The following is a 56,306-nucleotide window of genomic DNA, read 5'->3' on the forward strand; positions in this document are numbered from 1 at the left end:
CGCAGGTGCTGCTTGATCCACTTGAAGAGGAGTTCGATCTGCCATCGGCACCGATAGAGGTCGGCGATGGTTTTGGGCGGCAGGTCGAAATTGTTGGTGAGGAAGACGAGCGACTTGCCGCTTTCGGGGTCGCGATAGCGCACGCGGCGCAGGCGAGCGGGTAGCGCTTGAGGCTCAGGCGCAGCTCGAAGGCCACGACCTGATCGCAAATGACGCCGGTTGCCCGATCGACCGGGCGGGAGTTGATGCGGCGCAGGCGCGCTAGTTGCTTTTGCCGCGGATCACGAAGAAGGCGCCGGCGGTGCTGAGCCGGCAGAGGCGGATCAGATCCATGAACCCGCCATCCATGACGTAGATGGCGCCAGGCTCCGGGGTGATCACATCGAGCGGGTCGGTGTCGCAGGACTTGCCGTCATCGATATGGATAACCACGGGAATATTGCCCCGCAGATCGATCATGCTGTGCAGCTTCACTGCACCTTTGTTGTGGTGGAACCTGGCCCAAGGGAACAATGACAGGCACAGGTCATGGTGGTGGTGTCGAGCGCATAGGCGGCGGCCTCCAGATCGGCGCCGAAGGTGTCGCGTGCATAAAGCCGCCGAGCCTGACCGATCAGGATCTCGGCAAAGGCCGCATAGAGGTGCCAGTCGCGGCGCTTGTTGGCGTCGGCAAGCGTGCTGCGCCTGACCCGGCCGCGGATACCCGTGTGATAGAGCTTGGCCGTTTGCGCGTTCAGGCAGGTGACCGTGTCCCGTAGACTGTCACGGTAGGTCAGTTGGGCAAACGCCATGCAGCGGAAGTGGTCCTGGCAGCTGAAGCTCTTCACCGATCGGTCGCCGCCAAAGCGTTCAACGCATCGGCGAAAGCTGTGCTGGGGCAGGTGATCTATCAACTGCGCGAACACGATCTTGCCTTCGTACATCGTCTCACTCCCGCTCCCCGATCAGGGAACGGATGCTCAGCCGACGCCGCCGCGTGTTCAAGTCGGCGACAGGCCACAAACCGACCTTCATTATGCTAAATCAGTAGCTTATCGCGATCCCGCTCACCGCTTTCCGGACAGTAGTGGTCGGCGCTACCTGATTGGTTGCGTCGGCAGCTCGCGCTCCAACTCCTCGTCCCACTCGCGCTATCCACGACTAAGATATAAGACGGCCCTGCCGCTATGACGTTCCCGAGGTCTCCGCCGAAACGACAACGATGGCGCATACTTCGAGCGGCTCGGCGCGCGGATCTGTTCTTTTAGCGACTGCACCGCCCGCGCGACGGGTGTTGCCGCGAGCCGCCGCAGGCCGGTCCCACGGCGATCTGATGCCCAACTTCGCATGTATTCTGAGCCAAAATATCTCGCAGGGCGCCATGCCGGGCACTAAAGCCCAGAGCTGCCCGGTGCTTGGTCCGGCCGCGGCCCGGATCGAGCACCGGTGCGGTGGTCTCGTCGGTAAACAGCTTGTGGCCGCGCTTCAGGTTGGCGAGCAGGTGATCGCGCAGCGGCGTGACGCTTAGACCGCGCGTCGGTATCCTCCGATTACTCGAAGGTCTCGGCGAACACGCGCGTAATCTCCGGCTTGAGGGCCAAATCCTGCTGCGTGCGCCGACAGGCGTGTAGGATCCTGTCGCTGCGCGACATGCTCGTGGTAGGTGGAGGGGCGATCGGCAGGACGCGACAGATCGGCTCGACCCCGTATGACGCACGGTTATCATCGATAACCTTGATCATCGCTTGAACGGGCGGTCGAGCTCCGCCGGAGCAAACATGCCGTTGCGTTGCGCAGAATCTCATTCGCCTGCCGCAGCTCAGAGACCTCGCGTTCCAGCGCTTTGAGCTTGTCCGCCACCTCGGTTGGGACATCGGTGCGCTTGCCGCTATTGACCTACGCCTTCCTTCCTCACTCAAACAACATCTGGGGTACACAGCCGATCTCCTCCGCGACCGATACCACCGCCGCCCATCGCGATGGGTGATCCCGCTCGTGGTCGAAACCATCCGTACCGCGCGATCGCGAATTTTCGGCGCAAACGTCTTCGTCGTCTCGCTCATACGGGGCCGCCTCTCAGGAATTGGAGCCTCCGGCAAACCCGGGGCGGTTCACTTAAGCGCCCAACAGGTTTCCTCTTCTGGGCAGCCCGGATCATGCCGCTCGTCGCCATCTAGGGAAGCGGAAGTCCGCTCCGACCGGGTCGGGCAAGCGCCGTCGTGAATGCTCGCCGACAGGCTTCGACGGCCGCTCGATGAGGACAGTCGGGTCGGGCAAACCATCGCTCAGCATTTCGGCCCAGATCGTCGCCAGTTCGCGACGCCGGGGCATGTAGGCCGCACGATTATAGACGCCCTCGACCTTCGCCGTCGGGACATGCGCCAGCATGAGGTCGATGACCTGCCGGTCATGCTCCTTGCCCTCCCGCTCGGCCCATTCGTTCATGATGGTAGAGAAGGCCGCGCGAAAGCCATGAGGCACATGATGACCATGATAGCCGGCGCGATTGAGCAGGTAGCCGATCGCGTTCTCGCTCATTGTTCGATGGGAATGCCGGTTACCTGGGAAGAGCAGTTCGCCCTCTCCGGTGAGCGGCCAGAGTGCCCGAAGCACGGCCAGGCATGGCTGAGTGATCGGCACGAGATGATCGCCGTTCAGCTCGCCCTTGCGATTAAGGTCGCCTTTCATGCGGGAAGCAGGAATGCGCCAGAGCGGCAACCTGCCGTTCAAATCCTCTAACTCATCCCAGCGCGCGCCGCGCAGTTCGCTTGGGCGGACCGCAGTGAGCGAAAGCAAGCGCATCGCAAGCCGGGTGGTCGGTCGGGCATAGTCCTCTTCGGCTGCGATGATCATTTTCCGCAGAGGGACGAGATCGGTGATCGCCGGCTGGCGGCCCTTGCGAAGCGGCTTCAGGACCTTGCCAAGCTTCTCGGCGGGGTCCGACTGCACGATGCCTTGCGCGATGCCGTAGATGAAGACGGCTGATATCCGTTGTCGGATGCGCTTGGCTGTCTCGATCGACCCACGAGCCTCGATCTCGCGCAGAACGCCAAGCACGAGCGGCGGGGTCAGCTGCGCGATCGGCAGCGCACCGATCGTCGGAAAGACGTCACGCTCAAGGCTGCGGATGATGTCAGCCGCATGGATCCTGGCCCATTGCGCCTTGGCGTTCTCATGCCATTCGCGCGCGACGCGCTCGAACGTCTGCCGCCCTGCCTCGATGTTCTCCTCAATCCTGAGCTTCTTGGCCACGTTGGGATCGCGGCCTTCGCAGAGAACCGTATAGGCCTCGTCGCGCTTGCTGCGCGCATCGGCCAGCGAAACGAACGGATAGGCACCGAAGGCCATGCTCCTCTGCTTGCCGTCGTAATCGTAATTCCAGCGCCAGAGTTTGCCGCCGCTGGGCGTGACAAGCAGGTAGAGGCGGTTGGCGTCGGTGAGTTTATAGGGTTTGGGGCGCGCTTTGGCAGCGCGAATTTTCGCATCGGTCAGCAATGTCAGCCTCCTGAAAGTACCACGTTTTTCGACCGTGCGTGCCACGTTTTAGTACCTCCGGTTCGCCGGATGGGTACGAACGGGTACGGACGGCCGAGGCCGAGCCGGTCTGCTAAGTATCAGATTTCAGGAGGGAAAAGTCGATACCGGTGGTCCAATACGGACCACCGGGAACAGGTCCGTGGCGGAGCGGGAGGGATTCGAACCCTCGATACGCTTTTGGCGTATACTCACTTTCCAGGCGAGCGCCTTCGACCACTCGGCCACCGCTCCGCATATCCCGGACAGGAAGCGGTTGCCCTAGGGCTTGATGCGGGCCTGTGCAAGCGGCGAGCGATTGCGCCGATGCGTCCGCTCGTGCCACACTTGCCGCCATGCTGATCCCACTGCTCTCGCTGCTCGCGTTCGCCCAGGCGACACCCCCCACCCCTGCTGCCCCCGCCGCAACGCCACCGGCGCCGTTGCCCTCCGATGTGGCCGAGCAAGACTGGCGGGCGATCCCCGATAACGAATTGCTGGTGATGACACTGACCGGCAACCGGACCGTGGTGATCCGCCTCGCCGCACGCTTTGCACCCGAACATGTGGCCAATGTCCGCACGCTCGCCAAAGCGGGCTGGTGGGACGCCTCGAGCGTCTATCGCGTGCAGGAAAATTGGGTCGCACAATGGGGCGATGCGACCGAGAAGAAGCCGCTAGCGCCGGGCGTGGTCAAGATCCCGGCGGCGGAATATGAGTTCGCCGGTTTCACCGTCGCACAACGGCTGAGCAAAGCGGATTCGCATTCGACCGCGTCGGGCTTCACCGCGGACGGCTGGCCGATCGCGACTGACGGCAAAATGGCATGGCTGACGCATTGCTACGGCACGGTCGGCGTGGCGCGCGACAGTGCGCCCGACACCGGCAGCGGATCCGAACTGTTCACGCCGATTGGCCAATCGGCGCGGCGACTCGACCGCAACTACACCGTGGTCGGCCGCATCATCGAGGGCATGAAATATCTCTCGGCGCTGCCGCGCAGCGACGCGGCGATGGGCGTCTATGCGACCGAAGCCGAGCGCTCCGGCATCGTCTCGGTACGGCTGGCCAGCGACATGCCGGTCGCTGAGCGACCGAAGTTCGAATATCGATCAACCGATAACGAGCGCTTCGCCGCCTATATCAAGCTGCGCGAAAATCCTGCGGCGCCGATGATCGGATCCGGCCTCGAAGTGTGCGAAATGCCGCTGGCCACGCGCCGGGTGCCGGTAAAGTAGCCCGGCAATGGCGTTGTTTTCCGCCTGCTAGCGTCCGACCCAGTCCGCAACCTCGCCGGCGACCTGATTGGCCGCCTGGTTAAGGCCGATGCCGACTGCGCCGGCCTCGACCGCCGTCACCGGCACTCGCGCTTCGAAGCGGCGCTTCTCGACCACGCTGGCCGAGCCACGGATCAGCGCCGCGTCATAGGTCACGACCGCCTCATTGGTCGTCGCATCAACGCCGAAATTGCGCAATTCACCCGACAGACGCGCACCGGGATCGGCATAGGATTGCGCATTGCTCAGCACCACACGCCCAGTCTTCGCGCCGACCGTATCGGATAGCAGCCGTGCGAACAGGCGGGCGGGCTGTTCGACCCATTGCGCCTTGGCGACATAGGCGATCGCGGTGTCGCTCGCCTGCACTGGCACGCGGTTGGTCGCCAGCGCCTGCGACACTGCCGGCACGAGGATGGTGATCGTCGCGCTGTTGGCCGAATTCTGCACCTGGCCGACCGGTATGGTCGCAGCCGAACTGATCGTCAGCAGCACAGGCGGCGGCTTGGCGCCGAAGCTGATACAGGCCGACAGCGGCAGCAAAGCGGCCGCCAGGGCGATTTTGCGGGCGACCCGTTGGGGGAGCGGTTGGTTCATCGGGCGCCTCACTTGTTGGGCTTATAGTCGGGAAGCTTGGGCGAACCGACCAGCGCGCCGGCACCGCCCTGATCGATCTTTTCGGCGACCGAGGTCAGCGCAAGCGACATCTGGCGCAGATCGCGGACCAGCAGCCCGACCTCGGGAATGGTCTGTTTCGAGAAGGCCTGAACCCCGGGCCGGGCGTCGCCGATCACCGCATCCAGCGATTCCATGCTGTGTTGCGCAGCGGCCACCGCCTTGCTCAGATTCTGCGTCGCCGGGCGAACATCCTCATTGATCATCGCATTGGTCGAACCCGCCAATTGGCCGATCTGCTGCGCGGCATCGCCCGCCTGCTTGATCGCAAGCCGCGTCTCGGCAAGCGTCGCGGCAATCTCCGGCCCGCGGTCGGCGAGCGCGCCGGTCAGCCGGTTGGTGTTGGCAAGAATGCCCTCGATCGATTTCTGGTTCTTGTCCGACAGCATCTCGGTCAGACGCTCGGTCAGAGTCGAGAAGCGTTCGAGCAATTGCGGCGCGGAACTGAGGATCGCGCCAAGGCCACCCTGTTTGGGCGGAATCACCGGTACACCGTAAGGGCAGGATTTTTCCGGCTGGACTTGCGGGCAGCCGATCGGCGGCGCGCCCTTGACCGCGCCGTCGAGCTGAATCTGACTGACGCCGGTAAAACCGACGCCCTGGATCGTCGCAGTAGTCCCCTCGAGCACCGGCGTGTCATCGTTGACGGAAATGCGCACGCGCACGAACTGGGGATCTGGCCGCCACAGCGCAATCTCCTTCACCTGTCCCGCCGGCACACCCGAAAAGGCCACGGCCGACCCCTTGTTCAAGCCATCGACAGACTGTTTGAAGAAGATGTCGTACTCCTTCTCGGCCGAACCGTTGAGGCGTGCGATCCACACCGTGAACAGCGCAAGCACGGCGAGCAGGATCAGCACCACGGCACCGACCAGGACATGGTTCGAACGGGTTTCCATCAGCGCGTAGCCCCTGCTTGTTCACTCAATTCCCGCGCGCGTTCGACCGAAGCGGTCGCGTTGCGGCCGCGCGGGCCGTTGAAATATTCCTGGATCCATGGATGGTCCAACGCGAGAAGTTCCGGAATCGTGCCGACCGCGATCACCTTCTTGTCGGCGATCACCGCGATCCGGTCACAGATCGCATAGAGCGTATCGAGATCATGGGTGATCAGGAACACCGTCAGCCCAAGCGTTTTTTGCAGGCCCTTGGTCAGTTCGTCGAACGCCGCCGCACCGATCGGGTCGAGCCCGGCGGTCGGTTCATCGAGGAACAGCAACTCGGGATCCATCGCCAGTGCGCGCGCCAGCCCGGCGCGCTTGCGCATGCCGCCCGACAATTCGGCGGGATATTTGGGCCCGGCGTCGGCGGACAGGCCGCTCATCACCACCTTATACGCCGCGATCTCGTCGAGCAGCGACGGATCGAGCTTCGGATAGAATTCGCGCAAGGGGACCTGGATGTTCTCCGCGACCGTCAGCGTCGAAAACAACGCGCCGCCCTGGAACAGCACGCCCCAGCGCTTGCGGATATCGACCGCCTCGGTCTCCTCGCGGTCGATCGTCGGCTCGCCGAACACGGTGATTTCGCCCGCATCCGGGGTCTGCAGCCCAATGATCGAGCGCATCAGCACTGACTTGCCGGTGCCCGATCCGCCGACCACGCCGAAAATCTCGCCGCGTCGTACCTCCAGATCCAGCCCTTCATGGACCACCTGATCCCCGAAGCTGTTCTTCAGCCCGTGCACGGTGATGATCTTTTCGGATTGATCGCGCCCGCTCATGTCCAGCCGACCCAGGTGAAGAACACCGCGAAAAAGGCGTCGAGCACGATCACCAGGAAAATCGCCTGAACCACGGCAGAGGTGGTACGCAGGCCGACCTGCTCGGCATCGGCCTCGACCATCATGCCCTGGAAACAACCCGCGATGGCGATGATCGCGCCGAACACCGGCGCCTTGACCAGACCGACATACAGATCGGTGATCGGTACCACTTCGCGAATGCGTTGGATGAAAGTGACCGGCGGGATACCGAGCGAAACCCAGCACAACAGGCCACCACCGATGATCGCGACCAGCGAGGCGTAGAAGCCGAGCAACGGCATCATCAGCACCACCGCGAGCGTACGCGGCAGCACCAGCGCTTCCATCGGCGAAACGCCGATCGTACGCATCGCATCGACCTCTTCGGTCAGTTTCATCGTCCCGATCTGCGCCGCGAAAGCGGAACCGGAACGCCCCGCGACCATGATCGCGGTCATCAACACGCCGAGTTCGCGCAAGGTCAGCCGCCCGACCAGGTTGATCGTGAACACTTCCGCGCCGAACTGACGCAGCTGCACCGCACCCTGCTGCGCGATGACGATGCCGATCAGGAAACTCATCAGCCCGATAATGCCGAGCGCCGACACGCCGACCACCTCGAACCGCTGCACCGTGGCGTTGAAACGGAAACGGCTCGGGTGCCGAATGACGCTGCCCAGCGCGATCACCGTCGCGCCCATGAAACCGAGCAGCCCGACCGTCGTCTTCATCGCGATCATCGTCGCTTCGCCAACTTCGCCGAGCACGCGCGAGAAGCTGCCGACATGTTCGGGGCGCATCTTGACCGCCTGGTCGGCGGCCTTGACCTGCGCGAGCAGATGCTCGGCATCGGCGTCGAGCCCCTCAATCTTCGCGTCATGTTCGGCAGCGAAACGCTGCACCACCCAGGCGCCGACCGTATCGATGCGGTCGATCCCGCTCAGGTCAAGCCGGTCGACCGGGCCATCATAGGCACGCAGCCGTTCGGGCAGGTCGCCGATCCGCGACAGCGACAAATTGCCCGAAAAGCGCAGGACATCACCGTCGGCGGCGCGTTCGTGCGAGAAGGCGGCGACATCGTTCATCGCGCCCACCCTTGATGCAATCGCGCTGGATCGGCAAGCCGAATGCCGCGTAAGACCAACTGATGACTGAAGAAGCCGCCCACCGACTTGCGATCTACGATATGGACAAGACGATCACCGTCGCGCCAACCTGGACGCGCTTCCTGATCGGCGCGACACGCGCGCATGCGCCGTGGCGGCTGGCGCTGCTGCCGCTCGCCGGGCTTGCGATCGGTGGCTATGGGTTGCGGCTGATCAACCGCGCACGTTTGAAACAGGTGACGCAGCGGCTGCTGCTCGGCGGATCGATCGCGCGCCGGGATGCGGATATCCTTGCTGTCCGTTTCGCCGATCGGGTGGTCGCCGATGGTTTGTTCGCCGGCGCGCGAGCGCGGATCGAAGCCGATCGCGCGGCGGGCTACCGCCTGGTCATGGCGACCGCCTCCTATGATTTCTATGTCACCGCGATCGCGCAGCGACTCAGCTTCGATGCGGTGATCGCGACAGGATCGCGCCTGACCGAAGACGGGCGCGTCCGCGCGGTGATCGACGGCGAGAATTGCTATGGCCCGGCCAAGTTGCGCATGATCCAGTCCTGGCTCGCTGTCCAGGGTATCGACCGGTCGGAAACCCAAATCCGTTTTTATTCCGACCATGTGTCTGACGCGCCGACGCTCGACTGGGCCGACGAGCCATTCGCCGTACATCCGAGCCCTGCGCTGCGTGCGCTCGCCATCATCAGGGGCTGGCCGATCCTCGACTGGTAGATCGCGCGATCTCAAAGCAGCATATCCACCGCGTGGATGATCAGCCCGACCAACCCGCCGACCAGCGTGCCGTTGACGCGGATATATTGCAGATCGCGCCCGACGGCATTCTCCAGCCGCTGCGTGATCGTGCGCGCGTCCCAACCGCGTACCGTTTCCGACACGAGCCGGACGATGCCGTCGCCATAATCTGCCGCCATGCCCACCGCTGCCCGACGCGTGAAACGGTTGATGGTTGCACGAAGCCCGGAATCTTCCTGCAAGGTCGTGCCCAATTGGCGTAACATATCGCCCAATTTGCCGCTCATCGCAGCATTGGGGTCGCGTGCGACCTTGAGCAGGCTGGCGCGAGCGCTTTCCCACATGCCGTCGAGCCAAAGCTGCATCGCGGGATTATCGATCAGGTCGGCCTTGAGCGCCTCGACCTTGGCGCGCATCTTCGGGTCGTATTGCAGGTCATAGGCAAGCACCTCGAGCCCTTCCTCCGCCTTGGCGCGCAATGGATGATCGGGATCGTCGGCCATGTCGTTGACCAGCCCGTCGAGCCCGGAAATGATCTTATCGGCGAGCGTCTCGTCGAGACCGGTCCAGCGCAGGACCGACCCGGCGCGTTCATGCACCATCGCACGCACCAGATGTTCGTTCGAGCTGAGCACCTGCGCCGCCCAGCGGATAATCCCGTCGAGCAGCGGCAAATGACGTTTCTCGGCAATCGCCGCGGTCAGCGCCTGGCCAAGCAACGGCGAAACCTCGAGCGTGCGCAACCGCTGACCGATCGCCCCTTTGACCATGCCACCGAGACGCTGCGGGTCGAACGCCTCAAGCATGTTCGCGACCAGTCCGGAGGCGCCACGCCGCAACCGCCCCTCGCTGCCGGCCGGTGCGGAAAGCCAGCGCCCCGCCGCCGAGGCGACATCGAGCTGCCGCATGCGCCGCGCGACCACGCCGGGAATGAGGAAATTGTCACGCAGGAACTGCGCCAGCGTATCGCCGATGCGGTCCTTGTTGCGCGGGATGATCGCGGTGTGCGGAATAGGCAGGCCGAGTGGGTGGCGGAACAGCGCGGTCACCGCGAACCAGTCGGCCAGCCCGCCGACCATCGCCGCTTCGGCAAAGGCGCGAATAAAACCGATCGCCGGATGCCCCCCCATTGATGAAGCATCGAGCGCGCGGGTCGCGAGGAACACTGCCGCCATCGCAACGAGCAGGCCGGTGGCAACGATTCGCATCCGACGCAGCCCCGCAGGCACGGCTTCTGCGTTGCGGGATGCGCGGGCGAGCAGCTTCATGGGTGAAACAATCCCCGAAACCGGGGATTGTTCAAGTGCGAAGGCCTTTTAACACGTCACTCTGCGGGATGCGGGAGGTCATCACCGGACTTTGGCCCGCCGATCCGTGTCGGTGCGGACGGCAAATGCGGCCGCGGATCATGGTCGATCACCGGCATGCCGTCGTCGCCCGGCTTATAGGTCAACAGGCCGCGACGCAGCTTCGGTCCGATCCATTTCTCGACCCCGACCGCGAGGCTGAAGCTGGCCGGCACGATCAGCAAGGTGAGGATCGTCGACAGGGTCAAGCCGCCGATCACCGTGATGCCCATCGGCGCGCGCCAGGAGCCATCGCCGCCCAGCGACAAGGCGGTCGGGACCATGCCGGCGACCATCGCGACCGTGGTCATGACGATCGGCTGAGCACGCTTGTGCCCGGCATCGATGATCGCGGTTGAAACATCGACGCCCTTCTCGATCTCCTCGAGCGCGAAGTCGATCAGCAGGATCGAATTCTTGGCGACGATGCCGAGCAGCATGAGCAGACCGATGAACACCGGCATCGACAACGGATTGCCCGTCACGAGCAGCGCGATCAGTCCACCGAGCGGCGCCAGCAGCAACGAGCCCATGTTGACCAAAGGCGGCAAAACGCGGCGATAAAGCAGCACCAGCACCGCGAACACCAGGCCGACGCCGGCAATCACCGCCGTAATGAAGTTGCTGACCATCTCCGCCTGCCATTTGGTCTGGCCGAGCGTCAGTTCGCCGACGCCGATCGGCAGGTTCTTCATGGTTGGCAACGCGTGGATCTTGGTTTGCGCCGTACCGCTGACTACGCCCGGGGCAAGGTCGGTGCCGACGGTGATCTGACGCTGCTGCGCGACGCGTTCGATTTTGGTCGGTCCGGCGCCGAAGCCGATATCCGCAATCACATTAAGCGGAACAGAACCACCCGTAGCGGTGGCGACCGGTAGATTCTGAATCGTCGACAGGCGTTCGCGCGCATTCTCGTCGAGCGCGACACGGATCGGCACCTGGCGATCCGACAGCGAGAATTTCGCGCTGTTCTGGTCGATATCGCCCAGTGTCGCGATGCGGATCGCATTCGATAGCGCTGCCGTCGTGACGCCGAGATTGGCAGCCAGGTCGAGCCGGGGCTTGATGACGATCTCCGGTCGCTGGAGATCACCGCTGATCCGCGGCGCGACGAGCTCCGGCAGCTGGGCCATTTCGCGTACGAGCTTGACCGCCGTGTCGTTGAGCAGCTTGGGATCGTCGCCACCAAGCACGATGGTCAATGCGCGACCACTGCCGCCCCAGCCATTTTGCGAACGGAAGGTGACGCGCGCATCGGCAATCGCGTTGAGCTTTGGCGCGAGTTTCTGTTCGAACTGGGTGCTGGTCAGGCCCTTGTCCTTGTTGAACAGCGCGACCACCCGGCCATTGCCGACAAAGGAGCGCGAATAGACCGATTTCACCGCCGGCTTTTCCGCCGCGAGGATATCGGCGACCTGCTTGACCACCTTGCTGGTCTGTTCGAGCGTCGTGCCCGGCACCATCTCCACCAGCGCCGTTGTCGCGTCCTGATCCTGTTCAGGCTGGAAGGTCATCGGCAGGAAATATCCGCACACCACGGTGAGCGCGAGTGCGGTCACCCCGCCGACCACCGCCGACCAGCGATGCCGGAGCGTCCATTTGAGCGTGGCGAGATAGCCATGCATCAGCCGCCCCTCGCCATGTTCGGCATGGCCGAAGGCTTTCAGGAAATAGGCCGCGATCATCGGCGTCAAAAGGCGCGCGACGGCAAGGCTCATCAGTACCGCGGCGACGACGGTCAGGCCGAAATTCTTGAAAAACTGACCCGACACGCCGGGCATCAAACCGACTGGCAGGAACACCGCGACGATCGCCATGGTGGTGGCAAGCACGGCGAGACCGATCTCGTCCGCGGCGTCGATCGACGCCTGATAGGCGGTCTTGCCCATGCGCATGTGGCGGACGATATTCTCGATCTCGACGATCGCGTCATCGACCAGCACGCCGGCCACGAGGCTGAGCGCAAGTAGGGTCAACTGATTGAGGTTGAACCCCATCAATTCCATGAACCAGAAGGTTGGGATTGCCGACAAGGGAATGGCGAGCGCGGAGATGACCGTCGCGCGCCAGTCACGCAAGAACAGGAACACCACCAGGACCGCGAGCAGCGCGCCTTCGATCAACGCTTCGATCGCGCTGTGATATTGCGATTCGGCATATTGGGTTTCGTTGAAGATCAGCTGGAACTGGACCTTCGGGTTACGCTTCTGCAGGTCCGCCAACTTCTTCTCGGCGGCGTGGAACACGGCCACGTCCGACGCGCCCTTGGCGCGCTGGAAATCGAAGGTGACGACTTGCTTGCCGTCGAATGACGATTCCGAACGCTGTTCGGCATAAAGGTCGCGCACGCGCCCGATATCGGCAAGGCGCACGGTTCGTCCGCCGCCGACCGAGATCTGCGTCTGGCCAAGTTCATAGGCATTCTTGGCGTTGCCGAGCACACGGACCGATTGCTCCGATCCGGCAATCTCCGCACGGCCGCCGGCGGCGTTGAGATTGACCTGGCGAAGCTGTTGATTGACCTGACTCGCTGTCAGCCCTTGCGCCTGCAGTTTGAGCGGATCGAGGATGATACGAATTTCGCGACTGACGCCGCCGTTGCGGCTGACCGTCGCCATGCCGGGAACCGATAACAGCTCCTTGCTGACATTATTATCGATGTACCAGCTAAGCTGTTCGATCGTCATGTCGGAGGTGATCGCGGAATAGCTGGCGAGATCGTTGCCGCTGGTGTTCGCACGATAGATTTGCGGCTCGAGAATACCGTCGGGCAGGTCGCTGCGAATCTGCGTGATCGCGTCGCGAATATCGATCACGGCCCGATCGATCGGCGTGCCGATATTGAGCTGGATCTGCGTGACCGAGCTGCCCTCGGTCACGGTCGAGCTGATCTCGTCAATCCCCTGCAAGCTGCGCACGGCGGATTCGACGCGCTGCGTGACTTGTGTCTCAAGCTCGGTCGGTGCGGCGCCCGGTTGGCTGATCACGACGATCGCCATCGGGAAATCGATGTCCGGGTCGTTGTTGACCTGCATGCTCATGAAACTGAAGACCCCGGCGATCGACAGCGCGATGAACAGCACGATCGACGGCACCGGGTTGCGGATCGACCAGGCCGAGATGTTCCGGAAATTCATATCGATCAGCTCCCGGTCTTAGCGGCGCTCTTGGCGACGATCGGCGTCACTTTCTGCCCTGGATTGAGGAACGCGCCGGCCGACACCACGACCCGCTCGGTACCGGCCAGCCCGGAGGCGACCGCAACTCCCGAATCGGACACCGCGCCGACCTTGACGTCACGCCGTACCACCTTGTCATCCTGGCCGATGACATAGACGAAATTGCCGCGATCGTCACTCAGCACCGCCGATTCCGGCAGTTGCGGCGAAGTCGCGGCGCCACTGGTGATCTCTGCTGCGGCGAAACCGCCCGGACGAAGCGCCGGATTATAGGTCAGCGCAATACGGGCGGTGCCCTGGCGGGTCTGTGGATCGATGATCGGCGACACCTGCCACACTTCGCCGGCGAAGCTTTCCTTGCCGCCGACCGGCGTCACTTTCGCGCGTACGCCAACGCCGAGCCCGGCAAGATCGGTCTCGCTGAGCGCCGCCAGCATTTCCATTTCGCCGCCCTTGGCCATGCGGAACAGGACGCCAGAGCCCGAGCTCACGATCTGACCAGGTTCGACGCTACGCGTCAGCACCAGACCGGCGGCGGGCGCGCGGATGTCGAGACGGCCGGTACGGGCATTCTGCTCGCTCAATGTCGCCTGGGCGACACGGACACGCGCCAGCGCCGCATCGCGGGTCGCCGCCTTGCGCTCGAGATCGGCCTTGGAAATGAAGCCGCGATTGACCAGCTGTTGTGCACGGTTGAGTTCGGACTGGGCGATCGCCGCATCCGAACGTGCCACGCTGATCTGCGCCGCCAGGGATGCCGCCGTCTGGGTCTGCACCGAACGGTCGACCGTGGCGAGCACCTGCCCCGCGCCGACCCACTGGCCGGGTTCGACCAGCACGCGCGTTACCATGCCACCTTCTCCGGCGACGCCGACGGGCATTTCGCGTCGTGCGGCAAGCGAGCCGGTGGCTGACAGGACACGCGGCACCAGCGTGGTGCCGGGGATCATGACGGTCACATTGGGCAATTGCTCGACATGCTTTTCCTCGGGCTTCTTGCCGAAGCCGAAAGCGAACCAGGCGGCCACGGCAAGCAGCAGCACGACCACCGCGCCGACGATCCACCAGATCAGGTTGGAGCGCGGCGCTCCGCTACCGGGAAGCGCCAGCCGTCCGTCATTTTCGAACGTCGCCGATTCGTAGTTCATCTGGTCCACTTTCCCCGTCCCGGCCATCCGCTGGCCCAAATTCCGTGGGACTGTATTAGCGAAATAAGTCACCGACCTCAATAGGCCGTTTTCACCGGCGCGCGGCCTGCCCTTTTTTGCGTCTCGCCGCAAGCGGGACCAACCGTTGCGGTAAAGAAACGGGTTGCATTGATCAGCCTTGAGGAGGACGTTCCGCACGGACTCGCGACGCAGCGGGCCGATTAAGATGGGAGTGAAGCGATGCTCGCAAGTGGAATCATCGGGTGGTTGTTGATCGGCCTGGTGGCCGGCATTCTCGGCAAGATTATCATGCCCGGCAAAGATCCGGGCGGCTTTATCGTCACGATTCTGATCGGCATCGCGGGCGCGTTGCTCGGCGGCTATCTCGCGCCGATGCTCGGCTGGCAGCCCAATGCGGTGTGGGAACGCTATGCCGCGGCGACTGCCGGTGCCGTGATATTGCTGGCGCTGTACCGTCTGGTGATGACGCGCCGCGTGCGCTGATCCAATCGCCCGTTCGTTCAGTTTATCTGTTCGTTCAGCTTAGGTTGGCCCGCGCGGCGTCAGATTATGTCACGCGGGCCAATCGGCCTGAAATACGACGGGAGTTTTTAAAATGAAGTTGATCGCGTCCGCATTGGCGCTCGCCGCGCTGCCACTTGCCTCCGCCCCCGCAAGCGCGCAGGTCGTGCCGCAGATGCTGCCAGATGGTACCATATTGGATGTAACGGCCACCGGCCAAACGACGCGCGTGCCGGACATCGCGACGATTCGCGCCGGTGTGGTGACTCAGGCGGCGACCGCCGGCGCTGCGCTTGGCGACAATGCGCAGGCGATGGCCCGCGTCCTCGCCGCGCTGAAGCGCGCCGGGATCGAGGCGCGCGACGTGAACACCGCCAATGTCGGACTCAGCCCGCAATATCGCTACGCCGAGAATCAGGCGCCGGTGATCACCGGATATCAGGCGACCAACACCGTGTCGGTGCGGTTTCGCGACATCGCCAAGTCGGGCGCGATTCTCGACGCGCTGGTCAAGGAGGGTGCGAACCAGATCGACGGCCCCAATCTGGCGATCGACAAGCCCGACACCGCGCTCGACGAGGCGCGCACCGATGCGGTCAAACGCGCCCGCGCGCGCGCCGAACTCTATGCGCGTGCCGCCGGCCTGACCGTGTCGCGGATCATATCGATCACCGAAAATGGCGAGAATGCGGGCGGGTCGCCGCAGCCGCCAATGCTCTACGCACGCGCCAAAGAGGCCGATGCCTCGACTCAGGTCGCGGCGGGTGAAACCAACGTGACGGTGGCCGTCAATGTCCGTTTCCTGCTGAAATAACGAAACGGGCCGCCCGACGGTGTCGGGCGGCCCGTGATGTTCGCCTCTGACGGTCGTTCTAGCGAACGCTGCCGCGACGGACCAGATTGACGATCGCGAGCAGGATCACCGCACCGATCAGCGAATAGAGGAATGTAGTGACAGTGATCACCTGATTGATGCCGCCGCCAAACAGGAACGATGCGATTACCGATCCGATGATACCGACGACGATGTTCAGGATGATGCCCTGTTGCCCGTCTGTGCGCATGATCATGCTGGCGAGCCAGCCACAAACGCCACCAACAACGAGCCAAACGATAAGACCGACCATAATACCCTCCGTTGACGCCCATCGATTGGGCTGACGGGGGGAAAGACTCGCCAGACGGGGAATTTGTTCCGGTAGCGGTTTTAAATTGGGCCGATCAGTATTTCTGCTGCCGCTCGTAAAGCGAGCGATAATGCTGGATCCGCGTGACGCGCAGGCCGGGCATACCCGAGCGATCGATCGCCCGCTGCCAGCCGGCGAATTCCTCCACCGTCAGATTATAACGTGCACAAACCTCGTCAACCGTCATCAGGCCGCCATTCACCGCGGCGACGACTTCGGCCTTGCGGCGCACGACCCAGCGTGTCGTTTCGGGTGGGGGCAGGCTGTCCAGGGTCAGCGGCTCGCCGAGCGGACCGATCACCTTGGCTGGACGTATTTTCTGGTTCTCGATCATTCTCAACCTCGATCGGGGCGGGGGGCCCCCTCTCATCAATTCACTAACGGCATTTACGCTGCGGACTTGAACACGGGCTAAAGCGGCTCGGTAAACAGCGTCTTCATATCTCTCTCCAGCGGATGATCGCGCTGGCCATCCCGACATTGAACGCGCCATGCAGCGGTGCGAACAGATTGGCGGCGACGGCCGGCGTTTCGATCAGGCGCGACTGGAACAGAGCGGTTGGGCTTGCCGCTTGTCGCGCGGTGATCCCGACCATCATCACCGCCAGATCGGCCGGCAGGATGGCGACGGAAGCGTCGTGCTCGAAACGGGAAAAGCTTAAATCCACTCAGGCGCCCTACGAAAGAATCAGCGTTGGACAGCCTTGATAGACGCTGAGGTCTAAAGGTGAGGTAAAGCCGCGCGAAATCCTTTGGAAAGCATGTGTTTTGCAATGGGACACCCCACCCCCTATGTGCGGCGACATGATCACCGAAGGCGATTTTCAGCTCGGACCCGAGCTCAAGGGCAAGCGTATCGTCGTCGCCATGTCGGGCGGCGTGGACAGCTCGGTCGTCGCCGCCCTCGCTGCGCGCACCGGTGCTGAGACGATCGGCATCACGCTGCAGCTCTATGATCATGGCGAAGCGGTCGGCCGCGCCGGCTCCTGTTGCGCGGGCCGCGACATCCGCGATGCGCGCGCGGTGTGTGACCGGCTCGGCATTGCGCATTATGTCTATGACCATGAATCGAGCTTTCGCGCCGATGTGATCGACGGCTTTGCCGATGAATATCTTGCCGGACGCACGCCGATTCCGTGCGTACGCTGCAATATGGGGCCAAAATTCACCGACCTGTTCGGCATGGCGCGCGACCTTGGTGCGGATTGCCTGGCGACCGGCCATTATGTCCGCCGTATCGAGGGGCCGAACGGTGCCGAACTGCACCGCGCGGTCGATCCGGCGCGCGACCAGAGTTATTTCCTGTTCGCGACGACGCAAGCTCAGCTCGATTATCTGCGCTTTCCGCTGGGCGGCCTGCCCAAGGCACGCGTACGCGAACTGGCCGCGGAACTGGGCCTCGGTGTCGCGGCCAAGCCGGATAGCCAGGATATCTGCTTCGTGCCCGACGGCGATTATGCCTCGCTGGTCAAGAAGCTGCGGCCCGAGGCGGATACCAGTGGCGACATCGTCGACGAGGCGGGGCGCAAGCTCGGCGAGCATCGCGGCCTGATCCATTTCACCGTCGGCCAGCGCCGCGGGCTGGAGATCGGCGGCACACCTGAGCCGCTTTATGTCGTACGGCTCGACCCCGATACGCGCCGCGTCGTGGTCGGCCCGCGCACCGCGCTGGCGGTCGATGCCGCGCGTCTGACCGAGATCAACTGGATCGGTGGCGATCATGTCGGCCCGGTGACGGCCAAGGTGCGGTCGATGGCGAAGCTGGTCCCCGCCCGGCTGGAGCAGGATCGAGTGAGGTTCGATGCGCCGGAATATGGTGTCGCACCGGGTCAGGCCGCCGTGCTTTATGCCGGTGATCGTGTTCTGGGCGGCGGCTGGATCGCGGAAACCGAGCGGGCCGAACTCGCCCTCGAACCGGCCATCGCCTGAGACTCCTCAGCGCAGCTTCAGCGGCACACCTTTAAACGGCTCGGGCTGGCAGCCGAGCACGGGATCGAAGCGCGCCGAGCGGCTGGCGACCAGCGGCACCCAGGCGGTGACGGTCCGCGTCGTCGGATCGTCGGACAGCTGGATCGCCGCCATGCCGGGTTCGAAATCGGCGCGGCAGTTCCTCAGGTCGCGATTGCCGATATAACGGCAAGCGCAAGCGACGCGCGCGGCGTAGGCGGTGCCAAGCTCGAGCTGCGGCGTCATCGCGCGGGCATAGAGCCAGCCGCCGCCGAGCAGTGCCGCGAACAGCACCGCAATGGCCGATAGAATCCAGACCTTGCGGGAACGCCTTGCCTTCATCGGTGCGCACCCTATCGTTACGGCGATGATGCGCAAGCTCGCCTTCGCCGCCCTGCTGCCGCTGTTGCTGGCGGGGGCGGATAGCGGCGCGGAACATCCCGCCTATTCGATCGGCTCATGCACCGGCGCCAATCTCGGCCGCTCGCTCGAACCGGTGAAAAGACTGTTCAGCGACCATCCCGAAACCCGCGCGGTACTGATCACCACTGACGGATGCCCCGCGCTGAAGGCTTATGCCCCCGGCTATTCCGACAATAATCGCTTCATCAGCTGGTCGATGGCCAAGACGATCACCGGCATGCTGGTGGGCGAACTGGTCGGCGATGGCCGCCTGTCGCTCGATGCGCCGGCGCCGGTCGCCGAATGGCACAAGCCGGGCGACCCGCGCGCGGCGATCACGCTGCGCCACTTGCTCAACATGTCGTCGGGCCTCGCCCATGTCGAAGTCGGCGATCCGGTCGAGCGGTCGGATACCAACCAGACGCTGTTCGTCGCCTATACCGGCAACATGGCGGCAGCAGCGATCGGCCATAAGCTGGCAAGCAAACCGGGATCGACTTTCCAGTACAGCTCGCTGACCACGCTGATCTTGGCCGAGATCGTCACCCGAACGCTGACCGACAGCCGCGACCCGAAAATCCGCGCGGCCGCCTATACCGACTTTGCCCGGCAGCGCCTGTTTCGCCCGGCCGGGATCCGAAGCGCGGTGCTCGAATTCGATGGCGCGGGCACACAGATCGGCGGATCGATCCTGCATATGAGCCTTGCGGATTGGGGCCGGATCGGCGGCCTGCTGCTCGACGGCAAGGCAGCGGACGGCACGCAGGTCATCGCGCCGGACTGGCTCGCCTTCATGAAGACGCCGGCACCGACCAACGCCGAATATGGCGGCCAGACCTGGCTCAACCGCCCCGGCGGGGCCGGCGGGCATAGCGCATTATTCCCGGGCAAGGGCCCCGCCACGGCGGTCGCGGCCGACGGGCATCTCGGCCAATTGGTCATCGCCAGCCTCGACAGCGGGCCGGGTCGCGGCGTGGTCGTGGTCAGGCTCGGCAATACGCCCGACAGCAGCAACCCCGCGCTGATGCAGACGCTCGGCGATGTGGTGGCGGGGTTCGATCGACCGAGGGGACACTGATCATGACGGCGATAATCGCGGCACTCCTGCTTCAGGCAGCGACGCCCTCACCCGAAGCCGAAGCGCTGGGCCGCCGGCTTGCCGAGAATGGGGCGCTGGCGGCCATGCTTCCGCTGGTCAGCGCCAGGGAGACCGAGGAACTGGTGACGGCGCAAGCCGGCCTGAGTGCGGCGGAGAAGGACGACCTGCGCGCCACCGCCATAGCGATTGCCGCCAAGGGCATCGACACGCTGCTTGCCGCCGAAGGCCATGCCTTTGCCGCCGCGCTATCGCTCGACGATCTGCGTCAGCTCGTCGCGGCGGCACAGAGCGAAGCGGCGAAACGCCAGCGCGCGGCAATGCCTCGGGTGATCGCAAGCACGATGCAGGCAGCGGGGTCAGTCGATTTCAAGGGCGAGACGCTCGCCGCCTTCTGCGCGAAGACCGGCAAGGCCTGCCCGACGAAGAAATAGGCCCGGCGCCCATTTCTCAGTCCAGGAAGAAAGTGCCCTCGATCACCGTTATGCACTTGCCGCCAAGGATCACGCGGTCGCCGTCAAGGCGGCAGGTCAAATGCCCACCCCGTGCGCTTGCCTGAAAGGCGGTGAAGCTGTCGCGTCCGAGGCGCTTCGCCCAATAGGGGGTCATCACCGCATGCGCGGAGCCAGTCACCGGATCCTCGTCGATCGAATAGGCCGGCGTGAACACGCGGCTGGCCACATCGGTCTTATCGCCGGGTGCCGAGACGACCGCGACGATCTGTCCGGCAGCGGCGAGCGCGCGAAGGTCCGGCGCAATCCCGCGCACCGCCGCCTCGTCCGCAAGGATCACCAGCGCATAGCCCTTGTCGTACCACAATGTCTCGACTGGCGAGACGCCCAGTGCCGCGACGATCTCGGGCATGTCCTTGGCGACCGGAGCCCATGCCGGCAGCCCGAGGGCATAACCGTCGCCATCGCGGGCGACCTCCAGCACACCGGCCTGGCGGGTACGGAACGTGACTTTTTCGATCGTGCTGTCCGACGACAGCACGAAATGGCCGCTGGCGAGCGTCGCATGGCCGCACAATGCGACTTCTGCCCCCGGCGTGAACCAGCGCAATTCGAAATCAGCCGCGCCACTGGCATCGGGAATCAGGAAAGCGGTCTCGCTGAGGTTATTCTCGCTTGCGATGCGCTGCAGCACATCATCATCGAGCCAGGCGGTCAGCGGCATCACCGCCGCCGGATTGCCCTGGAACGCCAGCGCGGCAAAGGCATCGATCTGCACGAACGGAATTCTCACAGGCGTTTCCCGAACCAGTGCGGCGTGACATCCGCTTCGACCAATGGATTGTCGGTATCGACATGCCCTTCCGGATCGAGATGGATCAGCACCTCGACCTTGGGATAGGCGGTCCGCAATGCGCGCTCTACCCCTTCGACGATGTCATGCGCGGCGATCATCGTCAGGTCGCGGCCGACCTCCATATGGAATTGCGCGAAATCATGGCTGCCCGACCGGCGGGTGCGGAAATCATGGATGCCCTTGATGCCCGGCTGGCGTGCGGCGACCTCGATGAACCGGGCGCGCTGATCCTCGGGCCATTCCTTGTCCATCAACTGGTCGATCGCGTTGCTCGACGCGCGGAACGCGCCCCAGGCGAGCCATAGCGCGATGGCGATGCCGATCAGCGGATCGGCGCCATGCAAGCCGAAATACTGATCGAGGACCAATGCCGCGATGACCGATCCGTTGAGCAGCACGTCCGACTGGTAATGGACATTGTCAGCCATGATTGCGACCGACCCGGTGCGGCGGATGATGCGGCGCTGATAGGCCAGCAGGACGACCGTCGCGAGGATCGCGACGACCGACACGAGGATACCGAAATCGGCATCCTCGTTCGGCGTCGTGTCACCAAAGCGCAGCACCGCGCGCCAGGCGATGCCGGCGGCCGAGGCGGTGATCAGCATGACCTGGAACAGCGCCGCCAGCGCCTCCGCCTTGCCATGGCCGAAGCGGTGATCGTGATCGGCCGGCTCGGCGGCAAGCTTCACGCCGTACAATGTGACCAGCGAAGCGAGCAGATCGAGCCCGGTATCGGCGAGCGACCCGAGCATCGCCACCGACCCGGTATGCCAGGCGGCGAACCCCTTCAGCAGCAGTAGGAAACACGCCATGCCGACGCTGGCGAGCGCGGCCCGCACGGCGAACGGAATGGCGCGGCGCTGATCCTCGGTCATGGGTAGAGCAGCCCTTCGGTCCAGCCATCACCCCCATCGCTACCGACCCGCATGAACAGGCGGCGCTCGTGCAGCCGATGTTCGCGGTCCTGCCAGAATTCGATACGCAACGGGCTGACGCGATATCCCGACCAGTGCGGCGGGCGCGGCACATCGCCACCGGCGAAACGCGCCTCCATTTCGGCAAAGCGCGCCTCGAACGTCTCGCGCGCGTCGAGCGGCCGCGACTGATCCGACGCCCAGGCGCCGAGCTGCGAATCCCGCCCGCGCGTGGCGAAATAACTGTCCGCCTCCGCATCGGTCACCGGCGCGACATTGCCCTCGATCCGAATCTGCCGGCGCAGCGATTTCCAGTGGAACAGCAAGGCCGCCTGGCTATTGGCGGCAAGGTCGTCGGCCTTGCGGCTTTGCTGATTGGTGTAGAACACGAAACCGTCGCGGCCATGCCCCTTGAGCAGCACCATGCGCGCCGCCGGACGCCCGTTTCCATCGGCGGTGGCAAGCGCCATCGCGTTCGAATCGTTCAACTCGGTTTTGCGCGCTTCGGCATACCAGCTGTCGAACAGGGCAAAAGGATCGGTGGCCATGTCCGGCCTTTAGCGAAGCTTTGCCACGCGCGAAACCTGCACAGCCATAGCGAACGGAACGACTCCGCTGCTCAGGGATTGAATCGGCCTCGCAATGAATGAATCGGGGAAGGAAGCGGTATGGCCGCACGCGCCTATTGGCAGGGACAGATCAGGCTCGCGCTCGTCTCGATCCCGGTCGAGATTTATACGGCAACCAAATCGGGCGCGCAGATCAGCTTCAAGCAGATCCATGAGCCGACCGGCAAGCCGATCCATTACGAGAAGGTCGTGACGGGAGTCGGCCCGGTCGACACCGATGAGATCATGAAGGGGTTCGAATACCAGAAGGGCAATTTCGTCCTGCTCGAACAGGACGAGATCGACGCGGTGAAGCTCGAATCGAAAAAGACGCTCGAGCTGACCCAGTTCGTCGACGCCGACGAGATCGACGTGCTTTATTATGAAAAGCCCTATTTCGTAGTGCCCGCCGACGATCTCGCCGAGGAAGCGTTCATCGTGTTGCGCGAAGCGCTCAGGCGATCGAAAAAGGTCGGGCTCGGCCAGCTCGCGATGCGCGGGCGCGAATATATCGTCAGCCTGAAACCGTGCGGACGCGGCATGGTATTGGAGACACTGCGCTACGCCGATGAGGTCAACAAGGCGCAAGCCTATTTCCGCGATATCCCCGACACCAAGCCCGATGCAGATCTGATGGATCTGGCCGAGGCGCTGATCGCGAAGAAATCGGGATCGTTCCATCCGCAGGAATTCCACGATCGTTATGTCGACGCGCTGAAGGACCTGATCGAACGCAAACGCAAATCCAAGGGCGGCAAGATCATCGAGGAGAAGGACGACGATTCGTCGAAGCGCTCCGGGTCCAACGTGGTCGACCTGATGGCGGCGCTCAAGAAATCGATGGAGAAATCGGGCGGATCGACGAGCAAGGCCGCGCCGGCAGCTAAGAAAACGCCTGCAAAAAAGGCGCCGACCAAAGCGCCAGCGAAGCGCGCGCCGGCGAAGAAGCGTGCCTAACGCCCCCTCCCGTCACCCAAGCCCCCTCTTCCGTCACCCAAGCGAAGGCTGGGGTCTCATTCCGCGAGCGCGAGCACCGTTTCAGGGAGATCCCAGCCTTCGCTGGGATGACGGGACAATGGCGAGGGCGTCATAATGGCCAGGTCCCCCGATCCACTCGCGCTGTACAACGCCAAGCGCGACTTCGCGAAAACCGCTGAACCCGCGGGCACGCTCGCGCCGGGTCACGGCAATAGCTTCATGGTCCAGAAGCACGACGCCAGCCGGTTGCACTGGGACTTTCGCATCGAAGTCGACGGCGTGCTCAAAAGCTGGGCGGTAACGCGCGGCCCGAGCCTCGACCCCGACCAGAAACGTCTCGCGGTCCGCACCGAGGATCACCCGATGTCCTATGCGACGTTCGAGGGGACGATCCCGGCGGGCGAATATGGCGGCGGCACGGTAATGCTGTGGGATCGCGGCACCTGGGCGCCGATCAAGGGCAAGAGCGCCAGCGATCTTGACAAGGGTCATCTCCATTTCGTGCTCGATGGCGAGCGCATGAAGGGCGAATGGCTGCTCATCCGCCTGCGCCCGCGCGGTAAGGAAAAGGGCGAGAACTGGTTGTTGCGCAAGATCGACGATGCCGAAGCGGGCGGGGCGGACACGCTGGTCGAAACCGCGCTGACCAGTGTGAGCACCGGCCGCACGATGGTCGAGATCGCGGAAGGGAAGAAGGCGAAGAAAATCCTCCCCCGCCGGGGGAGGATTTCAGACGCCCCAGCTCTGCACCCTTGTCGACACCGTACCCACCGGCAGCCAATGGCTGCACGAGGTCAAATATGACGGCTATCGCGCGCTGATCTCGATCGCGCAGGGCAAGGCCAGGGTCTTCACCCGCACCGGCCTAGACTGGACCGACAAGTTCGCGGCGATCGCCAGAGCCGCCGCTAAACTCCCGGTAAAAAGCGCGCTGATCGACGGCGAGATCGTCGCGTTCAAGGACGGCAAACCCGATTTCTCCACGCTGAAGGACGCCATATCCAACGACGGCGACATGACCCTGTTCGCCTTCGACCTGCTCGAACTCGATGGTGAGGATTTGGCCGCCCTGCCCAACGTCCAGCGCAAGGACCGGCTGCGCCCGCTGATCGATGGCGCCGATGCGCGCCTGCAATATTCCGAGCATATCATCGGCAGCGGCGAGCAGTTGTTCGCGACGATGTGCCGCGAAGGTTATGAAGGCGTCGTCTCCAAACTCGCCGATGCGCCGTATCGCGGCCAGCGCACCAAGGCGTGGCTCAAGACGAAGTGCATCCAGCGGCAGGAATTCGTCATTGTCGGATGGACACCAAGCGACAAGTCGCGCGGCTTTCGCGCGCTGTTGCTCGGCGTAAACGGACCGGACGGCTTCGTCTATGCCGGCAAGGTCGGCACCGGTTTCAGCACCGAGATGATGATGGAGTTGAGCGCGAAACTCAAGAAACTCGAGCGCAAATCGCCGACCGTGAAGGCCCCCCGCGCGGCGGTGCGCGGCGCGCATTGGGTGACGCCCAATTTGGTCGCCGAGATCGCCTTTGCCGAAACTACGCCCGACGGCGTGCTGCGTCATTCGAGTTTTCTCGGCCTGCGCGAAGACAAGGCGGCGGAGGATGTGGTGGCCGAAACGCCAGCCGCGACGCCCGAGGCGGCCGAAATCCATGTGACGGTGAGCAGCCGCGACCGGCTGATCTTCCCGGATTCGGACGTCACCAAGGGCGATCTCGCCGATTATTATGCGCAGCTCGCGCCCGCCATGCTGCCCTGGACCGCGAACCGTCCGATCAGCCTGGTGCGCTGCCCGCAGGGTCGCGGCAAGCGCTGCTTCTTCCAGAAGCACGATGCGGGCGCGTTCGGCGAGCATGTCCATCAGGTGCCGATCCGCGAGAAGGACGGATCGATCGAGGATTATCTCTATGTCGACACCGCCGACGGACTGGTCATGTGCGTGCAGATGGGCACGATTGAATTCCATGGCTGGGGTTCACCGGTCGCCACGCTGGAAAAGCCTGATCGACTGGTGTTCGACCTCGATCCCGATGAGGGCCTCGACTTCGAGATCGTCAAAAAGGCGGCGGCCGACCTGAAGGAACACCTGGCCGAACTGGGGCTGACCAGCTTCCCGATGCTGACCGGCGGCAAGGGCGTGCATGTGATCGTGCCGCTCAAACCCGATGCCGAATGGCCGGCGGTCAAGGATTTCGCCGACCGTTTCGCCCGCGCCCTGGCCGAGGCTGAGCCCGAACGCTTCGTCGCGACCATGTCCAAGGCCAAACGCAAGGGCCGCATCTTCATCGACTGGCTGCGCAACCAGCGCGGCAGCACCGCGATCATGCCCTATTCGGCTCGTGCGCGATCGGGCGCGCCAGTCGCAGCGCCGGTCACCTGGAGCGAGTTGCGCGATCTCGATCGCGCCAACCGCTGGGGCGTGCGCGACGCCGCCGAGCTGGTCGAACGCGCCAATTCGCGCGCCCTTGCCGGCTGGGGAACCGCCGATCAGGTGCTACCGGATTTGTGACCCCTTATTCCTCCCTCGCGGAGCGGGGGAGGGGGACCATGAGCCAAAGGCGAATGGCGGAGGGGGCCGGGCCGCAGGCGCAACGCCTGTGGAGAGCGCCCCCTCCACTACCCGCTGAAGAAGCGGGTGGTCCCCCTCCCCCGGTTCCCGGGGGAGAATTAAGTTAAGCCGCCAGCCAGTTCCCGTGAAAGCCCGGTGGAACCCGATGCGGCAAATGAATGCTCGCCACCGGCTCTCCCGCGAAGGACCGGGCATCGAGGATGACCAGATCAGTCGTCTGACGCGGCAGGTCGACGACCAGACCGATGACCCATCCCTCGTCCTCGGCCGCGTCCTCACGCGCCGGTACGAAGACAAACTCACCCGGATACCGTCCAGTGCCGAAGTCATGCACCTCGCGCGTCCCCGTCTCCAGGTCGTGCTTCAAAATGAAAGTCTCGCCGATAAAGCTGTCGTCCTTCGCCGGCAGGCCAAGCGTATAGGCATAACGATAAGGCTGGCCGAAGCGGCGCTCGTCGGGGCGGGGAAATTCCTGCGGCGTGGCGTCGATCGTACGGCGCTCGACCGTGCCGGCCACCGGATCGATCGTCCAGCGCTCCAGCCCACGCGACATGGCGTCCGGGCCGACCGTGCTGTCGGCGAACATCGTGTCATAGACCACCGCGTCCATCACCACCCGGCCATCGGGCAGGTCGAACGCATTGGCGACGTGGAATATATAACTGGGGTCGACATCGACCCAGATCGTCTCGTCACCCCGGCCATCCCGTGGCAACAGCCCGATCCGTGCCTGATGATCGGGGTTCCAGCGATAGGGAAAGCTGTGGCCGGCGATCAGCGACTTCATCGAGAAGGTCACCGGCAGGTCGAGGATCACCGCGAACCGCGCGGTGATCGCGCAATCATGGATCGACGGCCCATGCTTCACCTTGATCGGCTCCTCGCGCACCACCAGCCCTTCGGGTGAAAGAACCACATGGCGGATCGTCTCAGGGTCGGTCGCTTCATAAGCGATCGCATGCTGCTCGCCGGTCAGCGGATCGCGGTGCGGATGCGCGGTGAAGCTGCCGGTCAGCGTGTCGTCGAACGGGTTGTAGGTCTGCTCGTCGAGCGTGTCGGACAGCTCGACCGGATAGCTCCCCGCCTCGACCAGCGCGAAAGTGCGGCCGGCGATCGCCAGTATATTGGTGTTGACCGTATCGAATCCGCCATGACGCGGCCCCGGCGCTGGAGGCTCGCCCAGCCCATCGGCAGCGCGGCGCGACCGGATCCAGCGGTTGCGATACCAGAGCGCCTTGCCCTCCCGGATCGCCACGCCATGCACCATGCCGTCACCGGTGAACCAGTGATAACCGGCGGGATCGGGCGCGACCGGGTTCGGGCCGATGCGCAGATAACGCCCATCGAGAATCGCCGGAATCGTGCCGGTCACCGGCAGATCCTCCAGCGTCACTTCCTCGGCCATCGGCTGGTGGATGCCGGTCAGAAAGGGATGATCGATATCGGTATCGAGCCGTTTGCGGTTGAATTCGGCGACAACGCCGATGCTCTTGGTCACCGTGCTGCGGATTGCGGTTTCGATCATGCCTGCCATTATGGCCTCCCAATGACGGGTTATATGTCTACAAGTTGACGGTGTTCACATAAAGCGTAAAAGGTAACAGTGTCAACATTAGAATCGCCTGCCCCCAAAAAAGCCTATCATCACGGTGATCTGCGTGCGGCGCTGATCGATGCCGGCCTCACCTTGCTGGAAACCCGCGCTGGCCAGGGAAATGGCGATGACCTGTCGCTGCGCGAGGTGGCGCGCGCGGTCGGGGTAAGCGCGACGGCGGTCTATCGTCATTTTCCCGACAAGGGTGCGTTGATGGCGGCACTCGCGGCCGAGGGGCTGGCGCGGCTGGCGGTCGTGCAGCACGCGGCGTCGGATGCGGCCGGCGGCGGCGTCGCCGGGTTCGGCGCGACCGGTGCGGCTTATGTCCGGTTCGCGCTCGCCAATCCCGCCTTGTTCCGGCTGATCTTTGCCAATCCAGCCTCATTCCACCTGCACCCCGACGGACAGGAGGACGACGCGATGGCGTTCCTGCGCGCCAATGCCGCCTTGCTGGCGAAGGGAAAAGGCGGCGATGCGCAAGTAATCGCGCTCCAGGCTTGGGCGATCGCGCATGGACTGGCGATGCTGATGCTCGACGGTCAGGTGCCGGTCGACGACGCGTTGATCGATCGGGTGATCGACACGGACGCTATCTCGGGCTGATCCACGGTTGGTGCCGCAATCCGCGTGTTCGATTCACATCGCTCTCGGGCGTCGTCATGTATGGGCGCGTCGCACATAAGCTCATCCGACGGACCCTTTGAATCGACCAGATATGGGAATCGACCAGGCCATGACGCTCCTCACCATTTCCCGATTTTCCCGTAAGCGAGCGACATTTTTCCCGTCGCGCCGTGTCGGTTTTCCCGCAGTTTTTCCCGTGGTTTCCCGTAGAATTCGCAAAAAAGCATCTTCCCGTAAAACCTCCCGTCGCTACGGGAACTCGAACTGCGTCTGGGCATGAAATACGCTGCGATTTCAGCGCGGATCGCGACTCAAATCAGAATCGCCGCTGGCGGTTGGAACAGCCGCGCTTGCGACAAGCTTGTTGCACCCGCGAAGGGATTGTGGTCGAGTCGCCATGAAGTGCGGGGAACGACGATGGCGCGGATATGTCCAACACGCGGCCCCGATGGGCGCAGCCGATAGAGCCGATGGCCAGCCTCGCCGCACCTTCCCTGCTTGATCCGGGCACGCATGCCGCGCGCTGGATCGCGGACTATTGCGGACAGAAACTCCAGGGTGACGTGCTCTGCGCAAAGGCCGACGATCCGGCCTGGACCGCGATGTTCGAGGAACTGGCGGCGGTCGCGGGCGACGATCTAGCGCATGCGCGTGAGCGCGTGCAGCGCCATGCCGAGGATATCGGCACCGGTTTCCGCATCATCGGCGAGAGCGAGGAGCGCCCCTGGCCGGTCTCGCCCGTCCCGTTGCTGATCGATGGCGAGGAATGGCGCGGCATCGCCGCCGGCGTGGTACAGCGCGCCGAGCTGATGGAGACCATCCTCGAGGATCTCTATGGCGATGCGAAGCTGGTCGAGCGCGGACTGATCCCCGCCGCGCTGATCGGCGGCAGCCCGTTCTTCCTGCGCCCGATGGCCGGGTTGGTGCCACCCGGCGGTTATCAACTGCATTTCGTCGCGATCGATCTGGGGCGCGGGCCGACCGGCGAGTGGCGCGTGCTCGCCGATCATCTGCGCGCGCCGGCCGGCGCGGGTTACGCGCTGGAGAACCGGCTGGCCGTGTCGAGGACACTGGGCGGGCTGCAGTCGCGGCTCAATGTCGAGCGCCATGCGCCGTTCTTCGCGGCGTTTCGTGAGGGGCTGGCGGCGGTTTGCCGGCGGGTCGAACCGCGTATAGGCCTGCTCACGCCGGGCCGGTTCAGCCCAAGCTATACCGAACAGGCCCATCTCGCGCGCTATCTCGGGCTGTTGCTGGTCGAGGGCGCCGACCTCGCGGTGCTTGAGGACAAACTCTATGTCCGCACGATCGGCGGGCTCAAACGCGTCGATGCGCTGTGGCAACGCAGCGATCCGCGCATGCTCGATCCGCTCGCGTTCGATTCGCATTCGAAGATCGGCGTTCCCGGACTGATCGACGCGATGGCCGCCGGCGAAGTGGTCATCTCCAACGCACCTGGCGTCGGCGTACTCGAATCGCCGGCGTTCGGCGCGTTCCTGCCCCAGCTCGCAATGCGCCTGACCGGGCGTGACCTGTTACTGCCCAATATCGCGACCTGGTGGTGCGGTCAGGACAGCGAGCGCGCGCGGGTCATCGAGGATTTCGACGCAATGCTGATCGGCCCGGCCTTCGGCGTGGCGCCGCTTGGGCTGTCCGATGGCCAGCCAAAGCCGGGATCGGAGATCACCGGCGCGGCGCGCGCGGCGTTGATGGCGGATATGGCGCAGCGGCCGCAGGATTATGTCGGACAGGAGATCGTGCGCCTGTCGACCATGCCGGTGGTCGCAGACGCGGCACTGGTCGCGCGGCCCTTCACCCTGCGTGTCTTCGCGGCGCGCGGCGCGGACGGCGCCTGGACGGTGATGCCCGGCGGTTTCGCACGCATCGGCGAGCATCCCGATCCGCGCGCGGCGGTGATGGGGGAGGGCAGCTGGTCGGCCGATGTCGTGATCCATGGCGATGACGCCGTCGCGCCCGTATCGCTCCTGCCGACCACCGAATCGGTCCATGTCCGGCGCAATCCCGGCACCTTACCGAGCCGCGTCGCGGACAATTTCTTCTGGCTTGGCCGATATCTCGAACGCGGCGAGGCGCTGCTCAACGTGATCCGCGTGATGCTCGGCAATTCGATCGATGCCGATGCCGGCGCGGCGCTCGGGCCGCAGACGGTCGGCCGGCTGGTCGGGCTGGTCGTGAATGGCGGTGGCGCACCGCACCCCGCCAGCCTGCGTCGTGCCGACCTTGCCGCCTTCACCCGCACCGCGCTGGAGGCCGAGCAACGCTGGCACAGCGTGCGCGCGATTAACCGGCTGGCGTGCGGCATTGGCCAGGGCTCGCGCGACCGGCTCTCCGCCGACATGGTGCGTTTGCTCGATGCGCCATTCCCGACGCGAGGCGGCATGCTCGACCGCGCCGGATCGCTGCAACGCCGCTACGCCGCGCTATCGGGCCTGTCGGCCGAGCATATGGGGCGGACCGCCGCTTGGCGTTTCCACGACCTTGGACGGCGCATCGAACGCGCGCTGGCGATCACCCGCGCCTTGCGCGCCTTTGGTATGCCGCAGGGCAGCGTCGACGACCTGTCCACCCTGCTCGATCTGGCCGACAGCCAGATCAGCTATCGCCAGCGTTATCTGACCGGGATCGCCCGGATTCCGGTGGTCGACCTGGTCGCACTCGACCCGGGCAATCCGCGCGCGCTGGCGTTCCAGATCGACCATATCTGCGAGCATGTCCGCGCGCTGCCGGTGCTCGAGGATGACGGCATGGACGAACCGCAACAGGCGATGGCCGCCGGGCTCGTCGCGATCGTCTCGACCGCGACCGCGGTGAACCTGACTGAGGAATCGCTCGGCGATCTGGAGCGTCGCTTGTTCGCGCTCTCCGATGCGATCGCGCGGCGTTATTTCCTGCAAGGCGCGGAACCCCTGCGCGCGGCGGGGATGACGCTGGCGTGACGGCAGCTCACTCAGCCGCTCGCCCTGAGCTTGTCGAAGGGCCGTTCTTCTTCTCTCCAGCCGGGGAAAAAGAACGGTGCTTCGACAAGCTCAGCACGAACGGAGATGGGCGGGCGTTCACCTCATGATCTACGATATCCGCCACATCACCCGCTTCGATTATGGCGCGAACGTCAAGTTCGCGCGCTGCAATCTGCGTCTCAAGCCGATCCACTGGTCGGGCCAGGTGCTTGAAAGCTATCGCCTGAGCATCTCGCCCTCGGGCCGCTGCGCGCCGGCCCGCGCGGAAGCCGGTCTCGCCAATGTCATGCGGTTGGTGGTCGAGGAGCCGGTGCGCCATCTCGTCATCGAAAGCGTGTCGCGCATGACGGTCGACCGGCCGGTGCCGATGCCCTCGCGCGATGATCCGACACTGGCGCAGATCGCCGATGCCGCGCGCGCCAGCCGCGATGCGTCGCCGGCCGGCCCGGCGAGTTACATGTTCCCCTCGCCGCTGATCCCGCTCGACCGCGATATCGCCGAGTGGTGCGCGATCGATCTCGATCCCGACCGGCCCTGTCTCGACGCGGCGATCGCGCTCGCGCGCCGGATCCAGGAGGAGTTCGAATTCGACGCCGAGGCGACCCTGGTCGACACCGTCCCGCACGAGGCGTTCGAGAAACGGCGCGGCGTGTGCCAGGACTTCGCACAGATCATGATCACCGGCCTGCGCGCCGCCGGCCTGCCCGCCGCTTATGCGTCGGGCTATATCCGCACCATCCCGCCGCCCGGCCAGGAACGGCTGGTCGGCGCCGACGCGACTCATGCCTGGGTGCTGTTATGGTGCGGGCCCGATCTTGGCTGGGTCGGGGTCGACCCGACCAACGGCATCTGGATGGCGGGCGATCACATCGTCATGGCGATCGGCCGCGACTATGCCGAGATCGCGCCGATCGACGGCATCGTGCTCGGATCGGGCGCGCAGAAGATGGACGTGAGCGTCGATGTCGCGCCACTCGCCTGATTCATCACGCCTTATTGGAGCCGGGCGAATTGCACTTGGCCCATTCATCCCCCAAATAGGTCGCGGAATACCAAACGCATTCGGGGAATGAAGTGGCCGATCCTTACGCAACGCTTGGCGTGCCGCGCACCGCCAGCGAGGCAGACATCAAGAAAGCCTATCGCAAGCTCGCCAAGGAGCTGCATCCCGATCGCAACAAGGACAACCCCAAGGCGAGCGAGCGGTTTAGCCAGGCGACCAACGCCTATGACCTGCTCAACGACAAGGACAAGCGCGCGCGCTTCGACCGCGGCGAGATCGATGGCGAGGGCAATCCGGCATCGCCCTTTGGTTTCGGCAGCGGCGGCGGCGGCCAGGGCGGATTCAAGCCGGGCAGTGGCGGTGGCGGCGATTTCGGCTTTGGTGGCGACCCGTCGGACGTCAACGACCTGTTCGAAGGCCTGTTCGGCGGCAGCTCCGGGCGTGGCGGCGGTTTCGCCAGCGGCTTTGGCGGATTCGGCCGCAAGCCTCAGCCCAAGGGCGCCAACATCGCCTATAAACTCACCGTGCCGTTCGTCGACGCGGCGACACTTGCACCGCAGCGTATCGCGCTTGCCGATGGCAAGACGATCGACCTGAAACTGCCCGCCGGCGTGGAGAACGGCACGCAGATGCGGCTTGGCGGCAAGGGTCAGGCAGGGCCGGGCGGCACCGGCGACGGCATCGTCACGATCACCATCCAGCCGCATCGTTTCTTCAACCGGGTCGGCGACGATGTGCGGATCGATTTGCCGATCAGCCTGTCGGAAGCGGTACTCGGCGCGTCGGTGCGCGTGCCGACGGTCGAGGGCGCGGTGATGTTGACCGTCCCTGCCGGCTCGACCTCGGGCAAGACGTTGCGCCTGCGCGGGCGCGGTTTCCACGGCAAGGGCGGGACGCGCGGCGATCAGCTGGTCACCTTGATGGTCGACTTGCCGGTCGGCGACGATGCGCTGGTCGAGTTCGTGCGCGGCTGGAAGGATCGCGACACGGGGAACCCGCGTAGTGGGATGGGCGTCTAGGGTTACGTGAAGGAAATATCACCCGAATCCCCCGAGGAGCGCCGCAAGAGGCATGGGGAAGGGCGGCTCAAGCTGAGCCGTCACCTCGCCTTTGCACGGCCCGGCAGCTACACGCGCGAAGTGATCAAGCGCGTTGCGATCGGCACCTATAGCGACGGCTTCGTCCATGCCGGCAACCTCGCCTATCTCTCGCTATTGACGCTCTTCCCTTTCTTCATCGTCGCCGCCGCGGTCGCGCAGCTGTTCGGACGCACCGACGAAGGGCTGCACACGGTCAATGCATTCCTGCGTACCGTACCGCCGAGCGTCGCCAATGTGCTGCAGACCCCGATCCACGACGTGCTCACCGCGCGTTCGGGCTCTTTGCTGTGGTTCGGCGCGCTGGTCGGTCTATGGACCACGGCGAGCTTTATCGAGACGATTCGCGACATCCTGCGCCGCGCGTACGGCGTGCAATTCATCCGGCCTTTCTGGCAGTATCGCCTCTGGTCGATCGGGCTGATCCTCGCCTCGCTGATCCTGGCGTTGGTCGCGTTCAGCTTTCAGGTCATGCTGCTCGCGGTCGAACAGTTCATCCTGCGCGTGCTGCCGTTCGCCGCCGATGCCGCCAGCATCGTGTCGCTGAGCCGTATCGCACCGGCCGTCGCGCTGTTCGTCGCGCTCTACATGCTGTTCTATTCGCTCACCCCGCGCCGCTATCGCGAGAGCAAATGCCCGAAATGGCCGGGGGCGGCGTTCACCGCCGGATGGTGGCTGCTGGTCACCGCCTTGTTGCCGCCGATCCTCAGTACGCTCGGCAGTTATGATCTGACTTATGGCAGTCTTGCCGGCGTGATGATCGCGCTGATCTACTTTTTCTTTGTCGGCCTGGGTCTTGTTGTCGGTGCGCAGTTGAATGCGGCTCTAGCCGAGGGCGATGATGACGGAGTAGAGGAGGACGGCCAAGGCGACATACAGGAGGCGACGGCGGCGTGAATGATTTGATGAAGGGCAAGCGCGGGCTGATCATGGGGCTCGCCAATGATCGCTCGCTCGCCTGGGGTATCGCCAAGAAATTGAGCGAAGCCGGCGCGGAACTGGCGTTCAGCTATCAGGGCGAAGCACTGGAGAAGCGCGTGCGTCCGCTCGCCGAACAGCTTGGCGTGGCGCGGCTGTTCGATTGCGACGTCTCCGACATGGCGAGCCTCGATGCATGCTTCGAAAACCTCGCCGCGGAATGGCCGACGATCGATTTCGTCGTTCATGCGATCGGTTTTTCCGACAAGAACGAACTGCGCGGCGGTTATGTCGATACCAGCCTCGACAATTTCCTGATGACCATGAACATCTCGGTCTATTCGTTCGTCGCGGTGTGCAAGCGCGCGGCCGCGATGATGCCGGACGGTGGGTCACTGCTGACGCTCAGCTATTACGGCGCGGAAAAGGTCATCCCGCATTACAACGTCATGGGCGTGGCCAAGGCGGCGCTGGAGACCAGCGTGCAATATCTCGCGGTCGATCTCGGCCGCGACAATATCCGCGTCAACGCGATCTCGGCCGGCCCGATCAAGACGCTCGCCGCATCGGGCATCGGCGATTTCCGCCTGATCCTGAAGTGGAACGAGTTGAACTCGCCGCTGAAGCGCAACGTCACGATCGAGGATGTCGGCGGTGCTGGGCTCTATTTGCTCAGCGACCTGGCGAGCGGCGTGACCGGTGAGACGCACCATGTCGATGCCGGTTACAATGTGATCGGCATGAAAGCCGAGGACGCGCCGGATATCGCGCTGGCGTAAAACCCCTCTCCCTGAAGGGGAGAGGGAGGGGCCCATGCGCAGCATGGGAGGGTGAGGGGATGAAGCGACCACCGGGCGACGAGGCGCTGGAGCGCCAACGACGGCTCAGGCGTGAAGCCACCGAACCGGAATTACTGCTCTGGAAACATCTGCGCGGGCGCAGATTAGCGGGACTGAAATTTCGCCAGCAGGTTTGGTTGTGCGGCTACATCGTCGATTTCTTCTGCGCTGAGGCAAAGCTTGTCATTGAGCTGGATGGTGCCACGCATACAGAAGATGGTGCCAAGACCTATGATGATCGGCGAACCGCCGTCATAGCGGGCGAAGGTTATCGGGTATGTCGTTTCTGGAACAATGACGTGATGCAGAATATCGAGGGTGTCGTGCAACAAATCGAAGCAATCATAAAGGGCACCAACCCCTCACCCTCCCACCGCTTCGCGGCGGGCCCCTCCCTCTCCCCTGAAGGGAGAGGGTTTTGAGCTTCAATACTTTCGGCCGCGTCTTCCGCTTCACCACCTGGGGGGAAAGTCACGGCCCTGCCTTGGGCGCGATCGTCGATGGCTGCCCACCAGGGCTGGCGCTGACCGAGGCCGATATCCAGCCTTTCCTCGACAAGCGCCGACCGGGCACGTCGCGTTTCACCACGCAGCGTCAGGAACCGGATCAGGTGCGTATCCTGTCGGGCGTGTTCGAGGGCAAGACGACGGGCACGCCGATCAGCCTGATGATCGAGAATGTCGATCAGCGCTCAAAGGATTATTCGGAGGTCGCGCTGGCCTATCGCCCCGGCCATGCCGATTACGCCTATGACGCCAAATACGGCTTTCGCGACTATCGCGGCGGCGGGCGGTCGTCGGCGCGCGAGACGGCGGCACGGGTCGCAGCGGGAGCGGTCGCGCGGCTGGCGATCCCCGAGGTCAAGATCCGCGCCTGGGTCGAGGCGATCGGCGGCGACGCGATCGACCCGGCCAATTTCGATCCCGACCAGATCGACGCAAACCCGTTCTTCTGCCCTGATGCGACCGCCGCCGCGCGCTGGGAAAAGCTGGTCGATGCCGCGCGCAAAAGCGGATCGTCGCTCGGCGCGGTGATCGCGTGCGAGGCAACCGGCGTCCCCGCCGGCTGGGGCGCGCCGCTCTATGCCAAGCTCGATGCCGAACTCGCCGCCGCATGCATGAGCATCAATGCGGTAAAGGGCGTCGAGATCGGCGACGGCTTCGATGCGGCCCGGCTGCGCGGGGAGGAAAATGCCGACGCGATGCGCCCGGGCACTGATGGTCCCGAATTCCTCGCTAATCATGCCGGCGGTATCGCCGGTGGTATCGCGACGGGCCAGCCCGTCCGCTTGCGCGTGGCGTTCAAGCCGACCAGTTCGATCCTGACCCCGGTCGAGACGATCGACCGCAATGGCGGGGCAACCGAGATCGCCACCAAGGGCCGCCATGATCCATGCGTCGGTATCCGCGGCGCGCCAGTGGTCGAGGCAATGGTCGCACTGGTGCTCGCCGATCAGAAATTGCTCCACCGCGCGCAATGCGGGTGACGGCCGGCGGTATTTTCGGCCTGCGCTGACCCGGCTCCCCAGCGCAAGCCGGGAACCGTTTTCATCATCCCGGCTCGCCTCCGTTGGTCGCCACCCTTTCCGTGGTCCGTGTTCGGCGGCCTTCGCGGCTTGCTTGGCAGTTTCGAGACGCAGCAGTTTCGGAGCAGTTTCGGGGACACAATACTAATCTATTGAGTATTGTGTCCCCGAAATAGATTGTGTCCCCGAAATAGAACGCCGGACTTGTTCTGGCGTGGCGAGGGAGGTGCTGGTGGTTAATTCACGCCCCCGGTTGCGCCATCCGCCGTCGCGGCACGCTGCGCCGCTTGAGCCGCCTGCTTGACCTTCACCGCCGCGACATCGGCCGCGGTGATGGTGCCGTCCTGGTCGTCATCCATGCCGGCAAAGGCGCGCGCGCCGGAGGCGTCATATTCCGCCTTTTGCATCTTCTGGTCCTTGTCGGTGTCGAGCACACCGAAGCGAACATGAGTCTGGCGGGTTTGGCGCTGACGTTCCTCAGTCCGTTTTTCCGCGTTCAGGCCCGATGCGGCGAGATGCTGTTCCAACCGGGCGGAATATTCGGCGAGATATTCCGCGTCGGACACCCAGCCATCGCGATTGGCGTCGGTCGCCGCGAAGCGCGCGGTGCGCGCCGCGTCGAATTCGGCGCGGGTCACCTGGCCATCGCTGTTACTGTCATAATCGGCGATGAAGTCCTTGCCGTCATGCGGTGCGGCGGCAACCGGCGCGGCAAGGGTGATGGCGGCGAGCACGGCAACGGCGAAGATCGATTTCATGGTGATAACTCCTGTTGAAATGGCGCGCGGTCAGGCCGCGTCGAAAGCAAGGGTGTAGGTGTAGCTGCGCCACGGGGTCTCCGCGCCGGCCGGTGCCGCCGCGCGATGGCGCGCCAGAATGAGATAGGTGCCGGCATCGTCCGGCTTGAGCGTGAAGCGGCCGGCGGCATCGCTTTTCGCCGTCGCCGCGATCTTGCGCCCGTCATGGACGCCCGCGCTGCGGAACAGGGTTATGTCCGCACCGGCGAGCGGCTTGCCGTCGAACAGCAGTACGAAATCGGCCGCGCTGCCCGCGCTGATGCTGTTCGGATGCGTCACGGCCTGAATCTCCAGCGCGGTGCCGACCGGCTTTAGCGCCCCCTGTGTAATGTCGCCGCGCGTCACATAAGCATCGGCCAGGGTCATGCTCTGCACCTCGACCGGCGTCGCGCCGGCTGGCGCCGGGCCGCCATTCTCGGCACGCATCACCCATTTCCCGTCCTCGCGGTACATCGTCGCCTTGCGACCGGCGCGCTGACCGGTGGTGATGCGATAGGTGCCGTCCCCCTTCAGGTCGGCCTCAAAGACCGACAGGTCACGCAGATAGGTGACCGGGCCGACATCCCCTCGCGCACCGTCCGGCCGGAGCAAATGGAACGGCGCGTCGCGCATCGCCACTTCCGGCACAAAGGCGTCCTCCGCGAAGGACGATTCGACCGTCACATGATCGTCCTTGCCGACGTCGAACACGGTCGGAAGGACATAGGGCATATGGGCGCTGGCAATGCCCGCACCCAGACTCACACCCACACTCAGAACGGCCACGATCGACACGATTCTGGCGGCGGAACTCATCAATCGCTTCATGTTTTCTCCCCATCTGGACGCGCTGATATAGATATTGAGAATCACTTGCAATATCATTTACGCGCTGTATGGCATCGCCCGTCGAGGCTGACCATCGCTTCAGCCCGCGGGATTTTTGGGGACATCAGATGACGAACAGGAAAGCGCCGCTCCTTGCCGGGATCGCATTGATGGTATTTTCGGCACCCGCCGTTGCGCAGGAAAGCGCGACCGCAGACCCGCAGTCGGCGGAGGATGAGGGCGCCGGAACGACGCAATTGTCGCTTGATCGGCTGGTCATCTCCGCCGGTACCGAAAAGGTGGCGATCGACACGCCGCAGGCGGTCACTGTGCTGGATCAGGACGATATCGACCAGACCCAGGCAAGTACGATGGGCGATTTGCTGGAAGGGATTCCGGGCGTGAACGTCCAGGGCGGCGTCGGCGCGCTGGGACAGGGTTTCAACATTCGCGGCATGGGCACGGCGATCGGTGATTCGGACAATCGCATCCTGATCACGGTCGATGGCGTGACCAAATTCTACGAACAATATCGCATGGGCGCGTTCTTCAGCGAACCCGAACTGTACAAGCGAGTGGAGGTGCTGCGTGGCCCGGCTTCATCGACTCTGTACGGCGCCGGCGCACTGGCCGGGGTGATCAATTTCACCACCAAGGATGCGTCGGACTTTCTCAAGGACGGGGATCCACTGGCAGTCCGGCTGAAGGCGGCGACCGAAACCAATGCGGAGGGTCATACCCTGTCGGGTATTGTCGCGATCGAACCGCTGAACGGCGTGGAATTGCTCGGCAATTACAACTATCGGCGCAGCGAGGATTATAAGGACGGCAATGGCAATGTGGTTCCGGCCTCCTCCGCACAATCCGATAATTTCCTGCTCAAGGGTCGCGTCTCGATCGGCGGCAATCGCAAGCACGCCATCTCGGCCTCGTATCAGGACTGGGTCAGCGACGGGCCGCAAGTCTATGATCAGATTTCGGCGGCGACCGGCAGTTCGCTGATGCGTCGCCGGGTCCATGACAGGACCGCCGTGCTTGGTTATGTCAATGATTTCGACGGCAGCAAACTGCTCAACGTCGAAGCACAGCTCTCCTACACCAACACGCTGGTGCATCAGACCGAGACGACGTTCCTCGGCGCCAATCTCGAACATTCCGATTTTTCCTACAAAGGTTGGCAAGGCCGGCTGCAGAACACCAGCAAGTTCGACCTGGGTGGTGACTGGACCAGTTTCCTGATCGTCGGTGCGCAATGGAACGAGCAGCAACGCCGCAATCCGCGCGTCGCCTTTAACGGCACGGTGACGCCGGGTGCCGGGACGCACCCCGAAGGCGACATGACCAAATACGGCCTGTTCGCTCAGCTCGAAATCTCCTGGGGCGACAAGCTGATGATCATTCCCGGAGCACGGATCGACTGGACCGACCTGAAGCCCGGCGCCACGTTGGTCGGCGGTACCGTCCTGACCAGTCGCGTGAAGGACAGCGGCGTTTCACCCAAGATCGCGGCGATCTATTCGCTGACCGACTGGTTCGGTCTGTTCGGATCGGTCGCGCGTACCGTCCGGATGCCCAATATCGACGAAATCTTCACACGCAGCGTCACGCGTCCGTCGAACCCCAATCTGCGCCCCGAAACATCCGATAATTACGAGGCGGGCTTCACCCTGTCGTTCGACGGCCTCGCCGGACGGACCGACAAGCTGCGGCTGAAGACCACCGTGTTCCGCAACAATGTGAAGGACCTGATCATCAATGCCGCCGACGCCGTCGGCACGCCCTATTTCACCAATATCGGCCGATCGCGCTTCACCGGTGTCGAGGTCGAAGCCGAATATGGCATTGGCGGCTTCTTCGCGCGCGGCAACATGTCCTTCACCAACGGCAAGGACCAGCTGACGGGCAATTATCTGAACACCATTCCGGCCAATGATTATCGCCTGACGCTGGGTTATGCCGATGCCAAGACCGGCCTGTCGGGGGGCTGGACCGGCGAGTTCGCCGAGCGCCAGGACAAGGTGACTACAGGTAGTTTCTCGTCAGCGGGATCGGGGCTGTCGACACCTGGCTATAACGTCCATAATTTGTTCTTCGCGTTCAAGCCGCGCAGCGGATCGGCCGAGGGGTTCGAATTCCGCATCGCGGCCGACAATGTCTTCGACGCAGCGTTCCGCCGTCATCTGTCGTCGCTCGCTGCCGAAGGGCAGTCCTTCAAGTTCACCGTCGCGAAAACCTTCTAGTCGCCGATGAAGAGGTCAGTCCGCCTTGGTTTGCCCGCCATCTGCTCGCTGGCGATCAACGGGCTGTTACTGATCGGGCTGCTTCAGCTCGGCATCGGTCAGCAACGGTCGCGCCAGGACCAGCCCAGCCTGACGGTCATGTCATTGGCCGTGCCGCTGGGGGTGGAAGACGCGCCGGAAGATCGGCAGGTGGAACAACAGCAGCCGGCTCAACCCACTACGCCCGATCCGCCGCCGATCCCGTCGCCGGACATTGCTTCCGCTCCATCGTTACCGCTGCCGGTCATGCGACCAACCGCGCCGTCCGTTGCATCGGCCCCGCCCGCCCCGACACCCGAACCGGCCGTGGCAGCGGCATCAGCCGCGGCACAACCAGCGACGGCAGCGGGGGCGACGCTTTCCGCGCCGCGCAAGGGCGCTGCGGATGGATTGAAAGCCAATGCGCCCGCCGGCAACAGCCGCAGCTATGCGGCCAAAGTCCGCTCCTGGCTTTATGCGCACAAGACCTATCCACGGCGGTCGCGGATGCGGCGCGAGGAAGGCGTCGTCCGCGTTCGCTTCGTTCTCGACCGGCAAGGCCAGTTGCTGGAGGGGCAGGTAATCGGCAAATCCGGCTTTGCCGCGCTTGATGAGGAAGGGCAGGCGATGCTTTCTCGCGCGTCACCCTATCCCGCCGCTCCGCAAGACATATTGGGCAGTCGCATCGAATTCACCGTTCCGATCGAATGGCAATTGCCCGCCTGACAGTGCCGACGAAGGCCCTATATTCGCCTGCAAACAGTCGGCGCAGCGAACACCCGTCAGCCCGCGAAATGACCGCGATACCGGTGCCCGCCGGGCGAAAACAGCTCTATCCGGTTCGATGCGCCCAAGAACTTGGCTAATTCCCCGATAACCTGTTGGAGTCGTACGGCAGGGCGAGCAACCATGTCGGACCATATCGGGCGCTAAGCCGTTCCTTTGATGACGCCAAATTAGGCGGCATAACGGGAGCTGAACAACATGCGTATCGCAACGATAATGAGTGTCGCCGTCCTGAGTCTATCGTCCGCCGCACTGGCGACGATGACGACTGCGCCGGGCCAGTCGATGACCAACAACGTCACCAGCAACACCACCGAAACGCCGATGGCCAACGACATGCCGATGGACAACACCGCTACGCCGACCACCAACACGGTCGATCCGGCAGCCAACAGCACTGAACCGAAGTAACACCGACCGGTCCTTCGCGGCGCGAAGGACCGGTATGTCAGTCCGCGAAGGGATCGCGGACCAGGATCGTGTCTTCGCGTTCCGGGCTGGTCGATACCAGCGCGACCGGACAGCGGATCAACTCCTCGATCCGGCGGATATATTTGATCGCCTGAGCTGGCAGTTCGGCCCAGCTCCGTGCGCCTGCGGTGGTTTCGCTCCAGCCGGGCATGGTTTCGTAGATCGGTTCGACCTGCGCCTGATCCGCCGCGTGCGACGGGAAATAGTCGAGCGTTTCGCCGCCGAGCCGGTAGCCGGTACAGATTTTCACTTCGTCGAACCCGTCGAGCACATCGATCTTGGTCAGCGCGATGCCGGTGATGCCGCCGACCGCCGCCGATTGCCGTACCAGCACTGCATCGAACCAGCCGCAGCGGCGCTTGCGCCCGGTGACGGTGCCGAATTCATGCCCACGCTGTCCCAGCCGCTCGCCGGTCTCGTCCTCGAGCTCGGTCGGGAACGGGCCCGAGCCGACCCGCGTCGTATAGGCCTTGGCGATCCCCAGCACGAAGCCGACCGCGCCGGGTCCAAGGCCTGATCCGCCGGCCGCCGTGCCGGCGATCGTGTTGGACGAAGTGACGAACGGATAGGTGCCGTGATCGACGTCGAGCAGCACGCCCTGCGCGCCCTCGAACAGGATGCGCCGTCCGCGCGATCGCGCTTCGTTGAGGTTGCGCCACACCGGCTTGGCGAAGGACAGAACGAAATCGGCGATCGCGCGCAATTCCTCGACCAGCGCGGCACGATCGATCGGCGGCTCGCCGAACCCTGCACGCAGCGCGTCATGATGCGCGGTGAGGCGGTCGAGCTGCGCATCGAGCGCATCGAGATGCGCCAGGTCGCACACGCGGATCGCGCGCCGGCCGACCTTGTCCTCATAGGCCGGGCCGATGCCGCGCCGCGTCGTGCCGATCTTGCCTGCGCCGCTGGCGTCCTCACGCAGCGAATCGAGATCGCGGTGGAACGGCAGGATCAGCGCGCAATTGTCCGCGATCATCAGCGTATCGGGCGAGATCGACACGCCCTGTGCGGTCAGCTTCTCGACTTCCGCCTTCAGATGCCAGGGATCGAGCACCACGCCATTGCCGATCACCGACGGCGTGCCGCGCACGATGCCCGAGGGCAGCAGCGACAGCTTGTAGACTTTCTCACCGACCACCAGCGTATGGCCGGCATTATGCCCGCCCTGAAAACGGACCACGACATCGGCCTGCTCGGCGAGCCAGTCGACGATCTTGCCCTTGCCTTCATCGCCCCATTGGGCGCCGATGACCGCTACATTTGCCATGACAGATCCTTAGAGTGGGCGGGCTTCGCTGCCGACCAATATGTGAGTGCAGAGTTGCGCTTCCGGCGTATCGCCGGCCTCGAGCGCGGCGACGGCGACCCAGCCCTGGCCGCGCATCATCGCGGACAGCGCAGGATCGGTACCGAGCGGCACGAACAGGCGACGGCGGTCGATCGGGCCGAGCCCCGCCGCGACGATCGCATCGGCATAAAGCGAGAAGCCGATCGCCGCTTCTTCGGCGCCGTCCTCATGCACGATGGTATAGCTGCCGCCACGCCCGATCTCGCCGAGCACGCCATCGGCGAAGATCGAAAAGCCAAGCCAACTCTGAAATTCGAAGCCGTGCCGCTCAGTCGGGTCGAGCGTCAGCGCGACGCGGCCCTTGAGCGCTTCGGCGATGCTCCACAGCCCGTCGAGCCGCGAGGTCAGCGCCCCGCCGGCATCGAACGCGCACAGCCGGTTATGCGCCGCCTCGAACGGTCCAGCCGCCTCGATCAATGGCAGATAGTCCGGCGCGATCGCCGCGACCCCGCCGGCGTCCTTGGCATCGAGCCGGTCGCGCAGCGCATCGATCCGGCCGGCATCGACCGGGAACGGCCCGGCGGCGAGGATATCGACCAGGTCGGGCAAGGTGAAATCGATCGACACGCCGGCAACGCCCGCCGCAGCCAGTGCCTCGACCACGACCTCGACAATCTCGCGCGCTGCCGCGATAGTATCGAGGCCGATCAGTTCGCAGCCGATCTGGCGCAGTTCGCGCTCCGGGCGAAGCTGCGACGCACGCAGCTTGAGCACCGGCCCCGCATAAGCGAGCCGCACCGGGCGCGGGTGGTGCCCCATGCGCGTCGCGGCGATGCGACCGATCTGCGCGGTCATGTCGGGGCGGATCGCCAGGGTGGCCTGGCTCACCGGATCGACGAAACGCACCGCATCCTGGGCCCGCGCCGATTTGAGCCGGCCCGCCAGCCCTGCCTCGAATTCGGCCAGCGCCGGATCGACCCGCTCATAGCCATGCGCATGGGCCGCCCCGAGGATTGCCTGTTCGAGACGCGCGGCAGCATCGGCGAACGGCGGCAGCCGGTCGCGAAAACCTTCGGGGAGCAGTGCGTGAGTCATCTTAAGCCCTCTCCCCTCCGGGGAGAGGGTTTGGGAGAGGGGCAGTCCCAAGCGCAGCGGCAATGGCCAGGAGCACCCCTTCCACATTCGACATGACGTCGGAATTGTTGAACCTGATCACCCGATAACCCTGTTGTTCAAGCCACGCAGTGCGCCGCGCATCATATGTCCCGTTGCCCGCATGGCTGTCGCCGTCAACCTCGATAATCAGCTTGCGCAATCTGGCTGCGAAATCGACGATATACGGACCGATCACAACCTGCCGAGAGAATTTGACGCCATCGAAGCGTCTGGCTCGCAGCGCCGTCCATAATTCGCGCTCCGGCTGCGACATCTCACTGCGCATCGCCTTGGCGCGCTTGAGCAATATCTCGTCTGTTGCCGGCACAGCCCCTCTCCCAACCCTCTCCCCGGCGGGGAGAGGGCTTTAGCAGATCAGAACGACAACCCCATCGCGGTGCGCACGCCAGACAGACCGCGCACCTTGGCGAGCAGCTCCTGCGTTACCGGTTCGTCGACCGACAGCAACAGGATCGCTTCGCCGCCGGCATTGCGCCGGCCGAGATGGAAAGTGCCGATATTGACCTCTGCCTCGCCGAGCAGCGAGCCGAGCCGGCCGATGAAACCGGGCGCATCCTCGTTGACGACATAAAGCATGTGGCCGGCAAGGTCGGCCTCGACCTTGATCCCGAACAGTTCGACCAGACGCGGCGCGGCGTCGCCGAACAAGGTGCCCGCGACCGAACGGTCGCCGGCCTCGGTCTTCACCGTCACGCGAAGCAACGTATGGTAATCGCCTTCGCGGTCATGCCGCACTTCGCGCACGTCGATGCCGCGTTCCTTGGCAAGGAACGGCGCATTGACCATGTTGACCGTGTCGGTGTGCACGCGCATCAGGCCGGCGAGCACGGCGGAAGTGATCGGCTTCTGGTTGAGCGATGCCGCCGCACCCTCGACTTCGATCGCGATCCCCGACAGCGCGCCATGCGCTAGCTGACCGATCAGCGAGCCGAGTTTCTCGGCCAGCGCCATATACGGCTTCAGCTTGGGCGCTTCCTCGGCCGACAGGCTCGGCACGTTAAGCGCGTTGGTGACGCCGCCCGACATGAGATAATCGGCCATCTGTTCGGCGACCTGGATCGCGACATTGACCTGCGCTTCGTTGGTCGACGCACCGAGATGCGGCGTGGAGACGAAGTTGGGCGTGCCGAACAAAGGCGATTCCTTGGCCGGCTCAGTCACGAACACGTCAAGCGCGGCGCCGCCGATATGGCCCGAATCGAGCCCGGCCTTGAGCGCCGCCTCATCGATCAGCCCGCCGCGCGCGCAGTTGATGATGCGTACGCCCGGCTTGGTTTTGGCGAGATTTTCCGCCGACAATATGTTGCGCGTCTGATCGGTCAGCGGCGTGTGCAGCGTGATGAAATCGGCGCGCGCGAGCAATTCGTCGAGCGTGACCTTCTCCACGCCCATCTCGATCGCGCGCTCCGGGGTCAGGAAAGGATCGAACGCCACCACCTTCATGCGCAGGCCGCGCGCGCGGTCGGCGACGATCGAGCCGATATTGCCGGCGCCGATCAGGCCGAGCGTCTTCGACGTGAGCTCGACGCCCATGAAGCGGTTCTTCTCCCACTTGCCCGCCTGGGTCGAAGCATCGGCCTCGGGCAGCTGGCGCGCGAGCGCGAACATCAGCGCGATGGCATGTTCGGCGGTGGTGATCGAATTGCCGAACGGCGTGTTCATCACCACCACGCCCTGTGCCGACGCGGACGGGATATCGACATTGTCGACGCCGATTCCGGCGCGGCCGATGACCTTCAAATTCTTCGCCGCGGCGAGGATCGCCTTGGTCACCTTGGTCGAACTGCGGATCGCGAGCCCGTCATAATTGCCGATGATCGCGATCAGTTCTTCGGGGGTCTTGCCGGTGATCTCATCGACCTCGACGCCGCGTTCGCGGAAGATCTGCGCGGCTTTGGGATCCATCTGGTCGGAGATGAGGACTTTAGGCATGGGAATTTCCTTATTCTATCGCCCTCGCCCCTCCGGGGAGAGGGCAGACGAGCGGATGCGAAGTCGGGAGAGGGGCAGTGGGAAGCGGCAGCCTTTATGACTGCCCCTCTCCCAACCCTCTCCCCGGAGGCGAGAGGGCTTTAAGAAGCCTTGACCGAGGCGTAGGCCCAGTCGAGCCATGGGCCGAGCGCGACGATATCCGCCGTATCGACCGTCGCGCCGCACCAGATGCGCAGGCCCGGCGGGGCATCGCGATAACCGGCGATATCATACGCCGCGCCGGCCTTTTCGAGCAGCCCGGCGAACGACTTGATCATCGCCTCGTCGGCGCCTTCGACGGTCAGGCAGACGCTGGTCTTCGACCGCGATGCGGGATCGGCGGCGAGGTGCCCGAGCCAGGAGCGCTCGCTGACGAGTCGGTCGAGCGCCGCCGCATTGGCATCGCTGCGCGCGATCAGCCCGTCGGCGCCGCCGACCGACTTCGCCCATTCGAGCGCCGAAATGGCGTCCTCGACCGCAAGCATCGACGGCGTATTGATCGTCTCGCCCTTGAACACGCCTTCGGCCAGCTTGCCCTTCGAGACGAGGCGGAAGACCTTGGGCAGCGGCCATTTCGGCGTGTAATTTTCGAGCCGTTCGACCGCACGGGGGCCGAGGATCAGGACGCCGTGTCCGCCTTCGCCGCCAAGCACCTTCTGCCAGGAGAAGGTCGCGACATCGATCTTGTCCCACGGAATGTCATAAGCGAACACCGCGCTGGTCGCGTCGGCGAAACTCAGGCCGGTGCGGTCATCGGCGATCCACTCGCCATTCGGCACGCGCACGCCCGATGTGGTGCCGTTCCAGGTGAACAGCACATCGCTCGACCAGTCGATTTGGGTCAGATCGGGGAGCTGGCCATAATCGGCGCGGACCACCGTCGGGTCGAGTCCAAGCTGCTTGACCGCATCGGTCACCCAGCCTTCGCCGAAGCTTTCCCAGGCGAGCGCGGTGACCGGCTTGGCGCCCAGCATGGTCCACATCGCCATTTCGAACGCGCCGGTGTCGGAACCGGGAACGATGCCGATGCGGTGCGTGTCGGGGAGCCGAAGCAGTTCGCGCATCAGGTCGATGCAATATTGCAGCCGGGTCTTGCCGATCTTCGAGCGATGCGAGCGCCCAAGCGATTCGGTGGCGAGATTCGCGGCGGCCCAGCCGGGAGGCTTGGCGCAGGGACCGGAGGAAAAATAGGGACGCGCAGGGAGAACAGCGGGCTGTTCGAGTTGCACAGGCAGAGCCTGCGCGGGAGGCGCAGATAGTTCAGTCATGTAGTCTCTCCTTACAGAGAGCACGCGCGGCGTTGGGACCGCGTGGCCCGTCGACGGCCCTAGCGATATGGCGTCGCGTGTCAATCGACCTTTGGTCGAGCCCAAGCTTCGATCGACCTTTGGTCGAACCCAAGCTTCGATCGACCTTTGGTCGAACAATGCCGTCCGTCGGGCGCTGCGTTCTGGCGGCGTTCAGCAAGCCACGCTATCGCGGCCGGGTGAAACGCGCGTTACTCCTCATTTTGCCGCTGCTTCTTTCAGGCTGCCTGTTCGGTGGTGGTGACGATGATCGCCCGCCGCCGCGTCGCGCCGGATCGCGGCCGGCCACGCTGAACATGCCGACCTCAAGCGAAACCAGGGCATGTTATGCCGATCTGGCACGCGACAATATTCAGTACAGCCCCCTGCCGGACCACGATTTCGGTGGCGGCTGCAAGGTGGTCGGTGCGGTCCAGTTGATCGATATCGGCCTGCCCGTCACCAATTTGAAGGCGATGCGCTGCGGCCTCGCCCGCGCTTTTACCGGCTGGGCGCGTAACGGCGTCGCGCCCGCCGCGCGGCAGATACTCGGCAGCGATCTGGTACGGATCGAGACTTTCGGCACCTATGTCTGCCGCAATATCGTCGGCAGTGCGGGCAACAGCGGCAAGCTGTCCGGGCACGGTATCGCCAATGCGGTGGATATTTCCGCCTTCATCCTCAGCGACGGCCGCCGCATCAGCATCGAACAGGGCTGGCGATCGAACGATCGCGACGTGAAGACCTTCCTGCGCACGATCCAGACCTCGGCATGCAAGCGCTTCGGCACGGTGCTCAGCCCGGATTATAATGCCGTGCATTACAACCACCTGCACCTCGAGGCCGATAAGGCCAAATTTTGTCGTTGAGTTTGAAATCCGCGAAAGAGCGAATTTCAAAACAAATACGCCCGCTTCAAACGCCTGGCGCTTTGCTCTAAAGCGCTTGGATGAGTGATACACATGTTCCGTCGCGGGTCTTTCCGCGCGCCCGCCAGGATGCCGAAACCGCCAAGACCGGCATCAGCACCCCCCAGACCGAGAACCCGGCCTATAAGCTCGCCTTTCAGGATATGGATTTCCTGTTGCGCGAGGATCTCCGCCCGGTCCGTTTCCAGCTCGAGCTGCTCAAGACGCAATTGGTGCTCGACGAAGCCAATATCGCCTCGACCTTCGTCTTTTACGGATCGGCGCGAATCCCCGAACCGGCCAAGGCGCAGGCGCTGCGTGAACTGGCGCAAGGCGAAGAGGCGATCCGCATCGCCGACAGCCTGATCGCCAAGTCGAAATATTACGAGGTGGCGCGCGAACTCGCCCGGATGGTCAGCCAGTTCCCGCGCGATACCGAAGGCAAACGCCATTTCGTCGTCTGCTCCGGCGGCGGCCCGTCGATCATGGAAGCGGCCAATCGCGGTGCTGCCGATGTCGGCCAGGAATCGATCGGCCTCAATATCGTGCTGCCGCACGAACAGGCGCCCAACCCCTATGTGACGCCGTCCTTAAGCGTTCAATTCCACTATTTCGCGCTGCGCAAGATGCATTTCCTGCTCCACGCCCGCGCGCTTGCCGCGTTTCCCGGCGGGTTCGGCACGTTCGACGAATTGTTCGAATTGCTGACCTTGATCCAGACCGGCAAGATCGCACCGATCCCGGTGCTGCTCTATGGCCGCGACTTCTGGACCAAAGTGGTCAATTTCGAGGCGCTGGTCGAGGAAGGCGTGGTGTCGGCGCGCGACCTGCACATCTTCAAGATCGTCGAGACGGCCGAGGAAGGCTGGCAGGTCGTACGCGACTTCTACCGCGAACGTCCCGAGAGCGGCGTGGTATTGGAATAGCCTCGGCAAAGCGCGCTCGGTCAAATAAAGCCGCTTCCCCGGCGAAAGCCGGGGCCCAGTCGAGAAACAGACGGTAACGGCTGCAGCGTTCCGTTATTTTGGCCATTGCGACTGGACCCAGGCCTTCGCCGGGGAAGCGGGTTCTTTAGGCGCCCGCTATCCGATCAATGCGCGTTTGCAGCTGGATCAACCGACGGCGCACCGGGAGCCAGCGTCGCCTTGTTCGCCAGGTCCTCGGTGGGGTCGGGCGCCTTGGCGCCGGGCGTCGCGGGGGTTGCCGGAGCGGCAGCCGTTGCCGCCGCCGGCGCTGCCGGCAGCGGCAGGTTCGAACCCTGCTGATTGAGATAGGCGATCACATTCGCCCGGTCCTGTGCATTGCCCAGACCGGCAAAGGTCATCTTGGTGCCATTGGCGAACTTGCGCGGGCTGGTCAGCCACGCGTTCATTTCGTCAAAGCCCCATTTGCCGCCATGCGATTTGAGCGCGTCGGAGAAAGCGAAGCCCGCCTTACCCTCGGCAATGCCTTCACCGAGCGTTCCGTACAGATTCGGGCCGATACCGTTGGCGCCGCCCTGAGCGATCGTGTGGCACGCCGTGCACTTCTTGAACACGTCGGCGCCCTTGGCCGGATCGGCGGTCGCAAGCAGCGTCGCGATCGGCACTTCCGCCGCACCGCCGCCGCCCGCGGCCTCCGCGCCCTCGATCGGATAACCCGGCTTTTCGGGTGCTTCGGCGTGGTACACCATGCCGCCGACGATCGACAGCCCCAGCGCCGCGCCGCAAGCCGCCAGCACCCAGCCCGCGATCGTGTTCGTCCTGTTGTCCATTATGCCGTCTTGCCCCTGTCTTGTCATAGGCCGGAAAGTTGGCTTCCTTTAGATTCGCGTTGCCGACACCGCAAGCGGCGCTTAAGCGCGCGGCCTCATGGAAAATTTCGCTGCTCCCGCCCGCCCGATCGTGGCGATGATGACCGAGGCCGCCGCCGCCGCCCCCGAGCGCGCGGTCGCCTTTCAGGGCGCGCCTGGCGCGAATTCGCATGTCGCGGCGATGGAAGCCTTTCCCGACGGCCTGCCCTTGCCCTGTTTCGATTTCGCCGACGCGATCGACGCGGTGCGTGATGGCCGCGCCGATTGCGCGATCATCCCGATCGAGAATTCACTGCACGGCCGCGTCGCCGACATGCATTTTCTGCTGCCCGAATCGGGGCTGGTGATCACCGGCGAGCATTTCCTCGGCATCAAGCACGCGCTGATGGGTGTCGGCACGCGCGACGAAGTGCGCGAGGCGATGAGCCATCCCCAGGCGCTCGGTCAATGCCGTCACTGGCTGCGCGAGCAAGGTATCTCGGCGATCGCCTATCCCGATACCGCGGGGGCGGCGGCGGTGGTCGCTGAATTGAACGATCCCAAGGTGGCGGCGCTCGCCCCGCCGGGCGCGGCGGCGATCTATGGCCTCAACCTGCTCGCCGAGAATCTGGCCGATGCCGATCACAATACGACGCGTTTCGTCGTACTCGCGCGTGCCGGGCATGAGGCGATCGGCGACGGACCGTGGATGACGACGCTGATCTTCGAAGTCCGCAACGTGCCCGCCGCGCTCTACAAGGCGATGGGCGGCTTCGCGACCAATGGCGTCAACATGACCAAGCTGGAAAGCTATCAGCGCGGCGGCAGCTTCGCGGCGACGGAGTTCTATGCCGATATCGAGGGCAGGCCCGGCGACCCGGGCCTCGACCGCGCGTTGGAGGAACTGGGTTTCCATACCAAATGGGTGCGGCTGTTGGGCACGTACCGGCAGGCACGGACGCGGGGGTAAGATCGCGTCTTAGACGGGTCCGTAGTTAGGCCTTAGCAAAATTTTGACCCTTTCTGCGCATGTTCCGGCGCATGAAACGAGCGACATTGAGTGAAGCGGCCTGGCTCGGCGGTTTCGTGGGGCTATGGGCATCTGAAGCTGCTATTTTCTGTTTCGTCGAAACCGACGCGTCTTTGGCGGTCAGGTATCTGCTCGCAACGTCGCCGGCCTGGCTCGCGGCAATATTCTTCAACCTGATCAGATTATATCGAACATCTGTTCGGCCGCCGCAACTCGACCCGTCGAAATTCGCGCGAGGAGCATGCGTCACTGCGCTCGTGCTAGCCGTCGCCTTGGCATTTTCCCAAAGCGTCGGGTCGAACGATCCGCGACATGCGCCGCTCTGGGCATTCTCTCTTCTCCTGTTCAGCCTGGGAAGCGCAGCCGTCCTGGGATCGATAACGACGCTGGCTCAGCACGGATTATGCCGCGTCCTGCGAAGCGACGCCGACAACCACCCGTAATCGGACAGAGGGCTGGCTACCCCGCCGCCCAGGCCGTCAGCAGTGTGTGTGCGATCGCATAGGGCGGCGGCGCCAGGAACGAGCCTTCGCCGCCCGCCAGCACGCGACGCACTTCCTCACGCGAAACCCAGATCGCGTCTTCCAGCTCGTTGGTGTCGAGCGTGATCGCATCATGCTCCGCCATGCCGACACAGGCGATCATCAGCGACGACGGGAACGGCCAGGGCTGGCTGGCGATGTAACGCACATCGGTCACGCGCACGCCGGCTTCCTCCATGATCTCGCGCGCGACCGCCTCCTCGATCGATTCACCGGGTTCCAGGAACCCCGCCAGCGCCGAATAGCGCCCAGCCGGCCAAGCCGGCTGGCGTCCGAGCAGTGCGCGGCCGTCATGCTCGGCGATCATGATCACCACCGGGTCGACGCGCGGGAAATGTTCGGCGTGACAATTCGGGCAGTTGCGTCCCCAGCCGGCGCGGAACATCGCCGTCTGCGTCCCGCAATTGGCGCAGAATTGATGTCGGCTGTGCCAGTCGAGCACGCTACGCGCCGCGGCATAGGTTGCCGCTTCGCCCGGCGCGAATTGATCGAGCAACCCGAACAGCCGCATCGATCGGGCGGTCGGCGCCCGCATGCCGGGGGTGAACGCGGCGAAATACGGCTTGTCGCCGTCAAGCCCGAGCAGCACCAGTTCGGCATCCTCGGGCGCCTCGGCCAGGCTGGTCCAGCCGAGCCGCCCGGCATCGTCGAGCTCGGGTTCGAAATTCTCCAGCTTGAGCAATTTCGCACGCCAGTCGCCGGTCGCCGCCGCAAAGGCTTGCGTGTCGTGGCGCAGGCGGTCGGCACGGTCGAGCGTGCCGCCAGTAAATCCGGGAATCACGGGCGCTTCTTCTCCAGATCGGTCTTGAATGCGGTGAGCACCTCAGTGCGCAGCGGCCATTTGTCGCCCGGGAAATAATTGACCATCACCGTACCGCGCACCTGATGCGCGGGATCGACGAACGCGACCGTGCCGGCAGCACCACCCCAGCCATAAGTGCCCTTGGCCGGTCCGCCCGGCGTGTCCGCGATCGCCACCGAGCCGCCCGCGCCAAAGCCCATCGGCTGAGACGTGCCGCCGGTTGCGGTGGCCGCGCCGGGAAAAAACACACCCGCCGGCATCAGGTTCGACATGGCGAGCCTGGCGGTGTCCGCCTTCATCACGCGCACGCCGTCGAGTTCGCCGTAATTCTGCAGCATGTGCAGGAAACGGTCATAGTCGCGCGCCGACATGACCAGCCCGGCGCCGCCATAGGGAAAGCTCGGCGGCTTGAGCCAGGCCGAGGTCGCGGCGGGATCCAGCGGCGCGCGGTTCTCGCCGACGATGATATAATTGCTCGACAGGCGCCCAAGCTCGCTCTCCGGCACCGTCCAATAGCTCGAATTCATCTTCAGTGGATCGAAGATGCGCTTCTGCACGAACGAATCGAAGCTCATCCCGCTGGCCACTTCGATCACCCGGCCCATCACGTCGAGCCCGATCGAGTAGCTCCATTTGGTGCCAGGATCGGCGATCAGCGGCACGCTCGCGACGCGGTTGGCGAATTCCTCGAGCGTCGCCGGACGGGTCTTGCGCGATTCGACCTCAAGCGCGGCGTTAACCGCGGCGGGGGTCAGGCCAAGCCGTTCATACTCCTTGAGCAACGGTCCCTTGGTGACGATCGTGTATCCAAGACCCGCAGTATGCGTCAGCAAGTTGCGGATCGTGATCGGCCGCGTCGCCGGACGGCTATCGAGGCTGTCCGGGCCGATCTGCACTTTCATGTTCTTGAATGCGGGGATGAAGTCGGAAAGCGGCTGGTCGAGCGACATTTTGCCGTCCTCGATCAGGATCATCGCCGCCATACCGGTGATCGGCTTGGTCATCGAATAGACCCGCCACAGGCTGTCCGGCCCGGCCTTTGCGGCGGTCGCTTCGTCGCCGATCTTGCCCGCGCTCAGAAACATGGTCGGCCGGTCGCGATAACCGAATGCCGCGACGATGCCGGGCATCTTGTTGTCCGCGACATAGGAATCGAGCAGCGCCTGGGTTCCCGGCAATGGCGACACGGCAGCGGCGGCAACCAAGGGCTGGGTCTGGGGTGCCGCCTCACGCGCAAACACCGCGCCCGTCGCGAGCAGCGCCAGCGCACCCGCCGAAACCATGTACCACCGCACAGCCTTCATATTGCCCTCCTGATCCCGGCCGCCGCCTTGGCGAACACCGTCGGCAGTCCCGCCGACTCGATATCCGCCACCGGCCACCATTCGCCCGCGTTCGAATGCTCCCGCAGACGCGCGACCGCAAGGGCGAGTTCGAGCCGAAAATGCGTGAAGACATGTGCGACGCTGGTGTCGAGCAATGTCCAGTCGGCGGCAAAGGGCCGGTCGGCAAGTCCCGGCGGCGCGTCCGCCCATGGCCCGGTGGGCAGCGCACGCATCCCGCCGAGCAAGCCACGCGGCGGCCGGCGCACCAGCAGCACCTGATCCCCGTGCTCGGCCCAGAAGATCGTACCGTAACGCTGCGGCCGCGCGGCCTTGGCCGGCTTGACCGGAAAGGTTTCCGGCGCCCCTCTTGCAAAGCCGGCGCACTGACCGACCAGCGGACAAGCCAGACATTTGGGGCTGCGCGGAGTGCAGATCGCCGACCCCAGATCCATCATCGCCTGGGCGAAATCGCCCGGCCGCCGGTCCGGCGTTATCGAATCGGTAGCGATACGGATCGCCGTGCGCGCGGCGGGCAATGGCTCACCGATCGCGAACAATCGCGCGACGACGCGCTCGACATTGCCGTCGACCACCACCGCGCGTTCGCCAAAGGCGATGCTGGCGATCGCCGCGGCGGTATAGGCACCGATCCCGGGCAACGCGCGCAATTCGGCTTCGTTGCCGGGAAACAGGCCGCCATGCCGCTCGACCACGACCCGCGCGCAGGCCACCAGATTACGCGCCCGCGCATAGTAACCCAAACCCGCCCAGGCGGTCATCAGCTCGCTCTCGTCGGCGGCGGCGAGGCTCGCAAAATCGGGCCAGCGCGCAGTGAAAAGGTCGAATTTCGGCCGCACCGTCGCGACCGTCGTCTGTTGCAGCATGATTTCCGACAACCACACCCGATACGGATCGGGCGCCGGCGCACCAGGCGGCGATCGCCACGGCAAATCGCGCGCATGGCGATCATACCAGGCCAATAGCGGTTCTGCGACGGATCGGGGCTTTGCGGGCACGGCATCGCTATGGCATGGAAGGCGTGATGAGCAAGCGCGGCGTTCCCAAGTCCGAGTCCGAACCGCAACGCGGCGGCCGCGCCCGTGCGGTGTCGGAGCTGCTGCCCGACGCCGGGCGCGCCGCATTCCGCCGCTTCGGCTTCGTGCAGAGCGCCGTGGTCAGCCGCTGGGGCGACATTGTCGGCGCGCGCTATGCCGGCGTGTCGGCACCCGAATCGATCCGCTTTCCGCAGGGCAAGAAATCCGAAGGCACGCTCAATCTGGTGGTGCGCGGCGCGCACGGCACGATGATGCAGCATATCGCGCCCGAGATCATCGAACGGGTCAATCGCTTCTTCGGTTATGCCGCGATCGCGCGCGTGCAGATGCGCCAGGGCGATGTGCCGGCACCGCGCCCGCGCCCTGCGCCGCCGTCACTGAAGCCGATACCGGTCGAGCTCGGCGCGAGCCTGCGCATGATCGCCGATCCGGAATTGAAGGCAGTGCTCGAGGCACTCGCGGCGGGTGTCGCGGCGACCAAGGGACCGCCGGTCGTGGGGAGCCCAATCAAGGTGAGGCGGGACGAGTGATGCGAAGATTGATTACCCTGTTGCTGGCCCCATTGCTGACATTGGTGCTGGCGCCGTTGATGGTGAGTGCTGTCGCGGCACCGCGCGACTGGACCAGGGTCGCCACGCAAACGGCGAGCGGTTCGTTCGTGATCGGCAATCCCAAGGCGAAGGTGAAGCTGATCGAATATCTCAGCTACACCTGCCCGCACTGCGCGCATTTTTCGAATGAATCCTCGGCGGTGCTGAAAGGCAAATATGTTCGCTCGGGCTCGACCAGCGTCGAATTGCGCCACGCAATTCGCGACAAGCTCGACCTGGCGGCGGCCGTCGTCGCGCGCTGCACCGGCACCGCCGGCTTCTCGGCGACGACCGACGCGATCTTCGCAGCGCAGGGCGAATGGGGCCCGCGCGGTGATCAATTCGAACGCATCAACGGCAGCCGCATGGCGCTTTATTCGGAAAGCGCGCGACTGCGCGCGCTCGCGGATGGCTCGGGGCTGAGCGATATCGGCCGCGCCAAGGGGCTGAGCAACGCGGCGCTCGATGCCTGTTTCGCCAATACCGCCGAGCTGCTCAAGATCGCGGTGATGACCGACGCGTCGTGGAAAGCGATCAACGCCGCTGCCGGGCCCGAAGGCGGCGGCACGCCGAGCTTCGTGGTCAACGGCAAGCCCCATACCAAGACCGAATGGG

Annotated in this window: 52 protein-coding genes, 1 tRNA gene, 4 pseudogenes and 1 other annotated feature (2 of these 58 running past the window's edge); of the genes and pseudogenes, 26 read left to right on the plus strand and 31 right to left on the minus strand. The window is 64.4% G+C overall.

Annotated features, from left to right (window positions below):
- The 5 genes and pseudogenes from G4G27_RS17335 to G4G27_RS17350 form a co-directional block, all read right to left on the minus strand.
- Nucleotides 1-923: pseudogene (locus G4G27_RS17335) on the minus strand (IS4 family transposase) (it extends 247 nt beyond the left edge of the window).
- A gap of 451 nt (nucleotides 924-1,374) precedes the next feature.
- A pseudogene (locus G4G27_RS24410) lies at nucleotides 1,375-1,468 on the minus strand (transposase); the annotation flags it as partial.
- A 64-nt stretch (nucleotides 1,469-1,532) separates the two neighbouring features.
- Nucleotides 1,533-2,042: pseudogene (locus G4G27_RS24220) on the minus strand (IS3 family transposase); the annotation flags it as partial.
- Nucleotides 1,647-1,762, minus strand: a sequence feature (AL1L pseudoknot). Its footprint overlaps the pseudogene before it by 116 nt.
- A 91-nt stretch (nucleotides 2,043-2,133) precedes the next feature.
- Nucleotides 2,134-3,474 carry an integrase arm-type DNA-binding domain-containing protein gene (locus G4G27_RS17345; RefSeq protein ID WP_183109794.1) on the minus strand — a complete coding sequence of 447 codons (1,341 nt, stop codon included), beginning with the start codon at nucleotides 3,472-3,474 and terminating at the stop codon, nucleotides 2,134-2,136.
- A 182-nt stretch (nucleotides 3,475-3,656) separates the two neighbouring features.
- Nucleotides 3,657-3,747 (minus strand) — tRNA-Ser (locus tag G4G27_RS17350).
- Nucleotides 3,748-3,848: 101 nt separating this feature from the next.
- Here G4G27_RS17350 and G4G27_RS17355 point away from each other — a divergent pair.
- On the plus strand, nucleotides 3,849-4,730 hold the full coding sequence (locus tag G4G27_RS17355; protein WP_183109795.1) for a peptidylprolyl isomerase: 882 nt from the start codon (nucleotides 3,849-3,851) through the stop codon (nucleotides 4,728-4,730).
- A gap of 27 nt (nucleotides 4,731-4,757) precedes the next feature.
- Here G4G27_RS17355 and G4G27_RS17360 read toward each other — a convergent pair whose 3' ends face one another.
- The 4 genes from G4G27_RS17360 to G4G27_RS17375 are packed head-to-tail and all read right to left on the minus strand — an operon-like array spanning nucleotide 4,758 to nucleotide 8,273.
- The gene (locus tag G4G27_RS17360; protein ID WP_183109796.1) at nucleotides 4,758-5,366 is read right to left on the minus strand and encodes an ABC-type transport auxiliary lipoprotein family protein; all 609 of its coding nucleotides are present in this window, start codon (nucleotides 5,364-5,366) and stop codon (nucleotides 4,758-4,760) included.
- A gap of 8 nt (nucleotides 5,367-5,374) precedes the next feature.
- A complete protein-coding gene (locus G4G27_RS17365) occupies nucleotides 5,375-6,343 on the minus strand; it encodes an MlaD family protein (RefSeq protein ID WP_183109797.1) in 969 nt (322 codons plus the stop codon).
- Nucleotides 6,343-7,167: an ABC transporter ATP-binding protein gene (locus G4G27_RS17370; protein WP_183109798.1), complete on the minus strand. Its 825-nt coding sequence runs from the start codon at nucleotides 7,165-7,167 to the stop codon at nucleotides 6,343-6,345. Before G4G27_RS17370 ends, G4G27_RS17365 begins: the two co-directional genes overlap by 1 nt.
- The gene (locus G4G27_RS17375; protein WP_183109799.1) at nucleotides 7,164-8,273 is read right to left on the minus strand and encodes an ABC transporter permease; all 1,110 of its coding nucleotides are present in this window, start codon (nucleotides 8,271-8,273) and stop codon (nucleotides 7,164-7,166) included. Before G4G27_RS17375 ends, G4G27_RS17370 begins: the two co-directional genes overlap by 4 nt.
- A 62-nt stretch (nucleotides 8,274-8,335) precedes the next feature.
- On the opposite strand from G4G27_RS17375, the gene G4G27_RS17380 reads away from it, so the two are divergent.
- Nucleotides 8,336-9,019, plus strand: a complete 684-nt coding sequence (locus G4G27_RS17380) for an HAD-IB family hydrolase (protein ID WP_183109800.1) — start codon at nucleotides 8,336-8,338, stop codon at nucleotides 9,017-9,019.
- Between the two features lie 11 nt (nucleotides 9,020-9,030).
- On the opposite strand, the gene G4G27_RS17385 is transcribed toward G4G27_RS17380, so the two are convergent.
- From G4G27_RS17385 to G4G27_RS17395, 3 genes are read right to left on the minus strand one after another with little or no spacing between them, the layout of a single operon-like run.
- Nucleotides 9,031-10,308 carry a DUF445 domain-containing protein gene (locus G4G27_RS17385; RefSeq protein WP_183109801.1) on the minus strand — a complete coding sequence of 426 codons (1,278 nt, stop codon included), beginning with the start codon at nucleotides 10,306-10,308 and terminating at the stop codon, nucleotides 9,031-9,033.
- A gap of 56 nt (nucleotides 10,309-10,364) precedes the next feature.
- Entirely contained in the window at nucleotides 10,365-13,523 is a 3,159-nt protein-coding gene (locus tag G4G27_RS17390) for an efflux RND transporter permease subunit (RefSeq protein ID WP_183109802.1), read from the minus strand.
- Between the two features lie 5 nt (nucleotides 13,524-13,528).
- Nucleotides 13,529-14,713: an efflux RND transporter periplasmic adaptor subunit gene (locus G4G27_RS17395; protein ID WP_183109803.1), complete on the minus strand. Its 1,185-nt coding sequence runs from the start codon at nucleotides 14,711-14,713 to the stop codon at nucleotides 13,529-13,531.
- A 240-nt stretch (nucleotides 14,714-14,953) separates the two neighbouring features.
- Here G4G27_RS17395 and G4G27_RS17400 point away from each other — a divergent pair, with 240 nt between their 5' ends.
- Entirely contained in the window at nucleotides 14,954-15,217 is a 264-nt protein-coding gene (locus G4G27_RS17400) for a GlsB/YeaQ/YmgE family stress response membrane protein (RefSeq protein ID WP_183109804.1), read from the plus strand.
- A gap of 112 nt (nucleotides 15,218-15,329) precedes the next feature.
- Nucleotides 15,330-16,049 carry an SIMPL domain-containing protein gene (locus G4G27_RS17405; RefSeq protein WP_183109805.1) on the plus strand — a complete coding sequence of 240 codons (720 nt, stop codon included), beginning with the start codon at nucleotides 15,330-15,332 and terminating at the stop codon, nucleotides 16,047-16,049.
- Nucleotides 16,050-16,107: 58 nt separating this feature from the next.
- Here G4G27_RS17405 and G4G27_RS17410 read toward each other — a convergent pair whose 3' ends face one another.
- From G4G27_RS17410 to G4G27_RS17420, 3 genes are all read right to left on the minus strand, one after another.
- Nucleotides 16,108-16,362 (minus strand): GlsB/YeaQ/YmgE family stress response membrane protein, encoded by a 255-nt coding sequence (locus G4G27_RS17410; RefSeq protein WP_183109806.1) that lies wholly within the window; start codon nucleotides 16,360-16,362, stop codon nucleotides 16,108-16,110.
- Nucleotides 16,363-16,456: 94 nt separating this feature from the next.
- Nucleotides 16,457-16,756: a DUF1153 domain-containing protein gene (locus G4G27_RS17415; protein ID WP_183109807.1), complete on the minus strand. Its 300-nt coding sequence runs from the start codon at nucleotides 16,754-16,756 to the stop codon at nucleotides 16,457-16,459.
- Nucleotides 16,757-16,859: 103 nt separating this feature from the next.
- Nucleotides 16,860-17,090: a hypothetical protein gene (locus G4G27_RS17420; RefSeq protein ID WP_183109808.1), complete on the minus strand. Its 231-nt coding sequence runs from the start codon at nucleotides 17,088-17,090 to the stop codon at nucleotides 16,860-16,862.
- 136 nt (nucleotides 17,091-17,226) lie between these two features.
- Here G4G27_RS17420 and mnmA point away from each other — a divergent pair, with 136 nt between their 5' ends.
- On the plus strand, nucleotides 17,227-18,351 hold the full coding sequence (gene mnmA, locus G4G27_RS17425; RefSeq protein ID WP_183109809.1) for a tRNA 2-thiouridine(34) synthase MnmA: 1,125 nt from the start codon (nucleotides 17,227-17,229) through the stop codon (nucleotides 18,349-18,351).
- A 6-nt stretch (nucleotides 18,352-18,357) separates the two neighbouring features.
- Here the strand turns inward: mnmA and G4G27_RS17430 are convergent, their stop codons facing one another.
- A complete protein-coding gene (locus tag G4G27_RS17430) occupies nucleotides 18,358-18,663 on the minus strand; it encodes a hypothetical protein (protein WP_183109810.1) in 306 nt (101 codons plus the stop codon).
- 4 nt (nucleotides 18,664-18,667) lie between these two features.
- Between G4G27_RS17430 and G4G27_RS17435 the strand changes: the two genes are divergently transcribed.
- On the plus strand, nucleotides 18,668-19,849 hold the full coding sequence (locus tag G4G27_RS17435; protein ID WP_183109811.1) for a serine hydrolase: 1,182 nt from the start codon (nucleotides 18,668-18,670) through the stop codon (nucleotides 19,847-19,849).
- 2 nt (nucleotides 19,850-19,851) lie between these two features.
- Nucleotides 19,852-20,301 (plus strand): hypothetical protein, encoded by a 450-nt coding sequence (locus G4G27_RS17440; protein WP_183109812.1) that lies wholly within the window; start codon nucleotides 19,852-19,854, stop codon nucleotides 20,299-20,301.
- A gap of 16 nt (nucleotides 20,302-20,317) precedes the next feature.
- Here G4G27_RS17440 and G4G27_RS17445 read toward each other — a convergent pair whose 3' ends face one another.
- Genes G4G27_RS17445 through pdxH form a run of 3 tightly spaced genes read right to left on the minus strand, consistent with a single transcriptional unit; the run spans nucleotide 20,318 to nucleotide 22,640 of the window.
- A complete protein-coding gene (locus tag G4G27_RS17445; RefSeq protein WP_183109813.1) occupies nucleotides 20,318-21,112 on the minus strand; it encodes a PhzF family phenazine biosynthesis protein in 795 nt (264 codons plus the stop codon).
- Nucleotides 21,109-22,053, minus strand: a complete 945-nt coding sequence (locus G4G27_RS17450) for a cation diffusion facilitator family transporter (protein ID WP_183109814.1) — start codon at nucleotides 22,051-22,053, stop codon at nucleotides 21,109-21,111. Before G4G27_RS17450 ends, G4G27_RS17445 begins: the two co-directional genes overlap by 4 nt.
- Nucleotides 22,050-22,640: a pyridoxamine 5'-phosphate oxidase gene (gene pdxH, locus G4G27_RS17455; RefSeq protein WP_183109815.1), complete on the minus strand. Its 591-nt coding sequence runs from the start codon at nucleotides 22,638-22,640 to the stop codon at nucleotides 22,050-22,052. The genes G4G27_RS17450 and pdxH overlap by 4 nt, the downstream gene beginning before the upstream one ends.
- 120 nt (nucleotides 22,641-22,760) lie before the next feature.
- On the opposite strand from pdxH, the gene G4G27_RS17460 reads away from it, so the two are divergent.
- Nucleotides 22,761-23,657 (plus strand): Ku protein, encoded by an 897-nt coding sequence (locus tag G4G27_RS17460; protein WP_183109816.1) that lies wholly within the window; start codon nucleotides 22,761-22,763, stop codon nucleotides 23,655-23,657.
- Nucleotides 23,658-23,792: 135 nt separating this feature from the next.
- Nucleotides 23,793-26,193, plus strand: a pseudogene (ligD, locus tag G4G27_RS17465) (DNA ligase D).
- Nucleotides 26,194-26,356: 163 nt separating this feature from the next.
- Here the strand turns inward: ligD and G4G27_RS17470 are convergent.
- A complete protein-coding gene (locus tag G4G27_RS17470) occupies nucleotides 26,357-27,787 on the minus strand; it encodes a carotenoid oxygenase family protein (RefSeq protein WP_183109817.1) in 1,431 nt (476 codons plus the stop codon).
- Between the two features lie 69 nt (nucleotides 27,788-27,856).
- On the opposite strand from G4G27_RS17470, the gene G4G27_RS17475 reads away from it, so the two are divergent.
- From G4G27_RS17475 to aroC, 8 genes are all read left to right on the plus strand, one after another.
- Entirely contained in the window at nucleotides 27,857-28,450 is a 594-nt protein-coding gene (locus tag G4G27_RS17475; protein WP_183109818.1) for a TetR/AcrR family transcriptional regulator, read from the plus strand.
- Between the two features lie 491 nt (nucleotides 28,451-28,941).
- On the plus strand, nucleotides 28,942-31,425 hold the full coding sequence (locus G4G27_RS17480; RefSeq protein ID WP_183109819.1) for a circularly permuted type 2 ATP-grasp protein: 2,484 nt from the start codon (nucleotides 28,942-28,944) through the stop codon (nucleotides 31,423-31,425).
- A gap of 124 nt (nucleotides 31,426-31,549) precedes the next feature.
- The gene (locus G4G27_RS17485; RefSeq protein WP_183109820.1) at nucleotides 31,550-32,428 is read left to right on the plus strand and encodes a transglutaminase family protein; all 879 of its coding nucleotides are present in this window, start codon (nucleotides 31,550-31,552) and stop codon (nucleotides 32,426-32,428) included.
- A 92-nt stretch (nucleotides 32,429-32,520) separates the two neighbouring features.
- Nucleotides 32,521-33,468: a DnaJ C-terminal domain-containing protein gene (locus G4G27_RS17490; protein ID WP_183109821.1), complete on the plus strand. Its 948-nt coding sequence runs from the start codon at nucleotides 32,521-32,523 to the stop codon at nucleotides 33,466-33,468.
- A 6-nt stretch (nucleotides 33,469-33,474) separates the two neighbouring features.
- Complete coding sequence (locus G4G27_RS17495) at nucleotides 33,475-34,443, plus strand: YihY/virulence factor BrkB family protein (protein WP_183109822.1); 969 nt, start codon at nucleotides 33,475-33,477, stop codon at nucleotides 34,441-34,443.
- Nucleotides 34,440-35,243: an enoyl-ACP reductase FabI gene (gene fabI / locus G4G27_RS17500; protein ID WP_275944101.1), complete on the plus strand. Its 804-nt coding sequence runs from the start codon at nucleotides 34,440-34,442 to the stop codon at nucleotides 35,241-35,243. The genes G4G27_RS17495 and fabI overlap by 4 nt, the downstream gene beginning before the upstream one ends.
- Before the next feature lie 59 nt (nucleotides 35,244-35,302).
- Nucleotides 35,303-35,725 (plus strand): endonuclease domain-containing protein, encoded by a 423-nt coding sequence (locus G4G27_RS17505; RefSeq protein ID WP_183109823.1) that lies wholly within the window; start codon nucleotides 35,303-35,305, stop codon nucleotides 35,723-35,725.
- Nucleotides 35,722-36,789, plus strand: a complete 1,068-nt coding sequence (gene aroC / locus G4G27_RS17510; RefSeq protein WP_183109824.1) for a chorismate synthase — start codon at nucleotides 35,722-35,724, stop codon at nucleotides 36,787-36,789. Before G4G27_RS17505 ends, aroC begins: the two co-directional genes overlap by 4 nt.
- A gap of 275 nt (nucleotides 36,790-37,064) precedes the next feature.
- Here aroC and G4G27_RS17515 read toward each other — a convergent pair whose 3' ends face one another.
- Together G4G27_RS17515 and G4G27_RS17520 are read right to left on the minus strand one after the other, a co-directional pair.
- The gene (locus G4G27_RS17515) at nucleotides 37,065-37,586 is read right to left on the minus strand and encodes a hypothetical protein (protein ID WP_244624391.1); all 522 of its coding nucleotides are present in this window, start codon (nucleotides 37,584-37,586) and stop codon (nucleotides 37,065-37,067) included.
- Nucleotides 37,587-37,616: 30 nt separating this feature from the next.
- Nucleotides 37,617-38,432: a DUF4198 domain-containing protein gene (locus G4G27_RS17520; RefSeq protein ID WP_244624392.1), complete on the minus strand. Its 816-nt coding sequence runs from the start codon at nucleotides 38,430-38,432 to the stop codon at nucleotides 37,617-37,619.
- Between the two features lie 128 nt (nucleotides 38,433-38,560).
- Here G4G27_RS17520 and G4G27_RS17525 point away from each other — a divergent pair, with 128 nt between their 5' ends.
- From G4G27_RS17525 to G4G27_RS17535, 3 genes are all read left to right on the plus strand, one after another.
- Complete coding sequence (locus G4G27_RS17525; protein ID WP_183109825.1) at nucleotides 38,561-40,672, plus strand: TonB-dependent receptor; 2,112 nt, start codon at nucleotides 38,561-38,563, stop codon at nucleotides 40,670-40,672.
- 6 nt (nucleotides 40,673-40,678) lie between these two features.
- Entirely contained in the window at nucleotides 40,679-41,416 is a 738-nt protein-coding gene (locus G4G27_RS17530) for an energy transducer TonB (protein ID WP_183109826.1), read from the plus strand.
- A gap of 276 nt (nucleotides 41,417-41,692) precedes the next feature.
- Entirely contained in the window at nucleotides 41,693-41,887 is a 195-nt protein-coding gene (locus G4G27_RS17535) for a hypothetical protein (protein ID WP_210275209.1), read from the plus strand.
- Between the two features lie 37 nt (nucleotides 41,888-41,924).
- Here the strand turns inward: G4G27_RS17535 and G4G27_RS17540 are convergent, their stop codons facing one another.
- The 5 genes from G4G27_RS17540 to G4G27_RS17560 form a co-directional block, all read right to left on the minus strand.
- The gene (locus G4G27_RS17540) at nucleotides 41,925-43,214 is read right to left on the minus strand and encodes an adenylosuccinate synthase (RefSeq protein WP_183109828.1); all 1,290 of its coding nucleotides are present in this window, start codon (nucleotides 43,212-43,214) and stop codon (nucleotides 41,925-41,927) included.
- A 9-nt stretch (nucleotides 43,215-43,223) separates the two neighbouring features.
- The gene (locus G4G27_RS17545; RefSeq protein ID WP_183109829.1) at nucleotides 43,224-44,330 is read right to left on the minus strand and encodes an ATP phosphoribosyltransferase regulatory subunit; all 1,107 of its coding nucleotides are present in this window, start codon (nucleotides 44,328-44,330) and stop codon (nucleotides 43,224-43,226) included.
- Nucleotide 44,331: 1 nt separating this feature from the next.
- Nucleotides 44,332-44,718, minus strand: coding sequence for a DUF559 domain-containing protein (locus G4G27_RS17550; protein WP_183109830.1), 387 nt, complete (start codon nucleotides 44,716-44,718; stop codon nucleotides 44,332-44,334).
- Nucleotides 44,719-44,765: 47 nt separating this feature from the next.
- Nucleotides 44,766-46,343, minus strand: coding sequence for a phosphoglycerate dehydrogenase (serA, locus tag G4G27_RS17555; RefSeq protein WP_183109831.1), 1,578 nt, complete (start codon nucleotides 46,341-46,343; stop codon nucleotides 44,766-44,768).
- A gap of 140 nt (nucleotides 46,344-46,483) precedes the next feature.
- Complete coding sequence (locus G4G27_RS17560; RefSeq protein WP_183109832.1) at nucleotides 46,484-47,650, minus strand: phosphoserine transaminase; 1,167 nt, start codon at nucleotides 47,648-47,650, stop codon at nucleotides 46,484-46,486.
- A gap of 158 nt (nucleotides 47,651-47,808) precedes the next feature.
- Here G4G27_RS17560 and G4G27_RS17565 point away from each other — a divergent pair, with 158 nt between their 5' ends.
- Together G4G27_RS17565 and G4G27_RS17570 are read left to right on the plus strand one after the other, a co-directional pair.
- On the plus strand, nucleotides 47,809-48,537 hold the full coding sequence (locus tag G4G27_RS17565; protein WP_183109833.1) for an extensin family protein: 729 nt from the start codon (nucleotides 47,809-47,811) through the stop codon (nucleotides 48,535-48,537).
- Nucleotides 48,538-48,617: 80 nt separating this feature from the next.
- The gene (locus tag G4G27_RS17570; RefSeq protein WP_183109834.1) at nucleotides 48,618-49,502 is read left to right on the plus strand and encodes a TIGR00730 family Rossman fold protein; all 885 of its coding nucleotides are present in this window, start codon (nucleotides 48,618-48,620) and stop codon (nucleotides 49,500-49,502) included.
- 164 nt (nucleotides 49,503-49,666) lie between these two features.
- On the opposite strand, the gene G4G27_RS17575 is transcribed toward G4G27_RS17570, so the two are convergent.
- Nucleotides 49,667-50,329 (minus strand): cytochrome c family protein, encoded by a 663-nt coding sequence (locus tag G4G27_RS17575; protein WP_183109835.1) that lies wholly within the window; start codon nucleotides 50,327-50,329, stop codon nucleotides 49,667-49,669.
- A gap of 97 nt (nucleotides 50,330-50,426) precedes the next feature.
- On the opposite strand from G4G27_RS17575, the gene G4G27_RS17580 reads away from it, so the two are divergent.
- Both G4G27_RS17580 and G4G27_RS17585 read left to right on the plus strand, forming a co-directional pair.
- Nucleotides 50,427-51,317: a prephenate dehydratase gene (locus tag G4G27_RS17580; RefSeq protein WP_183109836.1), complete on the plus strand. Its 891-nt coding sequence runs from the start codon at nucleotides 50,427-50,429 to the stop codon at nucleotides 51,315-51,317.
- Nucleotides 51,318-51,403: 86 nt separating this feature from the next.
- The gene (locus tag G4G27_RS17585; protein ID WP_183109837.1) at nucleotides 51,404-51,820 is read left to right on the plus strand and encodes a hypothetical protein; all 417 of its coding nucleotides are present in this window, start codon (nucleotides 51,404-51,406) and stop codon (nucleotides 51,818-51,820) included.
- Between the two features lie 16 nt (nucleotides 51,821-51,836).
- On the opposite strand, the gene nudC is transcribed toward G4G27_RS17585, so the two are convergent.
- The 3 genes from nudC to G4G27_RS17600 are packed head-to-tail and all read right to left on the minus strand — an operon-like array spanning nucleotide 51,837 to nucleotide 55,062.
- Entirely contained in the window at nucleotides 51,837-52,700 is an 864-nt protein-coding gene (nudC, locus tag G4G27_RS17590) for an NAD(+) diphosphatase (RefSeq protein ID WP_183109838.1), read from the minus strand.
- Nucleotides 52,697-54,025, minus strand: a complete 1,329-nt coding sequence (locus G4G27_RS17595) for a serine hydrolase domain-containing protein (protein ID WP_183109839.1) — start codon at nucleotides 54,023-54,025, stop codon at nucleotides 52,697-52,699. Before G4G27_RS17595 ends, nudC begins: the two co-directional genes overlap by 4 nt.
- Nucleotides 54,022-55,062: an A/G-specific adenine glycosylase gene (locus G4G27_RS17600; RefSeq protein WP_244624393.1), complete on the minus strand. Its 1,041-nt coding sequence runs from the start codon at nucleotides 55,060-55,062 to the stop codon at nucleotides 54,022-54,024. Before G4G27_RS17600 ends, G4G27_RS17595 begins: the two co-directional genes overlap by 4 nt.
- Before the next feature lie 26 nt (nucleotides 55,063-55,088).
- Here G4G27_RS17600 and G4G27_RS17605 point away from each other — a divergent pair, with 26 nt between their 5' ends.
- Nucleotides 55,089-55,631, plus strand: coding sequence for a DciA family protein (locus tag G4G27_RS17605; RefSeq protein ID WP_244624394.1), 543 nt, complete (start codon nucleotides 55,089-55,091; stop codon nucleotides 55,629-55,631).
- Nucleotides 55,631-56,306, plus strand: partial view of a thioredoxin domain-containing protein gene (locus G4G27_RS17610; RefSeq protein WP_183109842.1) — the 5' portion only. Its footprint extends 41 nt past the window's final position; 676 of the gene's 717 nt are visible here — the first part of the coding sequence; the start codon lies at nucleotides 55,631-55,633; its stop codon lies beyond the right edge, outside the window. Before G4G27_RS17605 ends, G4G27_RS17610 begins: the two co-directional genes overlap by 1 nt.

Source organism: Sphingomonas sp. So64.6b (genome assembly GCF_014171475.1).
GTDB classification, from domain to species: domain Bacteria; phylum Pseudomonadota; class Alphaproteobacteria; order Sphingomonadales; family Sphingomonadaceae; genus Sphingomonas; species Sphingomonas alpina_A.

What these genes read in the sequence shown, in the direction of transcription:
- G4G27_RS17355 (WP_183109795.1), top strand. Translation starts at nt 3,849, where the DNA reads ATGCTGATCCCACTGCTCTCGCTGCTCGCGTTCGCCCAGGCGACACCC.
- G4G27_RS17360 (WP_183109796.1), bottom strand. Translation starts at nt 5,366, where the DNA reads ATGAACCAACCGCTCCCCCAACGGGTCGCCCGCAAAATCGCCCTGGCG.
- G4G27_RS17365 (WP_183109797.1), bottom strand. Translation starts at nt 6,343, where the DNA reads ATGGAAACCCGTTCGAACCATGTCCTGGTCGGTGCCGTGGTGCTGATC.
- G4G27_RS17370 (WP_183109798.1), bottom strand. Translation starts at nt 7,167, where the DNA reads ATGAGCGGGCGCGATCAATCCGAAAAGATCATCACCGTGCACGGGCTG.
- G4G27_RS17375 (WP_183109799.1), bottom strand. Translation starts at nt 8,273, where the DNA reads ATGAACGATGTCGCCGCCTTCTCGCACGAACGCGCCGCCGACGGTGAT.
- G4G27_RS17380 (WP_183109800.1), top strand. Translation starts at nt 8,336, where the DNA reads ATGACTGAAGAAGCCGCCCACCGACTTGCGATCTACGATATGGACAAG.
- G4G27_RS17385 (WP_183109801.1), bottom strand. Translation starts at nt 10,308, where the DNA reads ATGAAGCTGCTCGCCCGCGCATCCCGCAACGCAGAAGCCGTGCCTGCG.
- G4G27_RS17390 (WP_183109802.1), bottom strand. Translation starts at nt 13,523, where the DNA reads ATGAATTTCCGGAACATCTCGGCCTGGTCGATCCGCAACCCGGTGCCG.
- G4G27_RS17395 (WP_183109803.1), bottom strand. Translation starts at nt 14,713, where the DNA reads ATGAACTACGAATCGGCGACGTTCGAAAATGACGGACGGCTGGCGCTT.
- G4G27_RS17400 (WP_183109804.1), top strand. Translation starts at nt 14,954, where the DNA reads ATGCTCGCAAGTGGAATCATCGGGTGGTTGTTGATCGGCCTGGTGGCC.
- G4G27_RS17405 (WP_183109805.1), top strand. Translation starts at nt 15,330, where the DNA reads ATGAAGTTGATCGCGTCCGCATTGGCGCTCGCCGCGCTGCCACTTGCC.
- G4G27_RS17410 (WP_183109806.1), bottom strand. Translation starts at nt 16,362, where the DNA reads ATGGTCGGTCTTATCGTTTGGCTCGTTGTTGGTGGCGTTTGTGGCTGG.
- G4G27_RS17415 (WP_183109807.1), bottom strand. Translation starts at nt 16,756, where the DNA reads ATGATCGAGAACCAGAAAATACGTCCAGCCAAGGTGATCGGTCCGCTC.
- mnmA (WP_183109809.1), top strand. Translation starts at nt 17,227, where the DNA reads ATGATCACCGAAGGCGATTTTCAGCTCGGACCCGAGCTCAAGGGCAAG.
- G4G27_RS17435 (WP_183109811.1), top strand. Translation starts at nt 18,668, where the DNA reads ATGGCCGATAGAATCCAGACCTTGCGGGAACGCCTTGCCTTCATCGGT.
- G4G27_RS17440 (WP_183109812.1), top strand. Translation starts at nt 19,852, where the DNA reads ATGACGGCGATAATCGCGGCACTCCTGCTTCAGGCAGCGACGCCCTCA.
- G4G27_RS17450 (WP_183109814.1), bottom strand. Translation starts at nt 22,053, where the DNA reads ATGACCGAGGATCAGCGCCGCGCCATTCCGTTCGCCGTGCGGGCCGCG.
- pdxH (WP_183109815.1), bottom strand. Translation starts at nt 22,640, where the DNA reads ATGGCCACCGATCCTTTTGCCCTGTTCGACAGCTGGTATGCCGAAGCG.
- G4G27_RS17460 (WP_183109816.1), top strand. Translation starts at nt 22,761, where the DNA reads ATGGCCGCACGCGCCTATTGGCAGGGACAGATCAGGCTCGCGCTCGTC.
- G4G27_RS17470 (WP_183109817.1), bottom strand. Translation starts at nt 27,787, where the DNA reads ATGGCAGGCATGATCGAAACCGCAATCCGCAGCACGGTGACCAAGAGC.
- G4G27_RS17480 (WP_183109819.1), top strand. Translation starts at nt 28,942, where the DNA reads ATGGCCAGCCTCGCCGCACCTTCCCTGCTTGATCCGGGCACGCATGCC.
- G4G27_RS17485 (WP_183109820.1), top strand. Translation starts at nt 31,550, where the DNA reads ATGATCTACGATATCCGCCACATCACCCGCTTCGATTATGGCGCGAAC.
- G4G27_RS17505 (WP_183109823.1), top strand. Translation starts at nt 35,303, where the DNA reads ATGAAGCGACCACCGGGCGACGAGGCGCTGGAGCGCCAACGACGGCTC.
- G4G27_RS17515 (WP_244624391.1), bottom strand. Translation starts at nt 37,586, where the DNA reads ATGAAATCGATCTTCGCCGTTGCCGTGCTCGCCGCCATCACCCTTGCC.
- G4G27_RS17520 (WP_244624392.1), bottom strand. Translation starts at nt 38,432, where the DNA reads ATGAAGCGATTGATGAGTTCCGCCGCCAGAATCGTGTCGATCGTGGCC.
- G4G27_RS17525 (WP_183109825.1), top strand. Translation starts at nt 38,561, where the DNA reads ATGACGAACAGGAAAGCGCCGCTCCTTGCCGGGATCGCATTGATGGTA.
- G4G27_RS17530 (WP_183109826.1), top strand. Translation starts at nt 40,679, where the DNA reads ATGAAGAGGTCAGTCCGCCTTGGTTTGCCCGCCATCTGCTCGCTGGCG.
- G4G27_RS17535 (WP_210275209.1), top strand. Translation starts at nt 41,693, where the DNA reads ATGAGTGTCGCCGTCCTGAGTCTATCGTCCGCCGCACTGGCGACGATG.
- G4G27_RS17540 (WP_183109828.1), bottom strand. Translation starts at nt 43,214, where the DNA reads ATGGCAAATGTAGCGGTCATCGGCGCCCAATGGGGCGATGAAGGCAAG.
- G4G27_RS17545 (WP_183109829.1), bottom strand. Translation starts at nt 44,330, where the DNA reads ATGACTCACGCACTGCTCCCCGAAGGTTTTCGCGACCGGCTGCCGCCG.
- serA (WP_183109831.1), bottom strand. Translation starts at nt 46,343, where the DNA reads ATGCCTAAAGTCCTCATCTCCGACCAGATGGATCCCAAAGCCGCGCAG.
- G4G27_RS17560 (WP_183109832.1), bottom strand. Translation starts at nt 47,650, where the DNA reads ATGACTGAACTATCTGCGCCTCCCGCGCAGGCTCTGCCTGTGCAACTC.
- G4G27_RS17565 (WP_183109833.1), top strand. Translation starts at nt 47,809, where the DNA reads ATGCCGTCCGTCGGGCGCTGCGTTCTGGCGGCGTTCAGCAAGCCACGC.
- G4G27_RS17570 (WP_183109834.1), top strand. Translation starts at nt 48,618, where the DNA reads ATGAGTGATACACATGTTCCGTCGCGGGTCTTTCCGCGCGCCCGCCAG.
- G4G27_RS17575 (WP_183109835.1), bottom strand. Translation starts at nt 50,329, where the DNA reads ATGGACAACAGGACGAACACGATCGCGGGCTGGGTGCTGGCGGCTTGC.
- G4G27_RS17580 (WP_183109836.1), top strand. Translation starts at nt 50,427, where the DNA reads ATGGAAAATTTCGCTGCTCCCGCCCGCCCGATCGTGGCGATGATGACC.
- G4G27_RS17595 (WP_183109839.1), bottom strand. Translation starts at nt 54,025, where the DNA reads ATGAAGGCTGTGCGGTGGTACATGGTTTCGGCGGGTGCGCTGGCGCTG.
- G4G27_RS17605 (WP_244624394.1), top strand. Translation starts at nt 55,089, where the DNA reads ATGAGCAAGCGCGGCGTTCCCAAGTCCGAGTCCGAACCGCAACGCGGC.